Annotated in this window: 55 protein-coding genes, 1 pseudogene and 1 riboswitch (2 of these 57 only partly in view); of the genes and pseudogenes, 20 read left to right on the top strand and 36 right to left on the bottom strand. The window is 57.7% G+C overall.

Translation table 11 applies throughout. The features are described from left to right. Positions 1-109, bottom strand: the start of a protein-coding gene (locus RUA4292_RS21820; RefSeq protein ID WP_058279500.1) for a GNAT family N-acetyltransferase. 347 nt of this gene lie to the left of the window's left edge; only the first 109 of its 456 coding nucleotides appear in the window; the start codon lies at positions 107-109; the stop codon falls past the left edge of the window. After that, positions 106-1,521 (bottom strand): YcjX family GTP-binding protein, encoded by a 1,416-nt coding sequence (locus tag RUA4292_RS21815; RefSeq protein ID WP_058279546.1) that lies wholly within the window; start codon positions 1,519-1,521, stop codon positions 106-108. Before RUA4292_RS21815 ends, RUA4292_RS21820 begins: the two co-directional genes overlap by 4 nt. A gap of 107 nt (positions 1,522-1,628) precedes the next feature. On the opposite strand from RUA4292_RS21815, the gene truA reads away from it, so the two are divergent. Then, complete coding sequence (truA, locus tag RUA4292_RS21810; RefSeq protein WP_058279499.1) at positions 1,629-2,396, top strand: tRNA pseudouridine(38-40) synthase TruA; 768 nt, start codon at positions 1,629-1,631, stop codon at positions 2,394-2,396. Here truA and RUA4292_RS21805 read toward each other — a convergent pair. The 4 genes from RUA4292_RS21805 to RUA4292_RS21790 all read right to left on the bottom strand — a co-directional run bounded on the left by RUA4292_RS21805 (position 2,393) and on the right by RUA4292_RS21790 (position 6,103). Continuing rightward, on the bottom strand, positions 2,393-3,346 hold the full coding sequence (locus tag RUA4292_RS21805) for a nickel/cobalt transporter (RefSeq protein ID WP_058279498.1): 954 nt from the start codon (positions 3,344-3,346) through the stop codon (positions 2,393-2,395). The two genes, truA and RUA4292_RS21805, sit on opposite strands and share 4 nt — an antisense overlap. Next, positions 3,331-3,978, bottom strand: coding sequence for a DUF1007 family protein (locus RUA4292_RS21800; protein ID WP_058279497.1), 648 nt, complete (start codon positions 3,976-3,978; stop codon positions 3,331-3,333). Before RUA4292_RS21800 ends, RUA4292_RS21805 begins: the two co-directional genes overlap by 16 nt. 74 nt (positions 3,979-4,052) lie before the next feature. Then, positions 4,053-4,853: a thioesterase family protein gene (locus RUA4292_RS21795; protein WP_058279545.1), complete on the bottom strand. Its 801-nt coding sequence runs from the start codon at positions 4,851-4,853 to the stop codon at positions 4,053-4,055. A 14-nt stretch (positions 4,854-4,867) separates the two neighbouring features. Then, the gene (locus RUA4292_RS21790) at positions 4,868-6,103 is read right to left on the bottom strand and encodes an acyl-CoA dehydrogenase family protein (RefSeq protein ID WP_058279496.1); all 1,236 of its coding nucleotides are present in this window, start codon (positions 6,101-6,103) and stop codon (positions 4,868-4,870) included. A gap of 127 nt (positions 6,104-6,230) precedes the next feature. Between RUA4292_RS21790 and RUA4292_RS21785 the strand changes: the two genes are divergently transcribed. After that, entirely contained in the window at positions 6,231-7,166 is a 936-nt protein-coding gene (locus RUA4292_RS21785) for a 2-hydroxyacid dehydrogenase (RefSeq protein WP_058279495.1), read from the top strand. A 7-nt stretch (positions 7,167-7,173) separates the two neighbouring features. On the opposite strand, the gene RUA4292_RS21780 is transcribed toward RUA4292_RS21785, so the two are convergent. Next, a complete protein-coding gene (locus tag RUA4292_RS21780) occupies positions 7,174-7,530 on the bottom strand; it encodes a hypothetical protein (protein WP_058279494.1) in 357 nt (118 codons plus the stop codon). Between the two features lie 175 nt (positions 7,531-7,705). Between RUA4292_RS21780 and RUA4292_RS21775 the strand changes: the two genes are divergently transcribed. The 3 genes from RUA4292_RS21775 to RUA4292_RS21765 all read left to right on the top strand — a co-directional run bounded on the left by RUA4292_RS21775 (position 7,706) and on the right by RUA4292_RS21765 (position 9,993). Continuing rightward, complete coding sequence (locus RUA4292_RS21775) at positions 7,706-8,539, top strand: bifunctional allantoicase/(S)-ureidoglycine aminohydrolase (RefSeq protein ID WP_058279493.1); 834 nt, start codon at positions 7,706-7,708, stop codon at positions 8,537-8,539. An 89-nt stretch (positions 8,540-8,628) separates the two neighbouring features. Next, positions 8,629-8,952: a hypothetical protein gene (locus RUA4292_RS21770; RefSeq protein ID WP_058279492.1), complete on the top strand. Its 324-nt coding sequence runs from the start codon at positions 8,629-8,631 to the stop codon at positions 8,950-8,952. A gap of 54 nt (positions 8,953-9,006) precedes the next feature. After that, entirely contained in the window at positions 9,007-9,993 is a 987-nt protein-coding gene (locus RUA4292_RS21765; RefSeq protein ID WP_082637220.1) for a type I glyceraldehyde-3-phosphate dehydrogenase, read from the top strand. A 94-nt stretch (positions 9,994-10,087) separates the two neighbouring features. Here the strand turns inward: RUA4292_RS21765 and RUA4292_RS21760 are convergent, their stop codons facing one another. Together RUA4292_RS21760 and puuE are read right to left on the bottom strand one after the other, a co-directional pair. Next, positions 10,088-10,576, bottom strand: a complete 489-nt coding sequence (locus RUA4292_RS21760) for an ureidoglycolate lyase (RefSeq protein ID WP_058279490.1) — start codon at positions 10,574-10,576, stop codon at positions 10,088-10,090. Beyond that, positions 10,573-11,991, bottom strand: a complete 1,419-nt coding sequence (puuE, locus tag RUA4292_RS21755) for an allantoinase PuuE (RefSeq protein ID WP_058279544.1) — start codon at positions 11,989-11,991, stop codon at positions 10,573-10,575. Before puuE ends, RUA4292_RS21760 begins: the two co-directional genes overlap by 4 nt. A 161-nt stretch (positions 11,992-12,152) precedes the next feature. Between puuE and uraH the strand changes: the two genes are divergently transcribed. Next, positions 12,153-12,509, top strand: coding sequence for a hydroxyisourate hydrolase (gene uraH, locus RUA4292_RS21750; RefSeq protein WP_058273190.1), 357 nt, complete (start codon positions 12,153-12,155; stop codon positions 12,507-12,509). A gap of 33 nt (positions 12,510-12,542) precedes the next feature. Here the strand turns inward: uraH and RUA4292_RS21745 are convergent, their stop codons facing one another. Beyond that, positions 12,543-13,466 (bottom strand): LysR family transcriptional regulator, encoded by a 924-nt coding sequence (locus RUA4292_RS21745; protein WP_058279543.1) that lies wholly within the window; start codon positions 13,464-13,466, stop codon positions 12,543-12,545. Positions 13,467-13,562: 96 nt separating this feature from the next. Between RUA4292_RS21745 and RUA4292_RS21740 the strand changes: the two genes are divergently transcribed. From RUA4292_RS21740 to RUA4292_RS21730, 3 genes are all read left to right on the top strand, one after another. Beyond that, positions 13,563-14,786 (top strand): urate hydroxylase PuuD, encoded by a 1,224-nt coding sequence (locus RUA4292_RS21740; protein ID WP_058279489.1) that lies wholly within the window; start codon positions 13,563-13,565, stop codon positions 14,784-14,786. 215 nt (positions 14,787-15,001) lie between these two features. After that, positions 15,002-16,750 (top strand): autotransporter assembly complex protein TamA, encoded by a 1,749-nt coding sequence (locus RUA4292_RS21735; protein ID WP_233493520.1) that lies wholly within the window; start codon positions 15,002-15,004, stop codon positions 16,748-16,750. A 38-nt stretch (positions 16,751-16,788) separates the two neighbouring features. Then, entirely contained in the window at positions 16,789-20,826 is a 4,038-nt protein-coding gene (locus RUA4292_RS21730) for a translocation/assembly module TamB domain-containing protein (RefSeq protein WP_233493519.1), read from the top strand. A 12-nt stretch (positions 20,827-20,838) separates the two neighbouring features. On the opposite strand, the gene RUA4292_RS21725 is transcribed toward RUA4292_RS21730, so the two are convergent. The 7 genes from RUA4292_RS21725 to ychF form a co-directional block, all read right to left on the bottom strand. Continuing rightward, on the bottom strand, positions 20,839-21,360 hold the full coding sequence (locus RUA4292_RS21725) for a thioesterase family protein (protein WP_058279487.1): 522 nt from the start codon (positions 21,358-21,360) through the stop codon (positions 20,839-20,841). After that, the gene (locus tag RUA4292_RS21720) at positions 21,344-22,150 is read right to left on the bottom strand and encodes a cyclase family protein (RefSeq protein ID WP_058279486.1); all 807 of its coding nucleotides are present in this window, start codon (positions 22,148-22,150) and stop codon (positions 21,344-21,346) included. Before RUA4292_RS21720 ends, RUA4292_RS21725 begins: the two co-directional genes overlap by 17 nt. Before the next feature lie 111 nt (positions 22,151-22,261). Beyond that, complete coding sequence (gene fdhF, locus RUA4292_RS21715) at positions 22,262-25,045, bottom strand: formate dehydrogenase subunit alpha (protein ID WP_058279485.1); 2,784 nt, start codon at positions 25,043-25,045, stop codon at positions 22,262-22,264. A 13-nt stretch (positions 25,046-25,058) separates the two neighbouring features. Beyond that, a complete protein-coding gene (locus RUA4292_RS21710; RefSeq protein ID WP_058279484.1) occupies positions 25,059-26,762 on the bottom strand; it encodes an NAD(P)H-dependent oxidoreductase subunit E in 1,704 nt (567 codons plus the stop codon). Between the two features lie 85 nt (positions 26,763-26,847). Further along, the gene (locus tag RUA4292_RS21705; RefSeq protein WP_058279483.1) at positions 26,848-27,729 is read right to left on the bottom strand and encodes a LysR family transcriptional regulator; all 882 of its coding nucleotides are present in this window, start codon (positions 27,727-27,729) and stop codon (positions 26,848-26,850) included. Positions 27,730-27,856: 127 nt separating this feature from the next. Beyond that, positions 27,857-28,090: a hypothetical protein gene (locus RUA4292_RS25430; RefSeq protein WP_233493518.1), complete on the bottom strand. Its 234-nt coding sequence runs from the start codon at positions 28,088-28,090 to the stop codon at positions 27,857-27,859. Positions 28,091-28,279: 189 nt separating this feature from the next. Then, the gene (ychF, locus tag RUA4292_RS21695) at positions 28,280-29,377 is read right to left on the bottom strand and encodes a redox-regulated ATPase YchF (RefSeq protein ID WP_058279541.1); all 1,098 of its coding nucleotides are present in this window, start codon (positions 29,375-29,377) and stop codon (positions 28,280-28,282) included. 199 nt (positions 29,378-29,576) lie between these two features. Between ychF and RUA4292_RS25425 the strand changes: the two genes are divergently transcribed. The 9 genes and pseudogenes from RUA4292_RS25425 to hmuQ all read left to right on the top strand — a co-directional run bounded on the left by RUA4292_RS25425 (position 29,577) and on the right by hmuQ (position 36,155). After that, a complete protein-coding gene (locus tag RUA4292_RS25425; RefSeq protein WP_233493517.1) occupies positions 29,577-29,825 on the top strand; it encodes a hypothetical protein in 249 nt (82 codons plus the stop codon). Between the two features lie 24 nt (positions 29,826-29,849). Next, positions 29,850-30,062, top strand: a pseudogene (locus tag RUA4292_RS25420) (acyloxyacyl hydrolase); the annotation flags it as partial. Positions 30,063-30,141: 79 nt separating this feature from the next. Then, entirely contained in the window at positions 30,142-30,933 is a 792-nt protein-coding gene (gene trpA, locus RUA4292_RS21685) for a tryptophan synthase subunit alpha (protein ID WP_058279481.1), read from the top strand. Positions 30,934-31,086: 153 nt separating this feature from the next. Then, positions 31,087-32,253, top strand: a complete 1,167-nt coding sequence (locus tag RUA4292_RS21680; RefSeq protein ID WP_058279480.1) for an alpha-hydroxy acid oxidase — start codon at positions 31,087-31,089, stop codon at positions 32,251-32,253. A gap of 269 nt (positions 32,254-32,522) precedes the next feature. Further along, a complete protein-coding gene (locus RUA4292_RS21675) occupies positions 32,523-33,179 on the top strand; it encodes a 50S ribosomal protein L25/general stress protein Ctc (protein ID WP_058279479.1) in 657 nt (218 codons plus the stop codon). A gap of 256 nt (positions 33,180-33,435) precedes the next feature. Continuing rightward, on the top strand, positions 33,436-34,116 hold the full coding sequence (gene pth / locus RUA4292_RS21670; protein ID WP_058279478.1) for an aminoacyl-tRNA hydrolase: 681 nt from the start codon (positions 33,436-33,438) through the stop codon (positions 34,114-34,116). Positions 34,117-34,198: 82 nt separating this feature from the next. After that, positions 34,199-35,362 (top strand): serine hydrolase domain-containing protein, encoded by a 1,164-nt coding sequence (locus tag RUA4292_RS21665; RefSeq protein WP_058279477.1) that lies wholly within the window; start codon positions 34,199-34,201, stop codon positions 35,360-35,362. Positions 35,363-35,371: 9 nt separating this feature from the next. Then, entirely contained in the window at positions 35,372-35,749 is a 378-nt protein-coding gene (locus RUA4292_RS21660; protein WP_058279476.1) for a DUF2237 family protein, read from the top strand. Positions 35,750-35,834: 85 nt separating this feature from the next. Continuing rightward, positions 35,835-36,155, top strand: a complete 321-nt coding sequence (gene hmuQ / locus RUA4292_RS21655) for a heme-degrading protein HmuQ (protein WP_058279475.1) — start codon at positions 35,835-35,837, stop codon at positions 36,153-36,155. Here the strand turns inward: hmuQ and RUA4292_RS21650 are convergent. The 7 genes from RUA4292_RS21650 to RUA4292_RS21620 form a co-directional block, all read right to left on the bottom strand. Then, positions 36,146-36,736, bottom strand: a complete 591-nt coding sequence (locus tag RUA4292_RS21650; protein WP_233493515.1) for a class I SAM-dependent methyltransferase — start codon at positions 36,734-36,736, stop codon at positions 36,146-36,148. The two genes, hmuQ and RUA4292_RS21650, sit on opposite strands and share 10 nt — an antisense overlap. 121 nt (positions 36,737-36,857) lie before the next feature. Next, positions 36,858-38,105, bottom strand: coding sequence for a tryptophan synthase subunit beta (trpB, locus tag RUA4292_RS21645; RefSeq protein WP_058279474.1), 1,248 nt, complete (start codon positions 38,103-38,105; stop codon positions 36,858-36,860). Between the two features lie 447 nt (positions 38,106-38,552). Beyond that, positions 38,553-39,194, bottom strand: a complete 642-nt coding sequence (locus RUA4292_RS21640) for a phosphoribosylanthranilate isomerase (RefSeq protein WP_058279473.1) — start codon at positions 39,192-39,194, stop codon at positions 38,553-38,555. A gap of 9 nt (positions 39,195-39,203) precedes the next feature. Then, on the bottom strand, positions 39,204-39,554 hold the full coding sequence (locus tag RUA4292_RS21635) for a lipopolysaccharide assembly protein LapA domain-containing protein (RefSeq protein ID WP_058279540.1): 351 nt from the start codon (positions 39,552-39,554) through the stop codon (positions 39,204-39,206). 7 nt (positions 39,555-39,561) lie between these two features. Continuing rightward, positions 39,562-39,846 (bottom strand): integration host factor subunit beta, encoded by a 285-nt coding sequence (ihfB, locus tag RUA4292_RS21630; RefSeq protein ID WP_058279472.1) that lies wholly within the window; start codon positions 39,844-39,846, stop codon positions 39,562-39,564. A gap of 271 nt (positions 39,847-40,117) precedes the next feature. Continuing rightward, positions 40,118-41,794: a 30S ribosomal protein S1 gene (gene rpsA / locus RUA4292_RS21625; RefSeq protein WP_058279471.1), complete on the bottom strand. Its 1,677-nt coding sequence runs from the start codon at positions 41,792-41,794 to the stop codon at positions 40,118-40,120. Between the two features lie 248 nt (positions 41,795-42,042). Beyond that, positions 42,043-42,318 (bottom strand): DUF6525 family protein, encoded by a 276-nt coding sequence (locus RUA4292_RS21620; protein WP_233493514.1) that lies wholly within the window; start codon positions 42,316-42,318, stop codon positions 42,043-42,045. 215 nt (positions 42,319-42,533) lie between these two features. On the opposite strand from RUA4292_RS21620, the gene RUA4292_RS21615 reads away from it, so the two are divergent. Then, positions 42,534-44,009, top strand: coding sequence for a sulfatase-like hydrolase/transferase (locus RUA4292_RS21615; protein ID WP_058279538.1), 1,476 nt, complete (start codon positions 42,534-42,536; stop codon positions 44,007-44,009). Positions 44,010-44,104: 95 nt separating this feature from the next. On the opposite strand, the gene RUA4292_RS21610 is transcribed toward RUA4292_RS21615, so the two are convergent. After that, entirely contained in the window at positions 44,105-45,793 is a 1,689-nt protein-coding gene (locus tag RUA4292_RS21610; protein WP_058279470.1) for a tryptophan halogenase family protein, read from the bottom strand. A 306-nt stretch (positions 45,794-46,099) separates the two neighbouring features. Then, a complete protein-coding gene (locus RUA4292_RS21605; RefSeq protein WP_058279469.1) occupies positions 46,100-46,624 on the bottom strand; it encodes a hypothetical protein in 525 nt (174 codons plus the stop codon). Positions 46,625-46,842: 218 nt separating this feature from the next. Between RUA4292_RS21605 and RUA4292_RS21600 the strand changes: the two genes are divergently transcribed. After that, positions 46,843-47,322 carry a YHS domain-containing (seleno)protein gene (locus tag RUA4292_RS21600; protein WP_058273166.1) on the top strand — a complete coding sequence of 160 codons (480 nt, stop codon included), beginning with the start codon at positions 46,843-46,845 and terminating at the stop codon, positions 47,320-47,322. 24 nt (positions 47,323-47,346) lie between these two features. Here the strand turns inward: RUA4292_RS21600 and RUA4292_RS21595 are convergent, their stop codons facing one another. The 10 genes from RUA4292_RS21595 to miaB all read right to left on the bottom strand — a co-directional run. Next, a complete protein-coding gene (locus tag RUA4292_RS21595) occupies positions 47,347-47,973 on the bottom strand; it encodes a (d)CMP kinase (protein WP_058279468.1) in 627 nt (208 codons plus the stop codon). A gap of 5 nt (positions 47,974-47,978) precedes the next feature. Continuing rightward, a complete protein-coding gene (gene aroA / locus RUA4292_RS21590; protein ID WP_058279467.1) occupies positions 47,979-49,331 on the bottom strand; it encodes a 3-phosphoshikimate 1-carboxyvinyltransferase in 1,353 nt (450 codons plus the stop codon). 68 nt (positions 49,332-49,399) lie between these two features. Further along, complete coding sequence (gene trmB, locus RUA4292_RS21585) at positions 49,400-50,110, bottom strand: tRNA (guanine(46)-N(7))-methyltransferase TrmB (protein WP_145975039.1); 711 nt, start codon at positions 50,108-50,110, stop codon at positions 49,400-49,402. 103 nt (positions 50,111-50,213) lie between these two features. Then, the gene (metK, locus tag RUA4292_RS21580; RefSeq protein WP_058279465.1) at positions 50,214-51,395 is read right to left on the bottom strand and encodes a methionine adenosyltransferase; all 1,182 of its coding nucleotides are present in this window, start codon (positions 51,393-51,395) and stop codon (positions 50,214-50,216) included. Between the two features lie 5 nt (positions 51,396-51,400). After that, positions 51,401-51,449: riboswitch (SAM-SAH riboswitch) on the bottom strand. A 45-nt stretch (positions 51,450-51,494) separates the two neighbouring features. Beyond that, positions 51,495-52,988, bottom strand: coding sequence for an apolipoprotein N-acyltransferase (lnt, locus tag RUA4292_RS21575; RefSeq protein WP_058279464.1), 1,494 nt, complete (start codon positions 52,986-52,988; stop codon positions 51,495-51,497). Next, positions 52,985-53,872, bottom strand: a complete 888-nt coding sequence (locus RUA4292_RS21570; protein ID WP_058279463.1) for a hemolysin family protein — start codon at positions 53,870-53,872, stop codon at positions 52,985-52,987. Before RUA4292_RS21570 ends, lnt begins: the two co-directional genes overlap by 4 nt. Positions 53,873-53,908: 36 nt before the next feature. Beyond that, the gene (gene ybeY, locus RUA4292_RS21565; protein WP_058279462.1) at positions 53,909-54,403 is read right to left on the bottom strand and encodes an rRNA maturation RNase YbeY; all 495 of its coding nucleotides are present in this window, start codon (positions 54,401-54,403) and stop codon (positions 53,909-53,911) included. A 39-nt stretch (positions 54,404-54,442) separates the two neighbouring features. Further along, complete coding sequence (locus tag RUA4292_RS21560) at positions 54,443-55,465, bottom strand: PhoH family protein (RefSeq protein WP_058273235.1); 1,023 nt, start codon at positions 55,463-55,465, stop codon at positions 54,443-54,445. Positions 55,466-55,619: 154 nt separating this feature from the next. Beyond that, positions 55,620-56,375, bottom strand: a complete 756-nt coding sequence (locus RUA4292_RS21555; protein ID WP_233493513.1) for an outer membrane protein — start codon at positions 56,373-56,375, stop codon at positions 55,620-55,622. Positions 56,376-56,583: 208 nt separating this feature from the next. Continuing rightward, a protein-coding gene (gene miaB / locus RUA4292_RS21550; RefSeq protein WP_058279461.1) for a tRNA (N6-isopentenyl adenosine(37)-C2)-methylthiotransferase MiaB crosses the window boundary here: on the bottom strand, positions 56,584-56,942 show its final stretch. 961 nt of this gene lie beyond the right edge of the window; only the last 359 of its 1,320 coding nucleotides appear in the window; the start codon falls outside the window, past its right edge; it ends in the stop codon at positions 56,584-56,586.

Here is a 56,942-nt window from a genome sequence, read left to right as displayed (position 1 = left end):
CCTGCGAGTGCAGTTCCGGCATCCAATCGTTTTCACGGGCGAAACCATGCAAAATCTCTCCGGTGGCACCGGCATCCGTGCTGCGGGCGGGGCGAAGAATGACATTCACAGCCGGTCTCCGATCAGGAACTGGGCTGCGCGGTCCAGCCGTATGTGTGGCGGGCCATCCCCGGGCCGCAGTGTCAGGTGTGCCGGCGCGAATGCCATGAACTCATAATCCTCGCCCAGCCAGCCTTCGGACCCGTTGCGCGCCGGGCCAAGCAAATGCGTCGGATCTTCGGGCAGATCACCGGGATAGAAAGCGGCCTGCTTGCCGCTGTCCAGCAGGGTACCACGCACGCAGGGCAGCTCGGCCCCGTTATGGTTGCGGATTTCCTCGGTCGTTGCCCTTAACGAGGCCAGCGACAGCGCCGCCGTCTCGGCCCCGGCGAAGCTGGCACGATCGCGCGCCTCGCGGGTCAGGGCCTCCATGATATTGGTCAGGCGGTGGTGTTGAAGATGGTGCAAATGGTCCGCCTTGGTGGCCGCAAACAGGATGCGCTCGACCCGTTTGCCGAGCAACAACTGGCTAAGCCACGCATTTCGTCCGGGCCGAAACGCCGACAGGATATCGGCCATCGCGCGACGCATATCTTCGACCGCCTGTGGCCCGTTATGGATCGCGCCCAGCGCGTCCACCAAAACCACCTGACGGTCGATCCGGGAAAAATGATCGCGGAAAAACGGTTTCACGACCTGAGATTTATAGGCCTCGTATCGCCGGGCCATCTCGCGGTGCAGACTGCGTCGCGAGCCGTGACCCTCGACCGGCAAGGGTGCAAATGTAAGCACCGGCGAGCCTGCCAGATCGCCCGGCAGCAAGAACCGCCCTGGTGTGCAGTCGTAAAACCCGGCATCGCGGGCTGCGTTCAGATAAGAGGCGAATTCTTTGGCCAGTGATTGGGCCTTTGGTTCGTCGTGGCTGTCAGAAGAGTCAACCGCCTTTGCCTGCGCCAGAAAGGTCGTCGCCTCATTGCGATTGGCGATGCGCTCCAGTGTTTCCTGCGACCAGACCTCATAGGTTTTGTCCAGCAACGCAAGATCCAGCAGCCATTCGCCGGGGTAATCTACGATATCCAAATGGATAGTGCGTGGTCCCTGCAACCCTGACAAAAGCCCCGCGGGGCGGGCTTTGAACGACAGGCGCAATTCGGACACGGCGCGCGTACTGTCCGGCCAGTGCGGCTGTGGTCCGGTCAATGCTGCAAAGTGGTTTTCGTAGTCGAAACGCGGCACGGTGTCGTCTGGTTGCGGCTGCAGGTAAGCCGCGTTGATCCGCCCTTCTTGCTGCGCCACGAGGCCCGGCATCCGCCCCCGGTCCAGCAAGTTCGCGACCAGAGACGTGATGAATACTGTCTTTCCTGAACGCGCCAGCCCGGTGACACCCAGTCGGATCACCGGCTCAAACAATGCCTCAGACACGCGGTCACCCACGGATTCGACGCCGCGCGTCAGACTGTCTGCCAGAGATGAGATGACCAAACCGTCGCCCCGCTTTTTTCGTTTTTCCCAAGATAGGTAGCGGCTGTCAGACATACCAGCGCTTTCCCACTCTTGCCCGTTGCGGCACGGCGCGTTACCAGCAGCCCATGCCTAGATACGCGCTGAAAGTCGAATACCAGGGGGAACCGTTTGCCGGATGGCAGCGGCAAAAGGAATTGCCGTCTGTTCAAGGGGCAATCGAACAGGCCTTGTCGTGTATTCAACCCGGCGATCACACCATTGCCGCGGCCGGGCGTACAGATGCGGGTGTGCACGCGCTGGGACAGGTTGCGCATTGTGATCTGATCAAGGACTGGGATCCGTTCCGCCTGTCTGAGGCGCTGAACTATCACCTTAAACCGCAGCCTGTTGCCATCGTTAAGGCAGCACGGGTAGACGAGGACTGGCATGCGCGGTTTTCAGCGCTCGAACGGCAATACCTGTTCCGTATCCTGATGCGCCGCGCGCCTGCTACGCATGACGCTGGGCAGGTCTGGCGGATCAACCATCAACTGGATGTGGACGCAATGCAGGCAGGCGCGGATATGCTGATCGGGCGGCATGATTTCACCACGTTCCGGTCTTCGATTTGTCAGGCTGCAAGCCCGGTCAAAACCCTGGATGAGCTGCGGGTCGAACAGGTTGAAGGCTTTTCCGGACCAGAGGTTCATTTTCACGTTCGCGCCCGGTCTTTCCTGCACAACCAAGTGCGCAGCTTTGTTGGAACGCTTGAACGTGTCGGTGCCGGAACATGGTCGCCCGAAGATGTACGGGATGCTTTGGAGGCCACAGACCGCGCCGCTTGCGGGCCGGTGTGTCCGCCGCAAGGGCTGTATCTGGCGCGGGTCGGGTACCCGGAGCCCGTGTTCGATTAAATCGCGCGCAACAGCAGACCGCTTGCAATCACGGCAATCAGCAGCCCCGCCACCAGTTCAATCGTCGGAGCCAGAACCGAGGCAAATCGCGTCGCCGAGGCTGAGGCCAGCAGCCCTCCGCGCAGTCCGAACGAAGTCCACCCGACCAAGGTCGTGACGGTCGCTGTCCCCAGCGCCATTGCGAAAGCACCGGCAATGCCAACCATTGCGATGCCCATCTGCCAGGTTAGGATCAGCACAAACAGCGCTCCGGTACAGGGACGTGCGGCAATCCCAGCGATCAGTACCACAGCTTCACGCAGGCTGCCAACTTGGGCCACTTCGTCGGCGGTGGGACCGTGGCGATGCCCGCAATCTGCGCAGACGCCATGGTCATGGTCGTGATGTTTGTGGTCCTCGTCGTGCGGGTGGTGATGGTCGTGTGTGTGCTCGTGATGATGCGCTTTTTCGCTGCGATGACGTCGCGCGAAACTGCGAATGGATCGAAAGATCAGCCACAAACCAATCGCCGCAATAGCACCATAGCTGATCGGAGCCATGACCCGTTCGGTGGTATCGACAAGGCTTGCCCGGGACATCTGGAACACCAGTACCCCGGCATAGACCAGAACAACCGCAGTGACTGCCTGCCCCAGGCTGGACAACAAGCTGATTGCAGACAAACGCAGGAACGCCACGTTGCGTCCCAACCCATAGCCGCCAATCAAAACCTTGCCGTGACCAGGGCCGATGGCATGGAAAAAGCCGTAGGCAAAACAGACCGTCAGCAGTGTTGCAACGGCCTCGGGCTGTTCCGCGCGGGCTGCGCGTAGGGAACGTGCGATCTGATTTTGGAACTCGCGCTGCTCACCCGCAGCCCATGCGGCCAAGTGGTCAAAGCCACCGCTGCCCCAGAACCACAGCAGCAAACCAATGGAGATGGCGACAGGAATAATCAGGTACTTGGACATGAAAGGCGGATCTCGGACGCAAAGTTTTCCCCAACCAGCGGGATATCGTTTTCTTCAAGGTCATAGTCGGCATCCAGGGTCTGAAGGAACGCCTGCATCTGCGCCAGTTGCCCGTCGATATCCGCGTCAATCCGGCTGATCTCACAAGAGGTGGGTCCGGATACCGATACAGGGCGGGTCACTTCATAAGCCGTGTAATAGGATTCATCGTATGCTTTGGCGACGACCGCGGTTGCCGGCACTCCGCCGCCTTCCACCGCGCGGAGGTGGGTTGTCACGATACGGCCATCCTCGGTGGTCGCTTTGGCCTCCATCGGCCCTGACAAATCGACCGGCGCGCCATCGGCGAACACCACGAGATCGCCATTATATCCTTCGACCCACTGGGCATCAAAGCCGGACAGAAACTTTTCTTCGCTCTCGGTCAGAATGCCATCAGAATCCTGATCCAGCTTCATATCTTCAAGCTGAAACAAAGAGAAAAGCTCATCATACGCCCAAGTTACCCTGACATGGGTCAACTGGCCGCTGTCGTCCACAATGAACTCCAACCCGGTATCGATAAAGACATGTGGGTGGGCCAATGCCGGAACCGGCAGGCAACAGGAGAAAAGGGTAATGAGCCATCGCATAGGCAAAAGATAGGGGCTTGGCCCGTGCCCGGCAACGTGTTTCGGCGGGCCTATGCAGGAACTGGCCAAACCAATCACTTCGGCGGGAACAAAACCAGTGTCTGCAACGCTGTTCCAACCGGGCCTTCGGTGTCGAACAGAACCGATTGCGACATCCCTATTCCTGACGATTGCCAATGAGATACGGACTGCGAGGCCAACCAGTCCGATTTGGGTTCACGATGAATCTGCACCGTCAGGTCGGTGTTCATGAACCCCATCTCAGACGTCGGTGCATTCCACGAGATCCCGTTGCCACAATCCGCCAGCGGGCATAGCGCCTGAATCGGCGATTGCGCCTCGCCCTCCAACAGCTTCGGGGTGCGCATCCAGATTGTCTTTGGACCGGCTTTCTGGTTGCCACCCTTGGGGTAGAGAATGTCCGAATGGTTTGCGAACCCCGGCAAGTCGTGACGCGTTTCGCCAATCGGAAACGGGCCCGTCACCGCGTCCTCAAAGCCGGGTGTCGCAAGCGAGACGTTGGAAACCGCCCCCAAATCGCGACGCACCATATGCATCGTGGTGGCCGTAGCGCATAGTGTATCGTCCAGATCGTGCACAGTGACGCGGGTTGTGGCCAGCGTCTTGGTGTGTCGCGTCGTCTCCGCCGCCACACGCAGACCTGTCAGCGGCAGAGGGCGCAGCAAGTCCACGGTCAGCCGTGTCAGCATCTTTTCCGGCCCAACCTCTGTTTCAGCTGAACGAACGATCAGCCCCGCGACCGGGCCCGCATGACAATGATCCGCAGACCACGGCCCGCGTGCGGGATCATTGCCGACAAAAGCGCCGTCAGCCCGAACGTGGAAATAGGCCTGTTCCTTCAGATCCGGTTTCAACACCACCTAAAACCTCAGACTTTTTCCTGCGTGTGCTTTTTCAACTCGGCCCGCGCCACCTGACGGCGGTGTACCGCATCAGGCCCATCGGCCAACCGCAAAGTACGCACATGGGTCCAGGCCGTCGCCAGCGGCGTGTCCTGACTGACCCCCTGCCCGCCGAACATCTGAACGGCCTCATCGATGACTTTGAGTGCGACTCGCGGGGCGACGACCTTGATCTGGCTGATCCAGGGTGCCGCTGCACGGGCATCGCCTTGATCCATGTACCAGGCAGCCTTCAGGCACAGCAAGCGCGCCATTTCAATCTCCATCCGGCATTCGGCAATGATATCGAAATTGGCCCCGAGTTGCGCCAGTTTCTTGCCGAAGGCTTCGCGCTGCAGCGACCGTTTGCACATCTGTTCCAGCGCCGATTCAGCCTGCCCAATTGCGCGCATACAATGGTGGATACGACCGGGCCCGAGACGGCCTTGCGCGATCTCGAACCCGCGGCCTTCGCCCAACAGGATGCTCTCAGCTGGCACCCGGACGTTGGTAAAGCGGATATGCATGTGGCCGTGCGGGGCATCATCGTGGCCGTAAACCTGCATTGGGCGCAGAACCTCGATCCCCGGTGCATCAGCAGGCACAACAATCATCGACTGCCGCTTGTGTTTGGGTTGCTCGTCGCCTGCCGTCTTGACCATGACGATATAGACCTTGCACCGTGGATCACCCGCCCCCGATGACCACCATTTTTCTCCGTTCAGAACAAAATCATCCCCATCTTGCAAACAGGACATCGACACGTTCGTGGCATCCGATGACGCCACATCCGGTTCCGTCATTAAATACGCGGACCGGATATCGCCGTTCAGCAGGGGTTTCAGCCACTGCTCTTTCATCTGGTCCGTGCCGTAGCGCTCGAACACTTCCATATTACCGGTATCGGGGGCCGAACAGTTGAACACCTCGGCCCCAAGGGGAGTTTTGCCCATCTCTTCGGCGAAGTAAGCATACTCGACTGTGGTCAAACCAAAGCCCTTGTCGCTGTCGGTCAGCCAGAAGTTCCATAATCCGGCAGCCTTAGCCTTGGCTTTCAACCCTTCCAGGATTTCCGCCTGACGTTCGGTGTATTTCCAGCGGTCGCCCTTATCGATTTCGGCCTGGTATTCTTCTTCCAGCGGCATGATCTCATCCCGGATCATATCTGCCACACGTTGCAGCAGCGCGCGATTTTCTTCGCGCAGACCGAATGACATGTTCATGAGCTTTCCTCCTCAGGCCCAAAGAGCGGGCTTTACCTTTGAACAGAGAATGACTTAGCTGCCGATAGAATGTCTAGCTGCGTGACGGAACGTCAACTCAATCAAAATGAAATTGCGAGGGTGATTCATGGCGCTACTGATCGAAACCGGTCTGACCGACTGGATAAGCGATGATGACATCGCCAAAACGATCCGAAACATAAACCCCGGCGCGGATGTGCGAACCCGGGAAACGATTGGAGATGCAAGCGAAATCACCATGGTCGCTGTTGTCGGCCTGAACAACGACCACCCCAAACGGCTGCCGAACCTGCAACTGGTCCAGAAACTGGGCGCAGGCGTTGAAACGATTGTTGGCAACCCGAGCCTGCCCGATCACGTCCGTATCGCACGACTCAAGCCCGATGCGCCGGCGCAAGGTATTGCCGAGTGGTTCGTCGCCTATGTCCTTCACCACCAACGGAATATGGCCTTTCACGAAGCCGCCCAGCGCAAGGCAGAATGGGTACCCAAAGCGCCGGTATTCACGCCGGACACCGTAGTGGGCGTTCTGGGTCTGGGCCATATCGGCGCCCGCAGCGCCAGAATGCTGCGCGCCATCGGTTTTCAGGTCATGGGATGGAGCCGATCCCCGAAAAAGATCGAGGGTGTCACCTGCCTGCACGGTCTGGATTCGTTGCCGACGTTGCTAGGCCAATGCGACCACGTTTGCGCCATTCTGCCGTCCACGCCGCAAACTGTCGGCTTGTTCGATGCGCAGATGCTGGCCGCCATGAAGCCCGGCAGTCAGCTGTTGAACGCAGGGCGTGGTGATCTGATTGACGAAAATGCGCTGATCGAAGCCTTGGACCGTGGAACGCCCGGCCACGCCGTTCTGGACGTAACCAGTACAGAACCCTTACCGCCAGACAGTCCGCTCTGGGTACACCCCGGTGTCACAATCACTCCGCATGTTTCTGGCTGGCACTTAGGTGAAGCATTGGCCGACGTTGCCGAGAATTTCCAACGGTTGTCCGCAGGAAAGCCCTTACTGCACGAAGTCGACCGCACACGCGGCTACTGAGTCGAAATCAGGGCGTCAGAACCCAGTTCCCGCCGGCGTCCCGGCAGTTGCGGGTTCTGACTTCGCGCGATTGTTCGGCCCCGGCGGGCACAATGAAATGCTGAAGATGTACGCAATTGTCCCGAACCTCGCGCACCCGAACAGTGCCTTTTGATCCGGTATCATCGTTCGACCAAGTGCGTTCAGTTCCGACCTGAGGCATTCCATCTGTCAACATCGCGTTGGTCGTGGCGTTGACGACACTATAGTCCTCGGGGCTCAAACCCATTTCTGCGATGATTCTCGAAAGTGGCTTGGCCTGTGCCAGTGAAACCGCGCCGATCACAACGGCTGCTGCAAAAAAAGGTGAAATCCAGGCTTTCATGATCTTCTCGCCTTGCTGAAATAAGTTTGGTCACAAGACTATACCGCTGGGTAACGGGGGCCAAGCCCCGCTGGCTGACCTTCAAATAATACCGAACAAACCTATCGCGACTCGGGTGCTAGGACCGCCGCGCCAATCGTCTCATAGTGCCTCAAACACGAACCAGAGGCATGAAATGGCACAGCCCACCTATTACGCGCCCACAGGCGGACACCCCGGACAAGACCAACTGTTGACCGACCGCGCCATGTTTACCGACGCCTATGCGGTTATCCCCAAAGGCACCATGCGCGACATCGTAACCAGCAACCTGCCGTTCTGGGAAGGCACCCGGCTTTGGGTCCTGTCCCGCCCCCTCAGCGGATTTGCCGAGACGTTTTCGCAGTACATCATGGAAGTCCAGCCCGGTGGCGGCAGCGACCACCCAGAAACAGACGCCAAGGCGCAGGGTGTTCTCTTTGTGGTCGAAGGCGAGGTGACCCTGACGTTAGGTGGCACTGAGCATGTCCTCGATACTGGCGGTTATGCCTATATCCCGTCCGGATCGGATTGGACCCTGCACAACCGCGCCGAAAAAACCGCCCGATTTCACTGGGTTCGCAAAGCCTATGAAGCCGTTCCCGGCCTGCCTGTACCAGATCCGATCATCACCAACGAACGTGATTTATCCCCCGTCGAGATGCCCGGCACCGAGGGGCGCTGGTCCACAACCCGCTTCACAGATCCGCAGGATCTGCGTCATGACATGCATGTCAATATCGTCAATTTCGAACCCGGCGGCGTGATTCCCTTTGCCGAAACCCATGTCATGGAACACGGTTTGTACGTGCTGGAAGGCAAGGCCGTCTATCGGCTGAACCAGGATTGGGTCGAGGTAGAGGCCGGCGATTACATGTGGTTGCGCGCCTTCTGCCCGCAGGCCTGCTATGCGGGTGGGCCTGGGCGCTTTCGCTATCTGCTTTACAAGGATGTGAACCGGCACATGCCGTTGACACTGTCCAAACGCTAGGCTTTTAAACGCCTTATTTCGGCCAGGGGTTCACAGAAGCCTGTGAATCTGGTGAAATAACAGCGGTTTTTAGCACTGGAGATTGTTCAATGGTACTGCGTGTAACGATACTGGCACTGGCAGCTGCAATTGGTTTGACGGCATTTGATGCAACACCTGTCGCCGCGAAGGAAGAAACAAAACAGGTTTCTGTCATGAGCCGTACCTGGGCGGTGACACAGGTCTCGGACGCTCCGGTCGTGTACCGTGCGACGCGCGACAACAACAACCTGAACCCCTTTGGCCCGCCGCCGCGCTTGCGCACCATTCAGGCCATAGCCGCCTTTCAGCAAGCGACTGGGTGCAGTCCGATCGTGGCCAGCATGTACCAGAACATTTCGGGCCAGTTCTTTTCGCAGGTTAGTTGCAACTGACCATAGGTCACAACGGGCATTGAGCTATTGGCAGCGCGCTGCCATAGCTTGCGCATGAAACTTGCAATCAACGGATTCGGCCGTATTGGCCGCACAATCCTGCGGCAGCTGCTGGCTTTGCCGCAAGATACGGATATTGAGCTGGTTCTGATCAACGACATCGCCCCGCTTGAGACCTGCGCCTACCTGTTCAAATATGACAGCACCTTTGGCCCCTACGCCGGAGCAGTAGAACAGGGCGACGCGGCGATCGTCGTCGATGGGCGCGCAATCCCAATGACACACAGCCCCAATCTGGCACATGTCGATCTGTCCGGTGTCGACGTTCTGATGGATTGCACTGGCGTTGCTCGCACCTCGGATGTGGCCAGTCAGGGCCTGACCGCCGGGGCCCGCAAGGTGCTGATCTCTGGCCCCTCGCCCGCGACCGAAATCACTATTGTTCTGGGTGCCAACGAAGATCAGTTGGGCAATGCTCGCATCGTGTCCAACGCGTCTTGCACAACCAACGGGCTTGCACCCTTGGTCAAAGTGCTGGACCAGATTGGCGGGATTGCGTCAGCCCATATGACAACAATACACTGCTATACGAACAGCCAGCCTATGGTGGACGCGCCACGCGGCGATTTGGCCCGTTCGCGCGCGGGCGCGCTGTCTATGGTGCCGACCACGTCAAGCGCCACTCATCTGATAGACGAAGTCATGCCGCATTTGGCTGGCCGCATCTCGGGCGCTGCTGTTCGGGTCCCGACGGCCAGTGTATCCGCCATTGATCTGGTGGTGACGCTGGATCGCGGTATGTCGCATGAGTTGTTCGAAGCCGAACTGCGCGCGGCCGTCCAGACATCGCCTGTGCTGGGCTGGACCGATTCCCCTCTGGTCTCGTCAGACCTGCGTACACGCCCAGAGTCACTGGTTATCGCAGGACCCGAGACACGCATGGTCGGAGAACATCAGGTCCGTGTTTTCGGCTGGTATGACAATGAATGGGGATTTTCGGCACGCATGTTGGATGTTGCCCGCCTTATGACAGATGGCTGAATTTGCGCGGGCGCAGCGGGCGGGCTTGCCCGCGCGCTGCTTGGCCCAACGGTTCACAAGCATCTTTGATGCGCATTGAACGAGCGGGAGCTCCCTATCCGCCTATGATCTCAAACGAGGTGTCAAACCAAAACTCCTCCAGATTAGCCCCCCCACCAATCCGATCGATCACAGCGAATAAGCCGGGCCCGTGCAATGGGGTCAGCACCCCATGCCATGTGCCGGGAAAATAGTTCACACCCTGTCCCGGATTGGTCACAAATGCCTGCGGATGTCCGGGCCGCCCGCCCTCATCCGGGGCCACGACAACCAGAAAAGGCTGATGTGTCATTGGGATGAACGCCTGACTGCCCTCGGGGTGACGCTCAACCATATCCAGTTGATAGGGCAAGCATCGTGGGTTGGCGTTAAACAGGCTGATCCCGGCGCGTCCGTCTGTGAAATCCAGTCGTGCCAGATCATGGTAGCGACCACATTGCCCCTGATTGATGATCTTGTCCGGATCACCGGTCACTTCGATGACATCACCAAACGGGGCAAATGCCTTGGCCGTCAAAGGCGTAGTCCCGACTTGCGCGCTCATGAGGGTAAAATGTCCTGCAACCGGAATTCGGCGATCCGCTCGACCTGACGGCAAGCCTCTGCGAATTCGGTGTCCTTATCCTGATCAATCCGCCGTTGAAACGCATGAAGGATAGACGTTTTGTCGTGATCACGCACGGCGATGATAAACGGAAAACCGAACTTCTCGGTGTATTTCTGGTTCAAGCCCGTGAACATCGCACGCTCATCATCTGTAAGAGCATCCAACCCTGCCGAAGCCTGCTCGGACGTGCTTTCTTGCGTCAGCCGTTTTGCCTGCGCCAATTTTCCGGCCAGATCCGGGTGCGCGGTCAGGACACCCATCCTTTCGTCCGCAGAGGCGGAGCGGAACATGCGGGTCAGTGCATTGTGCAGCCCACCTGCCGTGTCATTGGCCGGTCCCAATTCCAGCTCATACGCCCGTTCGGCAATCCAGGCGGAATGCTCGAAGATGCCGCCATACGTCGCGACAAACGCGTCCCGATCCATCTGAGCAGGCTTCGGATGCGGCACCGCCGGATGGTGTTCCGCCCAGTGTTCGGCGATCTGCAACCGTGTCGCAAACCAGACATCGGAAAAGCCGCGCGCGTATTCCAGGAAACGTTTCAACGCCATCACCCGGCCAGGTCGTCCGATCAGGCGGCAGTGCAAGCCGATCGACAGCATCTTGGGCGCTCCACCCTCGCCTTCGGCGTATAGCGCATCAAAGCTGTCTTTCAGGTAGGAATAGAACTGGTCACCCGCATTGAATCCCTGCGGCGTGGCAAAGCGCATATCGTTGCAATCCAACGTGTAGGGTACGATCAACTGATCCCGCCCACCCGCTTGCACCCAATAGGGCAAGTCGTCCGCATATGTATCGGCCACATAGGCAAATCCGCCCTCTTCTGCCACCAACTGAACAGTATTCTCGGAACAGCGCCCTGTGTACCAACCACGCGGGCGTTCTCCGACGACCTCGGTGTGAAGACGGATAGCCTCGGCAATTTGTGCGCGTTCTTCATCCGCTGGCATGTCTTTATGTTCGACCCATTTCAGACCATGGCTGGCAATCTCCCACCCCGCTGCCTTCATCGCGGCCATTTGATCTGGCGAGCGAGCCAAAGCTGATGCAACGCCATAGACTGTTATTGGCAGGTCCTGCATCAACCGGTGCAGTCGCCAGAACCCAGCGCGAGAGCCGTACTCATAGATCGACTCCATGTTCCAATGGCGCTGGTCCGGCCATTGGGCGGCCCCCACGATTTCGGACAGAAACGCCTCGGACGCGGCATCGCCGTGCAGCACGCAATTTTCACCGCCCTCTTCGTAGTTCAGTACGATCTGAACGGCCAGCTTCGCGCCGCCCGGCCATTTGGCATCTGGCGGGTTGGCACCATATCCGATCATGTCACGAGGATAGCGAGAGGGCTGCATGGCATCTTCCATTCTTGATCTTTTGAATAGCCTTACCCCAGAAACACGTCGATGATTATCAAATCAATCCGAACGCTGTTTCCGGTTCTTTCGGCATTTCCACTGTTTCAAACTTTGCGTCAGACTGTGACAAAGCAAAAGACAAATCAAAGGAGAGACCCGTGGCTGGCTATCTGACGACCCATGTTCTGGACACTGCACGCGGCTGCCCGGCTGAAGGATTGAAAATCGCACTCTATCGGGTGTCGGGGAATTCCCATCGCAAAATCGCCGAGATGGAGACCAATTCGGACGGGCGCACTGACAGCCCAATCTTGCCACAAGACTCTTTCAAAACTGGTACTTACGAGCTGGTTTTCTTCGCAGGAGACTATCTGCGCGCATCTGGCCAGGCTGCTGATGACCCGCTGTTTCTGGATCAGGTGCCGCTCCGGTTTGGCATGTCTGATGCCGAGGCACACTATCACGTGCCTCTGCTGCTGTCCCCTTACGGCTATTCAACCTACCGGGGCAGTTGAACCGCGGGATGGGGTTGCCGCTAAACGGCAGCTCTATGTGTTAGCAGTTTCCGCCCCACGCACGACCTTGCCGATCCGCGCAATCATGAAATCCATGAACAAACGCGCCTTGGGGTCCTGATGGCGGCGATGTGTGTATAGGCAGGCCATTTGAACAGATACCGGCGGCGTTTCGACCGCAACGGGGACTAGACGCCCCGAACTGAGGTGTTCGGCCACTTCAAAAACTGGTTTCATTGCGATCCCCTGCCCCGACAGCGCCCAGTCAGTCAGCACGTCACCGTCGTCACATTCGAACCGGCCAGAGACTGCGAACCGCTTGGGGCCGTCAGGTGTCTCTAACTGCCACTGAAACTCGGTCGCACCTGGAAACCTCAGGTTCAGGCATTCATGGCGCTGCGACACCAGGTCCGCGCCCGTCGCCGGCATGCCCCTGCGTTCAACATAGGCCGGAGCGGCACAAAGCACGCGCTGGCAGTCGGCGATCTTTCGAATACGCAGAGTACTGTCTTCGGGTTGGCCGATGAAAAAGGCCAGGTCCAGACCTTCGGTCGTCAGATCAACGGATCTGTCCGTCAACCGCAAGCGCACGTCGATCTCAGGATATTCCGCAAGAAAATCAGGCACATGCGGCGCCAAAACCCTGCGACCGACCCCTAGTGGAGCAGCCACAAACAACGATCCCCGCGGGGCCTCGGTCAGATGGACGACCTGCGCTTCGGCATCGTCCACCGCATCCAGAACGGCCACAGCACCGGGATAGAATGCCCGCCCCTGCTCTGTCGGGCTCAGGTTGCGCGTCGTTCTTTGAAACAGGCGCACGCCCAGATGATCTTCAAGCTGAGATATCCGCGCCGACGTCACCGCAGGCGAGATTCGCAGGTCTCGCCCAGCAGCGGACATGCTGCCAAGGTCATAAACCCTGACAAAGGTACGGATGTTGTCTAGATAGGACATCTTTTCGTTTTTTTTGATACAGTTTGACAATATCAGGGAATACCGAAGAAAGTGCCCTTTGCCTAGTGTGACGGCAACCAATCGGAGAGCTTTCTCATGTACGACTTCGCCGTGTTCTGGGACTGGATGGCTTTTGCCGTGCGCTGGCTGCACGTTATTACCGCCATTGCCTGGATCGGATCCTCATTTTATTTCATCGCACTGGACCTTGGTCTGAACCGCGACATCCCCGGCCCGGCGGATGGCGAGGAATGGCAAGTACATGGCGGCGGCTTTTACCACATTCAGAAATACCTAGTTGCGCCCGAACGGATGCCGGAACACCTGGTTTGGTTCAAATGGGAAAGCTACGCGACCTGGCTCAGCGGGGCCGGGTTGCTGATGATCGTGTACTGGGTGGGCGGAGAGCTTTATCTGATCGACGCACAAAAAGCCGATCTGGCGCTGTGGCAAGGCATTCTGATTTCGGCCGCCTCGCTGACTGTCGGTTGGCTGATCTATGATTTCCTATGCAAATCGGGTTTGGGTGAACGTCCTACCCTGCTGATGGTGCTGCTGTTTGTGCTGCTGGTTGTTATGGGCTGGGGATATAATCAGGTGTTTACCGGTCGTGCGATGATGCTGCATCTGGGGGCATTCACGGCCACGATCATGACAGCCAACGTGTTTTTCATTATCATGCCGAACCAACGCATCGTGGTAGACGATCTGAAGAACGGCCGTACACCTGACCCAAAGTACGGCAAAATCGCCAAGCTGCGCTCGACGCATAACAACTACCTGACGTTGCCGGTGGTGTTTCTTATGTTGTCGAACCACTACCCGCTGGCCTTTGCGACAGAATACAACTGGATCATCGCGGCTCTGGTCTTCCTGATGGGCGTGACCATCCGACACTACTTCAACACGCGCCACGCTCGGGCAGGCGATCCAACCTGGACATGGCTGGTCACTGCGTTGCTGTTCATCGCAATCATGTGGTTGTCTACTGCCCCTATGTACAAACCTCTGGAAGAGGCCGAAGCACAGCCACTGACATCGTTTGAACAGAAATATGCTGCCGCCGATGGCTTTGAAGAGGCCCATGACGTCGTTCTTGGACGCTGTTCGATGTGCCACGCACGCGAACCGGTGTGGGAGGGCATTTTGTGGGCGCCAAAGGGCGTATTGCTGGAAACTGAAGGCGACATTGCCCGCAACGCCCAGCAAATCTATCTGCAGGCGGGGGTCAGCCATGCGATGCCCCCCGCAAACGTCACCTACATGGAGCCCGAGGACCGAGAAGCAATCATCCGCTGGTTTCGCAACGCAGGTTCCTGATCCCGAGACCGATCAATCACACAGGTCGCAAAATTCAGGCGACGCTGGATTTAGTCTTTTCCTGCAAGGACTCTGATGCTCTAACATGAATGTAATCAGCCGTTGCTTTGAAAAAAACGGCAAATGTGATTTCGAGTTGGGGCAGTTGGAGCTATCAGATGCCGGGGAGCAGGCCGCGCGCCTTTTTAAAGAGATGCCTTCTCGGCGCGATTGCAATGACCCTGCCGACCGCGTTGGCCGCGCTGGAAACCACCTTAACAGCTCCGGGTGCTTCAAAAGGGCTTATCGAGCGGATGGAGGAAACCTCCTCAGTTGCGACGGCCGAATCTCGCGGGCTGGACACGCCGCTTGAGATCTTGTCGGCGGCGCTTTCGGATTATCGCACTCTCGTCCAAATTCTTTATGACGAAGGGTATTTCAGCCCAGTCGTAAGCATCAAACTGGACGGAAAAGAAGCAGCTGAGATCAGCTCGCTCAGCGTACCAGCGCAGATCAATAGCGCGGTAATCACGGTCAACACCGGCCCCAAGTTCACCTTTGGCAAAGCCATCGTACAACCGATAACGCCCGAAACAGTTCTGCCCGAGGAGTTTGCGGTCGGCAAACTTGCAACCACCGGCGCAATCCAACAAGCCGCGTCAGCTGGCGTGCAGGGTTGGCGCAACGCGGGTCATGCCAAGGCCGAAGTCGAAGGCCAGAAAGTCATTGCCCGCCATGCCGAGGCCAAGCTGGATGCCGAGGTCGACCTTACCCCCGGCCCGCGCCTGAGATTTGGCAAAATGATCATCAAGGGCGACACCGATGTGCGCCACCGGTCAATAGAAAAGATCGCCGGGTTTCCGGCAGGCGAAGTATATTCGCCCGAGAAAATCCAGAAGGTCGGCACACGGTTGCGGCGGACGGGGACCTTCAACGTTGTTTCGATTGAAGAGAGGGCCACTCCGAACCCGGACGGCACATTGGATTTCGACGCGACGTTTGAAGATTTACCCAAGCGCCGACTGACCTTTGGCGCCGAGATCGCGTCGCGCGACGGGGTAGACGTGACCGCGACCTGGACGCATCGCAACGTATTCCGGCGTGCCGAACGCCTGCGGTTCGAGGCGGCAGTCCGTAATATCGGCGGTGCCGAGGATATCGACGGCCGGATCGGCTTGCGTCTGGATCAGCCCGACCGGCTTGGTCCCGATGACAACACTTTCTGGAACGCGCTTCTGGAACGGCGCAACACAGAAAACTACAATGTCACCGTTGCGTCGCTGGCCTACGGTGCCCGGCGCACGTTCTCTGATCGGCTATATGCCGAAGCCTCAGCCGGGTTTCAGTGGTCCAGCGCGGACGACGCCTATGGCGATGACCGCAGGTTCCGATATTTCATCCTTCCCTTGCGTTCGGAATGGGACGAGCGCGACAGTAAGGTCAGCGCAACGCGCGGCTTTTATCTGGACGCGCAGATTACGCCCTTTGCTGGTCTGTCCGAAACCGAAAGCGGCATACGCATGTTTTTTGATGGACGCGGCTATACCAGCCTCGGCACCGGCGGACGGCTGGTTCTGGCCGGTCGCGTACAGCTGGGATCAGTGCTCGGGCCGTCGCCGGACGGTGTAACACCAGACTTCCTGTTTTTCTCGGGCGGTGCCGGAACGGTTCGGGGTCAACCTTACGAGAGTCTTGGCATCCCTGTCGGCACCGGGATCGCAGGCGGCAAATCTTTCCTTGGTCTTTCCGCCGAGGTGCGCGGCAAAGTCACCGAAGCCATATCTCTGGTCGGGTTTTATGACTACGGTACGGTGGACACATCCTCATTCATCGGCAGCGGTGCAGAATATCACGCAGGTGCCGGGCTTGGCGTTCGGTATGATCTGGGCGGATTTGGTCCGTTGCGGCTGGATCTTGCCGTTCCGGTGCAGGGTGACACGGGCGACGGATTGCAGTTTTACATCGGGATCGGACAGGCATTTTGATTGGACGTCGCGCATATCCGTTATTGATTTCGGGGCTGATGCTGTCTGCCCCTCTGCCACTTGCCGCTCAGGAGGAAGGCGGCAGTATGCTGGAGAACTTCCTGCAGGATACGCTCTCTGGCGACGACCAAAACGTGACCGTTAAGGGCCTGCAAGGCGCGCTGAGCGCGCGCGCGACGATTGAAGAGATCACAGTTGCCGATGATGAAGGTGTTTGGCTGACCATCAAGGACGCCGAACTCGACTGGAACCGTCTGGCGCTGATCCGCGGCCGATTTTCGGTCAACTCACTGACCGCGCAGGAAATCGACATTGCCCGTGCGCCGGGCACAACGACCAAGGAAGAACCACCTGCTTCAGCGGAAACGCAACCATTTCAACTGCCTGAACTGCCGGTTTCCATCGAAATCAGTGAAATTCGAGTGGATGAACTGTCTCTTGGTGAGCCGCTGATCGGTGTTGCCGCTGATCTGAGCGTGACAGGCAACCTGTCGTTGGCAGATGGGGCGCTGGACACCAATCTGGATGTGACCCGGCTGGACCGCGCAGGGGATGAAATCAAGCTAGCGGCTGGTTTCCAGAACTCAACAAGTGAGATCAACCTGGATTTACAAGTGAACGAAGCCTCTGGTGGTCTGATTTCAACCGCGCTGAACATCCCTGACAGCCCACCGATCGGCCTGACAGCCAAGGGCGCGGGCCCGCTGTCGGATTTCACCGCCGATATTGGGCTGAGCAGCGACAACCAGATGCGCGTCACTGGGCATGTTCAGCTGCAGGCGGCCGAGGGCAGCGCAGCGAACGGCATTGCGTTCACCGCTGATCTGAACGGCGATCTGACACCCTTTCTGGCGGAGGACGTCGATCCGTTCTTCGGCCCAAAATCACGGCTTTATGTGGACGGCCAGACCAAGCCAGAAGGCGCGATGGACATCTCGGATCTGGAACTCACCACGCAGGCGCTGGATCTGAAAGGTGAATTGCAACTGGCTGAAGGCGGCACTCTGCAACTGGCCGCCCTGCAAGGGCGCATCACCCCGCCAGACGGGGAAGCCGTCGTTCTACCGGTAGCAGGAGGCGACACATCGCTCAAGGCGGCACAAATTTCGGCCCTGTTTGACCGCCAGAACGGCAATCTTTGGGATCTGAGCCTGACGGCCAACGAATTCGCGTCCCCGCAGGCCAAGCTGGGTGATGTCCGGATCACCGCACAAGGCACCCTGGATCAGGGCGAGGTTCTGACTGTCGACGGCGACGTTCAAATTGCGGTCGGCGGAATAGACATGGCCGACGACGCGCTGACCACGGCTTTGGGCGATCGCATCACACTTGATGGCCAGTTCGACTATAGCAGCGACCAGTCACTGAACCTGTCTGCGTTCGAGCTTGTGGGCTCTGACTACACGCTGGCGCTGGACGCGCTGATTTCCGGACTGACCAGCGGTTTGAGCGTTGACGGAACAGCCAAGCTGGACGCAACTGACCTGTCGCGTTTTTCGGACCTTGCCAAGCTGGATCTTGGCGGACAGGTCTCGGCCAGCGTGACCGGAAAAGGTTCACCGCTGGAACGCAGCTTTGACGGCAAAGTCGTCGTCATGGGCCGCGACTTGTCTACTGGCCGTGACGATATCGACCCGGTTATCACCGGAGAGACCACGATCACTCTGGACGCAAGCCGCGGCACCAACGGCATAACTATCCGTGAATTCGATCTAGACAGTGAGGCCGCCAAAGCTGTGGCCAGCGGTGTTGTGACGACGCCCGACGGCAACCTGACCATTGATGGGCAGGCCCGGGTCAACGCATCGGATTTGTCGGTCTTCTCTGGCTTGGCGAAACGCGACCTTGGCGGTTCCTTACAGGCGACCGTGAACGGTACAGGCACGGTACAAACGCTGGAATTTGACGGCATGGCCAGCGTGACAGGTCAGAACATCAAGACTGGTATGGCCGATATCGACCCTCTGCTGACCGGCAGAACCGAGATCGAATGGGACGGCGCCAGAACCGCAGACAGTATCGACATCCGCAGCGCCTCGGTGAATGGCCGCGCCCTGAGCGCACAGGTTCAAGCGACCGTAGACGACCCCACCGGAGATCTGTCGGCAGATGGCCAAGCGCAATTGAATGTCCCGGACTTGTCCCTGTTTTCCCGGTTGGCGGGGCGAGATCTAGCTGGTTCGATCGCAGCAAACGTGCAAGGCAACGGTACCCTGTCCACCCGGGCATTCGATGTTCAAGGCAACCTCGATGCCAACAACATCCAAACCGGCATTGAGGCCGTGGACAAACTGATTCAGGGCCAGACGACCCTGTCCGTAGATGCCCAGAATGGGGAAGATGGCCTTAGCATTGAAACGTTCCGCCTGAACGGCACGGCCATCACCACAACGGCTTCGGGTAAGTTGGACCGTCAAGCGGGCGGGCTGGATTTCACGGTCAAATTGGACGATCTGGCGCGGGTGTTGAACACGATGTCCGGTCCACTGACATTGGATGGAAACGTTGCCCCGTCATCCAAGGGCGTGGAAGGCACGGTCAACCTGAATGGCCCCGACAGCTCATACGCCAAGCTAGCCGGGACGGTGGACAGCGATGGGTCGGCGGATCTGGACTTTGACGCCAAGTTCAACCGGATCGAGCGTTTTGTACCTGAGTTTCCGGGTACAGTGGCCGCCAATGGAAGCGCTAAGCGCAACAAGGGTGTTTGGACAATCGACGCCCAAGCCGACGGGCCTGCGGAGATTAGCGGCAAAGTCTCTGGTACCTTCGACGAAAGCACCGGAGAAGCGGACATGAAAGCCGTTGGCGGCGTCAATCTTGGCATTGCCAATATCTTTATCACGCCCAACAAGATCGACGGCAGCGCTCGCTATGACCTGACCCTGTCGGGCAAACCCGCACTGGAATCCCTGTCCGGGTCGATCACCACATCAGGTACGTCGCTGGCAATTCCCGGCGCGGGACAGACGATTACCGGCATCAGCGGATCGGTTCAACTTGCAAATAGCCGCGCCACGATTTCTCTGAGTGGCGGACCACGGGCAGGCGGCAATTTTACCGTCAGTGGACCTGTAGACCTTTCACCACCATTCAATGCCAATATCACGACCGCCCTCAACAGTCTCGTACTGACCGATCAGTTGCTGTATGAAACCACGCTGAACGGACAAATTGCTATGACCGGGGCGCTGGCGGGTAACAGCTCGATCGCTGGACAGATCACGTTTGGCGAAACCAATATCAACCTAGCGGCCGCATCAGGTGCCGTGGGAGCGGCCCCTATCCCAGACATCGTTCACGTGAATGAAAGCGGGTCAGGCTATGTGACCCGTGAACGCGCGGGCCTCGTCCAGAAGGAAGACGGCAATAAAAGCAATTCTCGTATCGCCCTGGATGTCAGTCTTTTGGCACCCAAGGCCGTGTTTGTCCGCGGGCGTGGCGTCAACGCTGAGCTGGGTGGAAGAATAAACATCGGCGGTACCACGTCCTCGGTCATCCCATCGGGTCAGATTGAACTGATCCGTGGTAACTTTGACATTCTGGGGCGCAGGCTGGCCCTGACCAAGGGCATTGTGACGCTACAAGGGGACCTGACGCCCTATATCGAGTTCGAATCCTCAACCAGCACCTCTGATGGTACGGCAACGATCGAGATCGCCGGACCACTGGACTCGCCCGAGGTCAACGTCTTTTCCGACCCCGAGCGTCCGGCCGAGGAAGCGCTGGCAATGCTGTTGTTCGGCAATCGCTTCTCAGAGTTGTCACCGTTCGTAATCGCTCAGATGGCGGCCTCGCTGGCGCAACTCAGCGGCGCTGGCGGAGACGCGACCAAAGGCCTGCGCGAGTCAACAGGCGTCGATACCGTGGACATCGGCGTGTCCGAAGGTGGCGCGGGCCGGCTCGGCGCCGGGGCGTATCTGAGCGACAACCTTTACACCGATTTCACCGTCAACACCGAAGGCGATACCGAGGTGAATCTGAACTTGGATGTCACCGACAGTTTCACCGTGAAAGGCACTGTAGATGGCCGGGGTGAGACCGGTGTTGGGGTCTTCTTTTCGCGCGACTACTAAGCAGGCCTCAGTTCACTTTCTGCGGATGCCGATCGGGAGGCCGACCTCTGGGGCCGGGTCGATCGCCGCATGATCCCTCACCATGCTATGAAGACGCGCGACGGCCCAGTCCGGATAGGGAACCGACCGGCCGGTCGTATGGCTGACATTCATGAACAACGCTTCCTGAGTGGCGCAGATAGCACCGTCTTTTTCAGACACCATCTGCGCAAAATAGTGGCCACGTTTGTGATCTGCGTCCAGCATCCGAAACCGGATGCTGAAGGCCTCACCTTCCAGTACTTCGCGTAGGAAATTCATGTGGGATTGCAAAATGTAAGGTCCCTGCCCCATCGCATTGACCTGCGCCTCACCCAGCCCAAGGTGATCCACCATCAACAGCTCCAGCGCATTGTCGAAGGCGACGCCGTAATAGCCCACGTTCATGTGACCGTTATAGTCGATCCACTCGGCGCGCGCCTTGAACCCGCGGAAGACAAGCGGGGCATCATAGGGCCCGTCATGTCCGGCCAGCGCTTCAGACGTCAATTGCATCAAGTGCTCCTTCTTGGGTCTCAAAGATCGCAACCGCGCGGATGAATCCAGCTGAAGCCCCTTTGATCTTGAACGGGAAACAGGAAATCTCGAACCCAGTCGGCGGCAAGGTTTCAAGGTTCGTCAGTTTTTCCATGTGACAATAGCCAACCTCCATCGAGGCCCGGTGCCCTTCCCATATAATCGATGCATCTTGCGTTTCAGCATATTCCTGCGCGGTCAATGGAAACGGTGCGTCCCAACTCCAGGCGTCAGTTCCTGTCACGCGAACCCCGCGTTTGGTCAAATACAGCGTTGCTTCGCGCCCTATGCCGCATCCTTTGGCCAGATAGTCCGGATGCCCATAACGCGTGCCAGCCGAGGTATTCACGACGACGATATCCAGCGGCTGCAATTCGTGACCAATCCGTTTCAATTCGGCTTCGACATCGGCAGCGGTCGCCACATAACCATCGTCGAAATGGCGAAAATCCAGTTTCACGCCGGGGTTCATGCACCATTCCAGCGGCACCTCGTCGATGGTGATCGCCCTCTCACCTTTGTTCATGGTCGAATGGTGATGGTAAGGCGCGTCCAGATGGGTGCCATTGTGCGTGGCGATCTGAAGGCGTTCGATGGCCCAGCCCTCACCGCCGGGCAGGTCATCTTTCTGCAGGCCCGGAAAAAAGGACATGACTTGTTCGGCGGTCTGGTCATGGGCCAGATATTCGATTTCGGGTAACATGATCGGCGGATCCGACACGATGCCGGTTTCCAACGGAACTGACAGATCGACGAAGCGGCGCGCCATGTAAAACTCCTCCACCAAGAACGGTGACAGGGTTGGCCGCAGGTAAGCTGCTGTCAAGGAAAGAAAAAGGCGACCCAATGGGCCGCCTTTCCAAGACTGTATGTGACGGATTCACTCGGCCGCGATGGCGTCTTCGATCTTTTCGACGCGAATGGCCGAGAACTTGAACTCGGGGATCTTGCCGTAAGGGTCGATGGCCGAGTTGGTCAGAATGTTCGCCGCCGCCTCGACATAGGCGAACGGGATGAACACCATATCTTCGGCGATCGCCCGGTCGGCTCGAACCATGATCTCGATCGAGCCACGCCGCGTGGTGAGACGGATAATTTCGCCCGGCTCAATCCCCATCAGTTTCAGCTGGCGCGGGTTCATCGAACAGTTTGCTTCCGGTTCCACAGCATCCAGAACGTTGGACCGGCGAGTCATCGACCCGGTGTGCCAGTGTTCCAGCTGACGGCCGGTTGTGGCAATCATCGGGTATTCCTCATCCGGCGCTTCATCCGGCGGGATGACACTGGCCGGGGTGAACTTGGCCCGTCCGTCTGTCCGCGGGAAGCCATCACCGAACACGATCGCCTGTCCCGGATCGGTTTCACTGAGCGACGGATAGGTGATTGTCTCGGTCTCAAGCCGCTCCCAGGTGATGTTGTCGAGTGACGCCATGGTCAGCTTCATCTCATCAAACACCTGGCTTACATCGGTGTAATCCCAGTTCAGCCCGATGCGCTGCGCAAGCTCAACGGTGATTTTCCAGTCCTCACGCGCCTCACCCGGAGGTGCCACAGCCGGACGCACACGCTGAACCTGACGGTTGGTGTTCGACACGGTGCCGTTCTTTTCATACAACGCCGAGGCAGGCAGGATGATGTCGGCATAGTTGGCCGTTTCGGTCAGGAAGATATCCTGCACGATCATCAGCTCCAACTTTGCCAAAGCTTCCCGTGCGTGACCAACATCAGGGTCGGACATAGCCGGGTTTTCACCCTGAATATACATGCCCTTGATGTTACCCGCGTAGGCCTGATCAATGATCTCGGTGACGGTCAGGCCCTTCTCGTTAGAGAAGTCGTCCGAGTTCCAGACGTTGTTGAATTTGGCCCGAATGCCGTCATCCATAACCGACTGATAATCTGGCAGGAACATCGGGATCAGACCCGCGTCAGACGCGCCCTGCACGTTGTTCTGGCCACGCAGCGGGTGCAGACCCGCGCCGGGTTTACCAACATTGCCGGTCATCAATGCCAGCGAGATCAGGCAGCGCGAGTTATCGGTGCCGTGAATGTGCTGACTGACGCCCATACCCCAGAAGATCAGACCAGCCTTAGCCTGCGCGAAGGTACGCGCGACACGGCGCAGCTGTTCTGACTCAATGCCACAAATGGGCGCCATTGCCTCGGGCGTGAAGGCGCGCAGATGCTCTTTTTCGGCTTCCCAGTTCTCGGTCCAGCGGTGGATGTACTGGCTGTCGTACAGTTCCTCTTCGACGATCACGTTCATGATCGCGTTGAGCATCGAAACATCGGCACCGGGGCGGAACTGCAGCATTTCGTCTGCGAACTTGCGCATACCGACGCCGCGCGGGTCCATCACGATCAGCTTGCCACCGCGCTTGGTGAACTGCTTGAAGTAGGTTGCCGCCACGGGGTGGTTTTCGATTGGGTTGGCCCCGATGATGATAACCACATCCGAGTTCTCGACCTCGTTAAAGGTGGCCGTCACCGCGCCTGAGCCCACGTTCTCGATCAGCGCCGCCACGGACGAGGCATGGCACAGACGGGTGCAGTGGTCGACGTTGTTGTGCTTGAAGCCCTGACGAATGAACTTCTGGAAAAGATAAGCTTCTTCGTTGGTGCATTTGGCCGAACCAAAGCCAGCAACGTTGCGCGGATCTTCATCACGCAGCGCCTTCAGCTTGGTGGCCGCCAGATCCATTGCCTCTTCCCAAGTCGCCTCGCGGAAATGAGTGCCCAGATTGCCCGGATCGACATTCAACCCTTTTGCAGGCGCATCCTCACGCCGGATCAGCGGTTTGGTCAGGCGGTGTGGGTGGTGGATATAGTCGAAACCAAAGCGGCCTTTGACGCATAAGCGGCCTTCGTTGGCCGGGCCGTTGATGCCCTCGACATACTTGACCTTGCCGTCCTTGACCTTCAGCGAGACTTTGCAGCCGACGCCGCAGAACGGGCAGACGCTTTCGGTCTCGGAATCGTAGTCTTTGCTGTCGCCCTGCTGCTTTTCGTCCAACACAGTGGCTGGCATCAACGCACCGGTCGGGCAGGCTTGAACACATTCACCACAGGCGACACAGGTCGAATCCCCCATCGGGTCGTTCTGGTCAAACACCACCTGCGCGGTGTGTCCGCGACCGGCCATGCCGATCACGTCATTCACCTGCACGTCGCGACAAGCACGGACACAGAGGTTGCAGTTGATGCAAGCGTCCAGATTGACGCGCATCGCAACGTGGCTGTCATCCAGCAGAGGGATCTTCTCGGCCTCTTTCGCCGGGAAGCGCCTGTCGCTGACATCGTTCAGCTTGGCCATCTCCCAGAAGTGGCTAGATTTATCGTGCGCCTCTTCGGGTTGGTCGGCGACCAGCAATTCCATGACCATGGCGCGCGATTTCTCGGCCCGGTCGCTATCGGTTATTACCACCATTCCGTCCGCAACCGGACGGATGCACGAGGCGACCAGAGTGCGCTCGCCCTCCACCTCGACCATACAGGCGCGACAGTTGCCATCCGGTTTATAGCCGAGTTGAGGCTTGTGACATAAGTGCGGGATCGTGAACCCCTGCCCCTTGGCGGCTTCCCAGATGGTCCAGCCCTCGGGCACGGTGACATCATCGCCGTTCAGGTTGAAGGTGACGGTCTTGGTTGGGCTTGCATCAAGCATGGCTCTGTCTCCCTCAGATTTCGTCAGCAAAGTGTTTCATGACCAGACGGATCGGGTTCGGGGCCGCCTGCCCCAGACCGCAGATCGAGGCATCGCCCATGACCTGGCACAGATCTTCCAGAAGATCCTGATCCCACTTGTCAGCCTGCATCAGCTTCACAGCCTTTTCGCAGCCCGCCCGGCAAGGTGTGCACTGCCCACAGCTTTCATCTTCGAAGAAGCGCAGCATGTTCAGCGCTGCATCGCGTGCGGTGTCCTGATCGGACAGAACCACCACAGCGGCGGATCCGATAAAGGTGCCATGTGGCTGCAGCGTGTCAAAATCCAATGGGATATCGTCCATCGACGCAGGCAGCAGACCCGAGGATGGACCACCCGGCTGATACGCTTTGAAGATCTGACCTTCGATCATGCCGCCAGCGGCCTCAATCACGTCCAATATGGTCGAACCCGCAGGCAGCAGGTAAACACCCGGCTTGGTCACCCGCCCCGAGATTGAATAGCTGCGCAGGCCCTTGCGACCATTTTTTTCGACAGAGTTCAGAATCTGCGGCCCTTCGCGGCAGATCTTCGAGACCCAATACAGCGTCTCGACATTGTGCACCAAGGTCGGACGATTAAAGACCCCAACCTGCGCCACAAACGGAGGACGGTGGCGCGGCAGGCCCTTCTTACCCTCGATCGACTCGATCATCGCGGATTCTTCACCGCAGATGTAAGCACCAGCACCCCGGCGCAGGTCAATGTAACCCTTTTCGACGATCCCGGCCTCTTCCAACGCGGCAATCTCGCGGGCGAGGATTTCCAGCACCGCCGGGTATTCGTCACGCATGTAGATGAAGCACGTCTCTGCCTCGACCGCCCAAGCAGCGATCAGCATACCCTCAAGGAAAACATGCGGCGCACGCTCTAGATAATAACGGTCTTTGAAAGTACCGGGTTCGCCCTCGTCACCGTTCACGGCCAGATAGCGGGTGCCTTCGTTCATGCGTACAAAGCCCCATTTCTTGCCGGACGGGAAGCCAGCACCACCCAAACCGCGCAGGCCTGAGGACAAAACGTCTTCTTGTACTTTCTCCCAGTCGCCGCTCTCGCGCAGCTCTTTCAGCTTGGCGTAGCCACCGTTTGCCTCATAGGCGGCGAAGGTTTCGTAATCGGGCAGATGGGCGTGAGTATCACCAGCGGCAATTGCGGCCTGCACCTTTTCAGGGGTCGCATGGTCGATGTGGTTGTGGCCAATCTCAAGCACCGGGGCCGTATCGCAACGCCCCATGCAGGGCGCGCGCACCACACGCACTTCGGGTTCATCCAAGCCATCTTCCAGTGCCTTCTGCAACTGCTGGGCACCGGCCATTTCGCAGGACAGAGAATCACAGACACGGATCGTCAGCGCGGGCGGAGGCACCTCGCCTTCTTTCACCACGTCGAAATGGGCATAAAACGTCGCGGTCTCGTAGATCTCGGCCTGACCGATCCGCATCTCAACCGCCAGCGCGGCGATATGGTCGGCGCTGATATGGCCGTGCTCATCCTGGATCAAATGCAGGAATTCGATCAACAGATCGCGACGACGCGGGCGGTCGCCCAGCAGGCGCGCGATCTCGGCCTGCGCCTCATCCGTGAATTGACGGCCTTTGGGCGTGTGCCGCCCTTTGCCTTTACCTGACTTCCAGACGCCCTTGGGTGCGCCTGATGGCTTGGTATCTAATGGTGCCATGATGCCCTCCGATTAAGGCCCCGTATCTCATCAGAATAGCATATCGTCAAATCGCTTATCGCTATCGCACGATAACGACACCTTATCACCGTAAAGACGTCACCACAGCGCGCAAAGCCCCAACCGTCGGCAATTCCGGGTCTCGGCTTAAGGTGGCCAGACAAATCGGTTTACTTACAACAGGATCGACCAGAGGCAGCACTTTCGTACCCTTAAGATCGCCCAGCGCCCTAACCAGAACGCGGGGGACAACGGTGGCTGCCAGCCCTTCACGCGCCATGACCATTGAGGCGGTAAAGCCACTGGTTTCTGCGACTACTTGGGGATGGAGCCCCTGCTCAGCGAAGATGCGGTCCAGAATACGACGGTTCTGCATCTGCGGCTCAAGCAGGCTGAGTGGAAACTCGGCGACCTGTGTCCATGGTATCGGCCCGATTTCTGCGGTCATATGTGACGGGATCAATAGCACGTAAGTCTCTTCGTACAACGGCTGCACCTGCCGCAAGTCGGTGCCAATACTGTCGCCATAAGTGATCCCCGCATCCAGACTACCCTCATCCAACCGGTGCTGAATGGACGAGGCCGACATGGTTTCGATCCGTGTGACAACGCGCGGATGCGCCTGATGCAGCCGCTTGATCAGCCGTCCGGTGAAGGCAATCGCGGTTGGGATTACGCCGAGTTTGAGTGTCCCGGTAATCTCACCCTTCGAGGCCAGAACCTGCTGTTCCAGCGCCTTTGTGTCATCCAGAATGCGCCGCGCGCGCTGGACGATCATCTCGCCTTCTTCAGTCAGGCCCTGAAACCTATTGGCGCGGCGTACGATTGAGACTCCCAGCCGGTCCTCGAGGTTCCGAATGCGCATGGAAAACGCTGGCTGAGAAATCCCGCATTCTTCTGCCGCCTTGGCAAAATGACGATGCCGCGCCAAGGCGCTAAGCAATTGCAGGTCGCGGATTTCGATCATTTGGAGTTTTCTCGGATGGCATGTTGCAAATTACACTATCGAGGTTTGGGCCAAAGAGAAAAGCGTGAGTATGTGGAGGGCGCACGGTCAGCGTACACTTATTCAACCGGAGTTCTGAGCCTGCTGTTCAGGGAAAAGGCGACCCGCCTTGCAAGCATTTCAACCGGCTTGAGACTTGATCCTCTTTCAAAAGCGCCATTCTTTTGCGCCCAAATATCAGACCCAAACAGATGAAGTACCATCGAAAGAACCATGGGGCGACGATCGCCAATCCACCAACCCCCAGAACCGTTGAGGCTATTGCGCCAATCACGCCAGCGTTCTCAAGTAGCCAGACGCAGAAAATACCAATAGGGATCATGGGTAAAAAGAACCAAACCCATAACGTTCCAAATGTAAAAAAGCCCACAACAGGCACTTTCTTCGCAACTTTCAGTGCCCAAGCTTCATGGCGTGTGAAACGCAACTTCAGAGAGTGGGCCATCCTTCCAACAAGAGTGGAACAGTGAAGCGCAGTCTCATCAATCTCTGTCATGAAGTCGAGGTATCCTCAGGTGTTGAACAAGAAGTGCATCACATCGCCGTCTTTGACGATATAGCCCTTACCTTCGGCCCGCATCTTACCCGCCTCTTTCGCGCCCTGTTCGCCATTCGCAGCGATGTAGTCGTCATAGGCGATCGTCTCAGCGCGAATGAAACCTTTTTCGAAATCGCCATGGATCACACCAGCGGCCTGTGGCGCAGCGGTGCCGGTTCGGATGGTCCAGGCGCGGGCCTCTTTCGGGCCGACTGTGAAATAGGTTTCCAGCTTGAGCAGGTCATAGCCGGCACGGATTAGACGGTCGAGGCCTGGCTCTTCCAGACCCATTTCCTCCAGGAACATCTGCGCCTCGTCTTCTTCCAGCAGACTAATCTCTTCTTCGATCTTGGCGCTGATGATGACGTGGGAATTGCCCTGGGTTGCGGCCATTTCAGCCACGCGGGCGGAATATTCGTTACCCTCGGCGGCTTCTTCCTCGGACACGTTGCAGACATAGAGAACCGGTTTCGTGGTCAGTAGCTGCAGCATCGTCCATGCCTTGGCGTCTTCGTCAGAGACTTCGACCAGACGCGCGGGTTTGCCGTCTTCCAGCATCGCCTGCGCTTGGGCCAGCAAACGTTCCTGCTGCTGCGCCTCTTTGTCATTGCCTTTCAGCTTTCGCACCAGATTGGCGCGGCGCTTTTCGATGCTTTCCAGATCGGCCAACATCAACTCGGTCTCGATGGTGTCGGCATCGGCCACAGGATCGACGCGGCCGTCCACGTGGGTCACATCGCCATCTTCGAAACAGCGCAGCACGTGGGCGATGGCGTCGGTTTCACGGATGTTGGCCAGAAACTGGTTGCCCAGCCCCTCACCTTTCGAAGCACCCTTCACCAGACCGGCAATATCCACAAACGTAATGCGCGTCGGAATGATTTGCTTGGAGCTTGCGATGGTGGCCAGTTTGTCCAGCCGGTCGTCAGGGACGGCCACATCGCCCACATTGGGTTCGATCGTGCAGAACGGGAAATTCGCCGCCTGCGCAGCTGCGGTTTTGGTCAGCGCATTGAAGAGGGTCGACTTACCCACATTCGGCAGACCCACGATTCCCATTTTAAAGCCCATGACGGCCTCCTGCATAGCATTCGAGCGCAGCTTCTATGCAGGTCGGGCACAATGCGCAAGCCAGCGGGCGCATTAGGTACGCAGGGGCGTTTTGACAACACAATTGATTGTCACGGCTTTGTGCGCTTGCTCACATTGAAATGAGAGCAATAGAATCACCAGTCAGCAATTTAGAAAAAATTGAATTGTGAATGCTGACATGAGATCTTTCGTTCTTGCCCTTGGGGTTCTTTTCGCCGCGACATCCGCACACACGCAATCAGTTGTCTTCAGTGCTGGATACGCAGATTTTTCCGAAAGTGACGCTAAAGACCAGGCCGCCTTTTCGGTCGAACACCATCACCGCCCTTTCTACGAGGCTACACGCCTGTCCGCGACATGGGGCGGTGCGCTGACCGTGGACGAAGCCGGTGACGTCCATGTGGGTGCTGGCCTGATCGGTACATAAACTTTCGCTGAACGCTGGTTCGTAGAGGGCAGCGTCATGCCCGGCTATTTCTCTAAATCAGAGGAACTGAACGACCTGGGTGGCAGTTTCCAAATCCGCAGCCTGTTGGGCGTCGGTTATACGCTGAACAGCGGCAACAAAGTCTCGGTGGCGATTACGCATAAATCCAATGCAAGCACGCAACAGGAAAATCCGGGCGTCAATTCGGTGCTGCTGCGATACCACCTTGCGTTCTAGGGGCTGCGCTGCGAACCGGGATTGATTTCCTCTCAAAGTTTCTGCACATCAGGTCTGAACCTGATTGCAAGGACAGCTTATGACACGTATCGACGCCAAGTTCGCCGCTCTGAAAGAACAGGGAAAGAAGGCGTTCGTCGCCTACATCATGGCCGGAGACCCGGATTTCGAGACCTCTCTTGAGATCGTAAAGGGCCTGCCCGGCGCAGGTGTCGATGTCATCGAACTGGGCCTGCCCTTTACCGATCCGATGGCAGACGGCCCGACGATCCAGGCCGCCGGTCAACGGGCACTGGACAGCGGCATGACTTTGCAGCGGACTTTGGATCTGGCCCGAGCGTTCCGCGAGACCGACGACACCACTCCGATTGTGCTGATGGGCTACTACAATCCGATCTACAGCCGCGGTGTCGACAAATTTCTTGCAGATGCCAAAGAGGTCGGAATTGATGGGCTGATCGTCGTCGACCTGCCACCAGAAGAAGATGAAGAGCTGTGCCTGCCCGCACAAGCTGCAGGTCTGAACTTTATCCGTCTGGCCACGCCAACCACCGATGACAAGCGCTTGCCCCGCGTTCTGCAGAACACATCGGGCTTTGTGTATTACGTATCGATCACCGGCATTACGGGTGCGGCCGAAGCCCAAGCCACAAATGTTGGCCCCGAGGTCGCCCGCATCAAGTCCGCAACCGATTTACCAGTGATCGTCGGGTTCGGAATCAATACACCTGAAAAATCACAGGCAATCGCAACTGTTGCTGATGGTGCTGTGGTTGGCTCTGCTATCGTCAGCCAGATCGCTGCGGGCAAGCCCACCGGCGAAGTTTTGGATTTCGTGAAATCTCTGGCTGACGGCGCCCACTCGGCCTGAGCGAGGTCTGATCAAATTTCAACGCGATCGGCCCTGTCCGACCGCGTTTTTTGTTGCCCCGGGAAACGCGGCGTTGCCTCGCAACGTCCCAGCGTTGCGACGGCCTCAAATGGTTGGTAACAAACATCACCAATACTGCGAAGGCCGAACCTCATGCCCGTCATTACCAATATCGACGACCTGAAACGTATCTACGAACGCCGCGTGCCGCGCATGTTTTTCGACTATGCCGAAAGCGGTAGCTGGACCGAACAGACCTTCCGCGACAACAGCTCGGATTTCGAAGATATCAGGCTGCGCCAGCGGGTCGCCGTGGACATGGACGGGCGCTCGACTGCATCGCAGATGATCGGGCAGGATGTTGCGATGCCGGTGGCTCTGGCCCCAGTGGGCCTGACAGGCATGCAGCACGCGGACGGTGAGATGAAGGCCGCAAAGGCTGCCGAGGAATTCGGCGTGCCCTTCACCCTATCGACCATGTCGATCAATTCGATCGAGGATGTCGCAGGGCATACAAGCAAACCTTTTTGGTTTCAGCTTTATGCAATGAAGGATCAGGATTACGTCGGTCGCCTGATCCAGCGCGCCAAGGATGCCAATTGTTCGGCATTGGTGATCACCCTGGACCTGCAAATTCTGGGGCAGCGTCACAAAGATCTGAAAAATGGCTTGTCCGCGCCTCCGAAACTGACCGCCAAGACAATCGCAAACCTCATGACTAAATGGGCTTGGGGGATAGAAATGCTAGGCGCACATCGGCGCGAATTTGGCAATATCGTTGGTCATGCCGAAGGCGTTTCTGACGCCTCATCGCTGGGCGCGTGGACGGCCGAGCAATTCGACCCCAGCCTCGATTGGAAAAAGGTCGAAAAGCTGATGGAACAATGGGGCGGCAAGGTGATCCTGAAAGGCATTCTGGATGCCGAAGACGCGAAGATGGCGGCTAAGCTGGGCGCAGAGGCCATCGTTGTTTCAAACCACGGCGGGCGACAGTTGGACGGGGCGCTCAGTTCGATCCGCGTTTTGCCTGAAATCATGGACGCAGTTGGTGATGACGTCGAAGTCCATCTGGACAGCGGCATCCGATCCGGGCAGGACGTTCTCAAAGCGCTGGCACTTGGGGCCAAGGGCACTTACATCGGTCGCGCTTTTGTCTATGGGCTGGGTGCGATGGGCCAACAAGGTGTCACGACTGCGCTGGATATCATCCACAAAGAACTGGATACCACGATGGCCCTGTGCGGCGAGCGGAATGTGAGCAGTCTGGGTCGTCACAACCTGCTGATCCCCGAGGGTTTCGGCGGCCGATGGCAAGCCTGATCTCTCAAAACCTTTCAGCAAGCCATGTTAAAAAGGGCTCTACGCCCACCGCAGCAAACTGCGAATCCCCCGGGATATTTTTTTTGCCAGTTGAAGCAGGGGATCCGCTCTTCATCTGGCCCCAAATATCCCGGAGCACGAGGCAGAGCCTCGCAAAGTATGAAGACCGCTAAAAACCCCTTTCCAAACCTGACAATTCAAGCTAAGGACGCGGCTTCACGCGGGCATACAGCCTTGGAGGATGCCCGCCCTAACATTGGAGAATTATCATGGCTGGAGAGATTCCTGATCTCGTAGCTCTGGAACGGACGGGGACAGGCAAGGGCGCCGCTCGTCAGGCACGCCGCGACGGCATGGTTCCGGGCATCGTATTTGGCGGCGACAAAGAACCGCTGCCGATTCAGATCCCGTTCAACGAACTGTTCAAGCGCCTGAAAGCTGGCCGGTTTAAGTCGACCCTGTGGAACCTGAAGGTTGAAGGCCAAGAAGACGTCCGCGTCATCTGCCGCGACGTTCAGCGTGACGTCGTCAAAGACCTGCCGACCCACCTGGATCTGATGCGCCTGCGTCGCACCACCAAGATCGCGCTGTTCATCCCGGTTGAGTTCATCAACGAGGAAGAAGCACCCGGCATCAAAAAGGGCGGCGTTTTGACGGTTGTCCGTCCGGAAGTCGAACTGCTGTGCACCGCAGGTGATATTCCTGAGAAGATCACTGTTGACGTGACCGGCATGAACATCAACGACGTTGCCACCATTTCGTCGGTCGACCTGCCGGAAGGCACCAAGCCGACCATCGATCGTGACTTCGTGATCGCAAACATCTCGGCACCGACCGGTCTGGTAACGGATGATGACGAAGAGGGTGAAGAGGGCGAAGTGGCCGTAGACGAAGTTGAAGTCGTCGGTCAGGAAGCCGAAGAATAAGTTCAGGTTTCTGTACCTTGAATTTGAAACGGGGTTCCTCTGGAGCCCCGTTTTTTTGTGGAATGCGGATCTTCGCACTTGCTTGCCGCCGGCTCCGTCATTCGCTCAGGCAGGTTGAAATCACGGCCCCTACTGGCCAGGCGCGCCTCACTTGCTACTGTTAGCGACAGGCAATGGCAGACGAAGTCTCACTGGAATTCCAATCCAATTCGGGGCATGAGGAAACAAGTCGTACAATGACGCGCGGGGCAGAACCATGAAACTTTTTGTCGGACTGGGCAATCCAGGGCAGAAATATGCCCGGAACCGGCACAATATCGGTTTTATGGCATTGGACAAGATTGCCGGCGATCACGGTTTCGGCCCGTGGAAATCAAAGTTTCAGGCAGAAATCGCCGAAGGGCGGTTGGGCTCGGAAAAGGTGCTGCTGATCAAGCCACAAACCTTCATGAACCGCTCGGGTCAATCCGTGGGTGAGGCTATGCGCTTTTACAAGCTGGACTCAACCGATGTGACTGTTTTTCACGACGAGCTGGATCTTGCGCCCGGTAAGGTGCGTGCAAAAGCAGGTGGAGGTCACGCCGGGCATAACGGTCTGCGGTCGATCCATGACCATATCAGCCCGGCCTATGATCGAGTTCGTCTGGGCATTGGGCATCCGGGCCGCAAAGAACTGGTCTCGCCTTATGTCCTGAGTGACTTTGCCAAGGCAGATTCGGATTGGCTGGAAGACGTCTTGCGGGGGGTTTCCGACGGTGCCGGTCATTTGGCAGATGGCGATGGTGGCAAATTCATGAACGCGGTCGCATTGCGCACCGCACCGCCACGGTCATCAAAAACCGCTGCGGCCTCCTCGAAATCGGTCGCTGCAGCTACGCCTGAACCCGAGGCGGACACCAGGTCCGCCATGCAAAAACTGATGGACAAGTTCAAGTAAGACCAACGATGTTGCCGCTACGTCTCAATTGCGAACTGCGCCAGTCCGCGCTCCAATACACACCAAAAGCGGGAGGTAACATATGCGAACCCTGATGAAATGGGTGCTGCGCATCGTTTTGATGTTGGTGCTGGCAGCGGTGGTCGTTGGCGTTTGGAAGCGCGAAGAGATTCAGCGCCTGATGGCCGTGAACTCTCTGTTTTCCGAAGAAAAGATCATTCACAATTTCTCTCACATGGATGACGCCTTCCTGACTGTCGACCTGCCAAGGGGGGAAGGTGCGACATTCGAACTGCCCTACGGCCCCGGTTTTGACCTGCCCGAGGGCACGGACAAATGGGTCGAAGACCGGGCCGTAACCTCTTTGCTGGTGATGCAGGACGGGCAGATCAGGTTCGAAGAATACTATTTGGGGACCGCCCCCGAGGATCGCCGGATATCCTGGTCGGTCGCCAAAAGCTATCTGTCCGCCCTGTTCGGCATCCTGATGGCCGAAGGCGCTATCGACTCGCTGGACGATCCGGTGGTCAAATACGCCCCGAAACTGCAGGGCACCGCCTATGACGGCGCAACGATCCGCAATGTTCTGAACATGGCCAGCGGTGTGACTTTCGACGAGGATTATCTGGACTACAGTTCCGACATCAACCGAATGGGTCGCGTCGTCGCCCTGGGTGGAGAGCTGGATGACTTTACCGCCTCGCTGAACGAAACGTTCGTCGAGCCCGGCGAGACATGGCAATATGTCTCGATCGACACCCACGTTATCGGCATGATTGTTCGCGGTGCGACGGACCGGTCTGTGGCTGACTTGCTGACCGAAAAGATCATTGAACCTCTGGGCCTTGAACGCGACGGCTACTATGTCACCGACGGCGCTGGCGTGGCTTTCGTCTTGGGCGGGCTGAACTTCACCACTCGCGACTTTGCCCGGTTTGGACAGATGATCCTGCAAAACGGCGAGCATAATGGCCAGCAGATCGTGCCCGCCGAGTGGATTGCGGAATCCGTTTTTCCGAGCGCCCCGACCGAAGCCGGAGAGATCGGGTATGGCTACCAGTGGTGGATCCCCGTCGGCGCGCATGAAGGTGAGTTTCTGGCCCGTGGCGTTTATGGTCAGTACATCTATTTCGACCAACCGCGCGGTGTTGTTATCGTTTCAACCGGGGCTGATCGCAGTTTCCGTGACGATGGCATCAACGAAACAAACATAGAAATGTTCCGCACAATCGCCCAAAGCCTGTAAGGTGTGCCCATGCAAAAACTGGACAGCATAAACGTTCTGGGGGGCGTTCTTGCCCCCTGCTCCCGCGATCCACAGACCGGGTTTTTTCGGGACGGGGCCTGTAACACCTGCGCCGAAGATCAGGGCAGTCACACGGTCTGCGCGGTCATGACGGCCGAGTTTCTGGCCTATTCCAAGTATGTCGGCAATGACCTGAGCACACCGCGCCCCGAGTTCGATTTTCCCGGTCTCAAGCCCGGCGACAACTGGTGCCTGTGTGCCGGGAGGTTCCTGCAGGCCCATGACGAAGGCTGCGCGCCCAAAGTTGATCTGGAGGCCACGCATCAGCAGGCGCTGGACATTGTCCCCATTGGAATCTTACGGGAAAATGCCGTCGAACCTGATTGACCTCAGGCGCAAAAAGACATCAAAGAAACCCGCCAGCCGACACTTTGTTTAGCAAGCGCGAAACCGTCAAAAAACGAGGTAGGGTATGAGCTTTATCGCCATGAACCGCTTCAAAGTCCGTTTGGGCAGCGAAGCCGATTTCGAATCCGTTTGGAAAGACCGCGAAAGCCGGTTGAAAGAACTGCAAGGATTTCAGGAGTTCCGCCTTCTGAAAGGCCCCGAGGGCGACGGGTATCGGCTGTATTCCAGTCATGTGATCTGGGAAAATCGCAGCGATTTCGAGGCCTGGACCAAATCCCAACAATTCCGGGACGCGCACAAAAACGCTGGCAACGGCAAGACGCAGTCGGCTCTGATCGGACCACCTCAGTTCGAGGGATTCGAAACGGTTTTACATCAGAACTGATCAATCCATGTGCCAACACCGGATTGATGTTTATACGGCGCGCGCCAGATAGCCGCGCGATGTGCGCGAGGGCGGGCCAGTTGGAAAACTGTGCTCGGCCTCCAACACCCACCCCGCTTCCTTAAGCATCTTGGCCACCTGTTGCGTTCTGTACGACCGGTGACGCCACTGAAGCCAGATAATCGCGTGCACCAGTGTGGTTTGCTGACGACCAGCCACAGCTTTGCCGCTGGCGCGGCCTGCCTGCGCATGTGGCGCAGGGCATCGGTAGGGTTATGGCAATGTTCAAGGACATGGGCTGCCAGAACGCAATCAAAAGGCTGGGCTGGTGGAAAATCCTCCAACCGGGATCGCGCGGTATGGGTTGTAACGCCTCTTAGGGCCAGCGCACCCTCCGCCTGATTCAGCATTTTCCCGGACGGCTCGAGCAGTGTGACCTTACCTTCGGGTTGAATGACCGCGCGTGCCTCGGCAAAAGCGCCTGTCCCGCACCCCACATCCAGCCCGTTCCGGCCTAGATCATCTACTGAACCGATCGACAGAAACCCCAGATAGGCATCAAAATACCCAAGCAGACGCATCTTATCCGCCCAGCCGGGGGCCGGGGATCGTATTTTTGAGCGAGTTTATCTGAACTGGACGCGTCCTGCATACCACGCAGCGTGGCATGAAAGACCCGGGACGCAAAGCCCCGGATAATTGTTAGCCAGCCGTACGACCTTCGGTGTCGGACATATCAAAGTTCAGGTACTTGGCGACCGTCTGTACGTCCTTGTCCCCGCGACCGCACATGTTCATGCAGATCAGGTGATCCTTGGGCAGTTCGGGCGCAATCTTCATGATATGCGCCAACGCGTGGCTGGGCTCCAACGCCGGGATGATACCTTCGGTTGCACAGCACAGCTGGAACGCTTCCAGCGCCTCTTTATCGGTGATCGAGACATAGTTCGCGCGACCGATATCATTCAGCCAAGAATGCTCGGGGCCAATACCAGGGTAATCCAGGCCGGCGGAAATCGAATAGCCTTCGAGGATCTGGCCGTCATCATCCTGCAGCAGGTAGGTACGGTTTCCGTGCAGCACACCCGGACGACCACCGGTCAGCGAGGCGCAATGTTCCATCTTTTCATTCACGCCTTTACCGCCCGCCTCAACACCGATGATGTTGACGCTCTTGTCGTCAAGGAACGGATAGAACAGGCCCATCGCATTCGACCCACCGCCGATGGCGGCGATGAGCGTGTCGGGCAAACGGCCTTCGGCCTTTTGCATCTGTTCCTTGGCTTCCTTGCCGATGATCGACTGGAAATCACGCACCATCGCCGGATACGGGTGCGGGCCCGCCACGGTACCGATGCAATAGAACGTATCACGTACATTGGTCACCCAGTCACGCAGCGCGTCGTTCATCGCGTCCTTCAGCGTGCCTCGTCCGGAAGTAACCGGAATTACCTCGGCACCAAGCAGGCGCATACGGAACACGTTGGGCGCTTGACGCTGCACATCGTGCGCCCCCATATAGACAACACATTTCAGGCCGAACTTGGCGCAGACGGTGGCAGTTGCCACACCGTGCTGCCCTGCCCCGGTTTCCGCGATGATCCGCGTCTTGCCCATGCGCCGCGCAAGAATGATCTGGCCCAGAACATTGTTAATCTTGTGCGCGCCGGTGTGGTTCAATTCGTCGCGTTTCAGATAGATTTTCGCGCCACCCAGATGCTCGGTCAGGCGTTCCGCGTAATACAGTGGCGAGGGGCGACCCACATAGTTCGCCCACAGATCTTCCATCTCGGCCCAGAAGGTCGGATCATCTTTGGCCTTTTCATATTCCTCTTCCAGCGACAGAATCAGCGGCATCAGCGTTTCGCTGACAAACCGCCCGCCGAAGATGCCAAACCGGCCCTGTTCGTCGGGACCGGACATGAAGGAATTGAAAAGATCGTTGGCCATGGGTGTCTCCCTCGTCGTACCCGTTGTTCATAGGAGGTGCTGCCAGGTTTTGCCATGGCAAAACGTATCATTTCGCGGGCCTGTATCGATGCTTCCAGATCCGCAGGGCCTGTTCTTCGGTCGGCACCGCGATGCATGAGAAATGATGGATCATGCGTGATGGACAACCGGTTCGATGCCTCAAGAACGCGCCTGTGTGGTCCCGAATGGGCAAATGTCAGCATGGCCTCGGCGTCTTGCCAAACACTTAGTGAAAAGTAGAGCCCACCGTGAGGGAACATCTGCGCATGCTCGCATAATGGATCCGCTCGCGCCTGCTTCAACGCTTGCCCGGCCCGCCAAAAGAACTCTGGCGCGTTGTACCAATGTTGCAGGGAAACCCCACCAATCGCTGCAATCATCTTTGTTCCTCCCCAGCGTTATACACGGGGGAGCTCAGCATGCAGATCAATGAGTGGCGGATACGAATTCGGAAATCTTAATGGTATCTTTAACTCCCGGCGCGCTTTCGACACCCGAAGACACATCAACTTGTTTTGCACCGGTCATCCGGATCGCCTCGGCAACGTTGTCTGGCGTCAGTCCCCCGGCCAGCATCCACGGCTTTCGCCAGTATTTCCGGCCTGCGAGCAATCTCCAGTCAAAGGCAAGCCCATTGCCGCCCGGCAGTTCGGAGGTGCGCGGCGGCTTCGCGTCGATCAGCAATTGATCAGCCACTTCAGAATACAAATCAATCGCGCTCAGATCCTCAGCTTCGGCGATGCCGATTGCTTTCATCACCGGCAAGCCAAACCTGTCGCGAACCTCAGAAACACGCTGCGGTGTTTCTTTGCCGTGCAGTTGCAACATGTCCAAGGGCACGCTTGCGACGACGCGGTCCAGTTCCTCGTCCGTCGCATTCACGGTCAACGCGACCTTGGCCACGCCTGCCGGCACCAGCTGTGCCAGTGACGCGGCTTCATCAATGCCAAGATGCCGTGGCGATTTTTGGAAGAAGACAAACCCGACATATCGCGCGCCAGCGTCAGCCGCAGCGCGCACGTGATCAGGTGCGGTCAGCCCGCAGATTTTAACAGCTACGTTCGTCATAAAAGTGCCTCAGCTGGCTTCGTCCAGCAGAGCCAGAACGTCGTCCTTGCCCTCATTCTGCTTTTTCTTGAGCTTCTTGACCTCACGCTCAAGCTTACGCACTTCTCCGGTCTTGGTCGAGGCATCGCGGCGGTGTTTGTGCTCGCGCAGCCATTCCCACAGGAAGCCGATGATCAGACCGGCCACGACGCCGCCCAACACCACGATGAACAATGGCAAAGACGTTGAGAAATTGAGCCCCAGCAACTCCGCCAGGGCATCCGGCATCAGTTTCAACTCGACCATCTGGCGATTGGCCAGCGAGATTGACACAAGAACGATCCCAAGGATCGCCAGGAAAGCATATCGAAGGTAACGCATCATGGTGTCAGGCTTTACCGTTCAATCGGTCCCTTAGCAACTTGCCAGTTTTGAAGAATGGAACACATTTTTCTTCGACCTGCACGGTCGCACCCGTACGAGGATTGCGGCCAACACGCGCATCCCGTTGTTTGACCGAGAACGCACCGAAGCCGCGCAGTTCAACACGGTCGCCACGCGCCATGGCATCTGTCACTTCTTCGAACACGGTATTCACAATCCGCTCGACATCACGCTGATAGAGATGCGGGTTTTCGTCGGCGATTTTCTGAATCAGTTCTGAACGGATCATGAGTGTTACCCTCCCAGGCGACCGGTTAACCATGTCTATACTTCTGGACAGTATAGGAAAAAACCGTGATCGGGGGAACGTAAACTCTGTGTGCAAAGCATTCATTTTACTGCAAAGTCGCGCGATTTTTTGCTTGTTCAGGCAAAATCCGCTCTTAAAGCGTGAACGACGGCCGCAATAAGCCCAAATTTTGGAACATATTGATTCGCAACAAAAACGGCCCCGCGCGTCTGCACGGGGCCGAAAATTCGGCTGAAAATCCAGCCTGAGCTTAGTCGCCGGATTTCAGCGCTGCACCCAGGATATCGCCCAGCGATGCGCCCGAGTCGGAAGAACCGTACTGTTCCACGGCCTCTTTCTCTTCGGCGATCTCACGTGCCTTGATCGACAGACCCAGACGGCGAGTCTTGCTGTCGACATTGGTGACGCGGACGTCGATCTTGTCGTTAACCGAGAAACGCTCAGGGCGCTGCTCTGCACGATCACGCGACAGGTCGGAACGACGGATGAAGGACTTCATGCCTTCGTATTCCACCTCGATGCCGCCATCTTCGATCGCAGTGACTTCGACAGTGATGATCGAACCGCGCTTCACGCCGCCAACGGCTTCTGCGAACTTGTCACCACCCAGGGCTTTGATCGACAGCGAGATACGCTCTTTTTCCACGTCAACTTCCGAGACAACGGCCGAAACCATGTCGCCTTTGCGGTAGTTCTGGATCGCATCTTCGCCACGTTCGTCCCACGACAGGTCGGACAGGTGAACCATGCCGTCGATGTCGCCTTCGAGACCAATGAACAGACCAAATTCGGTGATGTTTTTGACTTCGCCTTCGACTTCGGTGCCCTCGGGGTGTGTTTCTGCAAACACTTCCCACGGGTTGCGCATGGTCTGCTTCAGGCCCAGAGACACACGACGCTTGGCGCCGTCGATTTCCAGAACCATGACGTCGACTTCCTGGCTGGTCGAAACGATCTTGCCGGGGTGGACGTTTTTCTTGGTCCAGGACATCTCGGACACGTGCACCAGACCTTCGACACCGGCTTCCAGCTCGACGAACGCGCCGTAGTCGGTGATGTTGGTGACGCGACCCTGATGGACCGAGCTCAGCGGATACTTGGCAGCAACCAGATCCCATGGATCTTCCTGCAGCTGCTTCATGCCCAGGCTGATGCGGTGGGTCTCTTTGTTGATCTTGATGACCTGAACCTTAATGGTTTCGCCGATCGTCAGGATCTCGGACGGGTGATTCACACGACGCCATGCCATGTCGGTGACGTGCAGCAGGCCATCAACGCCGCCCAGGTCAACAAACGCACCGTATTCGGTGATGTTCTTGACCACGCCTTCGACGGTCTGACCTTCGGTCAGGTTGCCAATGACTTCGGCACGCTGTTCGGCACGCGATTCTTCCAGGATAGCGCGGCGCGAAACAACGATGTTGCCACGACGGCGGTCCATTTTCAGAATCTGGAACGGCTGCTTCAGACCCATCAGCGGGCCAGCGTCGCGTACCGGGCGGACGTCAACCTGCGAACCGGGCAGGAACGCAACTGCGCCACCCAGATCGACGGTGAAGCCACCTTTGACGCGACCAAAGATTGCACCTTCGACGCGCTGGTCGTCGGCATATGCTTTTTCCAGACGGTCCCATGCCTCTTCACGGCGGGCCATCTCGCGCGAGATAACGGCTTCGCCACGGGCGTTTTCTGCGGCGCGCAGGTAGACTTCTACCTCGTCACCAACGGCGATTTCAGGAGCTTCGCCGGGATTTGCGAATTCTTTCAGATCAACGCGGCCTTCCATTTTGTAGCCGACGTCGATGATGGCTTGGCCGGCTTCGATCGCCAGTACCTTGCCTTTGACAACAGAACCCTCTTCGGGCGTGTCCATTTCGAAGCTTTCGTTCAGGAGGGCTTCGAATTCCTCCATGGTTGTATCAGCCATCTGGCAGTGTTTTCCTTTACATACATTTTTACTGGCCGAGCGGTTGTCTCCGCCGGTCTTGTTTCATGGTGTCATCGGACGTGACCCGGTGCGCCGCTGAGCAAACAAACACAAAGGGCCGAGGTTACCCGGCCCTGCTCAGTAACGTCATCCGGACGTTGACCGCCCTTGTGTTGACAGCGCGCGTATATGCGGAATTCCCGACATGTGCAAGAGGAAAGCCTTGATATACAGGGCACCGGCCGCCGTCACCCCCGCCGCGCCATGTCCCAAACGCGCCCGTCCCGTTGCAACATGGATTGCTCAATGGCATTCAAACGCGAATAGGCATCATTGGGATCATGCGCGCCGCCTACCTTATCCCAAATGCGCAGCGCTGAGGCCGGGCTCCACGGCAAACAAGCCGAGGCAAGCCACCATCGCAATTCGGCAGGCAACGCATCATAGGCCTGCATTAGCGATCCCGTCCGCCGGCGGCGTTTGATCCGGCTGCGCAGGTTTCGGTTCTTTCGGCGGTCAGTCATTTTGCGCTCCTTTCATCGGCGCGCACGAACCTAGGCTTTCAGGTGTCAATGGATATCGCCATGCTCGCTCGATTTTTTTGCTATGTTATTACATTATCAATATCCGTATGCAACCGCTCTCGTTAGGCGCATTTCCCGATTCCTGCGAAGAATGTCGCGTTTCGAACAGCAAAGTCAGCGCCAATTGCAAAGCTTTGAGAAAGCCGGAGGATTTCATGCGTCAAGACCTGAACTTTCTCGTCATCGTTTCAGACGAACACCGCAAAGACGCGATGGGATGCGCGGGCCATCCGATTGTCAAAACGCCCAATCTGGATGCACTGGCCACGCGCGGTACGATGTTTCAGTCCGCCTACACACCCTCACCCATGTGCGTACCCACACGGGCGGCGCTTGCGACCGGAGACTGGGTTCACACGACAGGAAACTGGGACAGCGCAACCCCCTATGACGGCCACCCGCGCAGCTGGATGAGGCAGGTGCGCGACGCCGGGCGCGAGGTCGTCTCTATTGGAAAACTGCACTTCAGGTCCAACCAAGACGACAATGGCTTCTCGGAGGAGATCCTGCCGATGCACGTGGTCGGAGGTGTCGGCTGGGCTGTTGGGCTTTTGCGCGAAAACCCACCAGACTATGATTCGGCATCCGAGCTGGCAGGCGATGTGGGCGTCGGGCCCAGCACCTACACCGATTACGATCTGGACATTACCGCAGCAGCCGAGGCCTGGCTGGCCGATCCCGCGCGACAGGACAAGCCCTGGGCTGCATTTGTGTCGCTGGTCAGTCCGCACTATCCCCTGACCTGTCCCAAGGAATGGTACGACATTTACGACCCTGCTCATATGGATTTGCCTGTCGGTTATGGCAAAGGGCTGCCGGATCATGAAGAGCTGCGCAACATCGCCGCGTTCTTCAACTATGAGGACTATTTCGACGAACAGAAAATGCGCGAGGCGAAAGCGGCTTATTATGGCCTGATCTCACTGATGGATGATTGCGTGGGGCGCATCCTGAAAGCCTTGTCCGACAGTGGTCATGCTGAAAATACGGCCGTGATCTATGTATCCGACCACGGTGACATGATGGGGGATCAGGGGTTTTGGACCAAACAGGTAATGTATGAGGCCAGTGCAGGAATTCCGATGATCGCGGCCGGCCCCGGTATCCCGTCGGGGCGACGCGTCACCACATGTACCAATCTGACCGATATCGCCGCAACCGCCCGGGACGTCTGCGGCATCGAAGCCGACGACGGCAACGCGGGTCAACCCGGCTTGTCTCTGATCGAGTTGGCAAATGCGCCGGACGACGCCGACCGAACCGGCTTCAGCGAATACCACGATGGTGGGTCAAAAACCGGCAGTTTCATGGTGCGATGGGGCGAATGGAAATACGTCTATTATGTCGGACAGCCCCCGCAATTGTTCGACCTGTCAATCGATCCTCAAGAACAGACCAACCGCGCGCTGGATCGGGTAAATGACCCGCAGGTTCAGACCGCTCTGGCCGAAGGGGAACGCCGTCTGCGAGAAATCTGCGACCCCGAAGAGGTCAACTCCCGCGCCTTTGCCGATCAACGCAAGAAAATCGAAGACCTGGGCGGAGAAGAAGCCTGCCGCACGGCCTTTGTCTTCAATCACACGCCCACCCCGTCCGAGCAGGAAAAGCTGCGTGAAGGACCCGCGCTTTAACGCAGGTATTTTGCATTTCTCCAGTGGGTCTTCGGTCCGCGCAGCGCAGTTCAATGCTGCCACCACCGCAAAGCTGCGCGGAGCGCTAGGACCTTCTAGAACAGTTGCAGGTCCTTCTTGCCGCTTTGGATTTCGGCAAGGTTCGGCATGTTCTGGATTGCCACGGGTGCAAGTTGTTCGCCCGGCATCGCGACGGTCGGTTGCATCGCAGCCGCCATACCAAAGGCTGGCGGTTGCTCCAGCTCTCCTCGGATATCGCGCAGCAGTGTTTTGTGATCCGGCATCGCCTTGAGGATCTGCGCAAGATCCACCTTCGCGCCCTTCCACCACTGGAACCAAATCGGTTTCTTCAACGGCCGCAGACGATCACGGATGCCGGTCCCATAGCCGGTGTCATAGACCTGCTTGCCCAAAAGAACCGTCTGATAAACGCGGAAATTAAACAGTGTGGCGAATTCGATATCGTGTTCCATGGGCAGGCGGTGCTGCCACAATTCCAGGTTTTCGGCCAAACGATCCGGTATCTTCATCTCTGTGCGCGCATCGATCCAATATTGATCATCCGTGCGGTTGCCCAGGCGATAGTGCAGACAGATGAAATCCAGGACCTCGTCATACATCTTGTTCATTTGGCGGTTGTATCTTGCCCGCAGCGATGGTTCGATGTCGCGTGTAGGCAGGTGTTCTGCGAACCAGCGCACCGCATGATCAACCATATGGATTGCGGTACTTTCCAACGGTTCAATGAACCCGCCAGACAAACCGATTGCCAGACAGTTCTTGACCCAAGCATTGCGCACGCGCCCGATGCGCATCGGGATCACGCGCGGTGTCAAATCTTTGCCGCTGTCGCCTAGCCATTCGAGATATTCATCTGCCGCCTGATCATCCGTGCGATGCGCCGATGAATACACATATCCTGTGCCCACACGGTTGTAGAGCGGCACCCGCCATGTCCAACCGGCGCCCAGCGCGGTAGACCGGGTGACGCTTTCGATTTTCTCTGGGTCGGGATGTTCAATCTGCAAAGCCATGGCGCGGTCGTTGGGCAGGTAATCCGAGTAATCCATAAACGGCTCACCCAGTGCTTTGTTGATGATCAAACCGCGGAACCCGGTGCAATCTATGACCATCTCGATGTCGTGGCGACCCTTACGCTCTAACATCAGATGGCTGACATTGCCCTGTTCATCCAGCTCAACCGCCTGCACCTCATCTTGGATATGCTCCACCCCGCGCTTGGTGCAGACCTTGGTCAGCATGCCCGCAAATTTCACGGCGTCCAGATGATATGCGTAGCCAAACCGTTGTTCGAACTCGGGTTGACCCAGCGGTCGCCCGCCCTTGCACAGGCGGGCCAGATCGTCATGCGGCGAGATGGATTGCGTAAAGTCCCGATCGCCATTGCCAAAGCGCAAGAAGTATTCGGCGGCTTCCAATCCTTCCAACAACTGACCGTGGGCAAAGGGGTTCACATAATCGATGCGATTGCCCTTTGCGTCCTTGTTCCAATTGCAGAACTTCACGCCCAGCTTGAACGATGCATTGGTCTCGCGAAAAAAATCCCGCTCGGAAATGCCCGCCTGACGCAGAGTGACCGGCATGCGCGGCACCGTGGCCTCACCGACGCCAACAGTGGCGATATTGGGGCTTTCGATCAGGCAGATGCGCGGGCGATCCTTGGGGGCCGAGGTGCGTGAAAACACCATGTCCAGTATCAGCGCGGTCATCCAACCCGCCGTGCCACCACCCACGATAGTGATCTTACGCAAACGATTATTCATATTGTTCTGTCCCTGTTGGCTTGAGGGATTTTTTGGCCGCTTCCCCTTTTTGTTTTTGAGGATTTGTTGGCAGCCTTCCCTTCTGGCATGGGCAAAGCATAGCAGGTTTCCTGCGTCCAGCTAGGGTCTAGCGCGCCCTGACCTGAATGTACTTTCCTTCTTTCGGCAAAGCGACGCTCGGTCACGGCACCCTGCCCCGGGCAGTACAAATAAACGCGATGCGTTAAAGGCAAACCGGGCCGCCGATGGACCGCAGCTTCTGCGCGGCAACTTGAAATCAGAGCAAACGCACTTCCCGGGCGCGTGTCAGATTTCCTCACCTTTTTTCAGAAGCTCTTCGATCAGATCGCGCTGCAAATCCTGGCTGTCGCCCCCTCCGAATTCCGCCGCGCCACCGGTGTACAAGGTGCCATAAGTCTTGGCGATATTCACTGTCTGGGCCAGCCCCGAGATCAGTTGGTTCTTGTCCAGCCGGGATAGCGGATGGATGTACGCAGCCCACAAGATACCATTCGCGAGCGCGTAACGCGCGTCCAGCGTGCTGTCAAAATTCGCCTGCATCACGCGTTCAAGGTCAGCGGGCGACAAATCTTTGGCGCTGCCAATCGCGACCATGGCCCGCATCCGATCCGCATTGATATCCGTAACGACCAGCACCGTTACGTCCCCAACCTTCAGCTCAAACCCCGGTCCAAACGGTTTCGCGTCAGGATCGAGCGCAAAGATTATCTTTCCCAACCGCTCATACGTCATCGGGGGCTCCGGCTCAGCCGTCTCTTGAGCGAATGCACTTCCGGCAAGGAAAATCATCAGTAAGGCTAGTCGGATCATGGCATCTCTCCTGCAGGCTTTACACCGACAATAGGGTCGAGGCGCAGACCTGACCAAACAAAGCTTGGTGAACAGTATTTCGAAGGCACCGACAACTTTGAACGATCTGCAAGATACTCAGGGCTTTCTGCGATAGCTCGTTCAGAACCTAGTTCCTAGCTTTGGTTCAGCGGCTGGCAGACCTGCTGGCCGGATACTGAACCGGAAAGGAAACACAAATGAAGTCTCTCGTTCTTACCACCCTGATCGCCACATTGCCCCTGATCGCAGCCCCGGCCTTTGCTGCGGATGAGATCAACGTATCAAACGGTATTTCTGCCGCCGGTGCGCCGCTTGCCGCGCATGGGGTCGATCTGGTGACTCTCGTTAACGACGGCAACCCGGTCGATGGCTTTGCCACCCACTCGGCCACTTATGACGGCGCATCTTATTACTTCACCAGCGCCGCCAACCGCGAAGCGTTCGAGGCCAACCCGGCGGCCTACCTGCCACAACATGGCGGGTTCTGTTCATTCGGCGTTTCTGTCGGCAAAAAATTCGACGGCGATCCGGATCAATACCTGGTGGCTGACGGCAAGCTGTATCTGTTCCTGAACGCAGATACGCGCGCGGCGTTCCTTGAAGATGTCTCTGCCACATCCGAAACCGCTGACAATCAGTGGTCGAAGATCAAAAGCATCGCGGTCGGAGAGCTGTAGTCTAACAGCCAAAGGCCCGCGAAGTTACGATTTTGCGGGCCTTGCCTTCTCGATGACCTCGACAGCCTGTGCCAAGGCGGATTCGATGCTCAGGTCTGACGTGTCCAGCAAGACGGCATCTTCTGCCGGCTTCATGGGCGCGGCGCTGCGTTCTGCGTCACGGGCGTCACGTTCTCTTACGTCCAACAGCACCTGTTCACGCGTGATATCACTGCCCTTCGCGCTGAGCTCAAGATAACGACGCTCAGCCCGAACTTCGGGGCTGGCGGTGACGAACAGTTTCACCTCAGCCTCGGGACAAATCACAGTACCGATGTCGCGACCATCCAGCACAGCGCCCCCGCTGCGGCGCGCAAACGCCCGCTGGAAGTCAACCAACGCGGCCCGAACCTCGGGGATCACAGCTACTTTTGAGGCTGTTTTCGCAATCTCGGCCGTGCGCAAATCGCCCTGCTCCAACTCTTCGGGGGTCAGGGCTTGTGCTGCCGCAATCGGCTCCAGTCCCTGCAAAGTCCGCCTGCCGACCGCGCGGTACAAAAGCCCGGTGTCCAGATGCGCGAAGCCAAACCGGGCCGCGACCGCTTTGGAGATCGTGCCCTTGCCCGCCGCCGCAGGCCCGTCAATGGCGATTGTGAACTGCGAATCTGACATCAAACCTACCGATTATTACGCTGCAATTTAGCACCCAACGTGGCCATCAAAGGTTCAAAAATCGGGAACGAGGTGGCGATCGGGCCCGCATCGTCGACGGTCACACCCTTTTTAGCGCCCATCCCCAAAATCATGAAAGACATGGCGATCCGGTGGTCAAGAAAGCTCTCACACGTGCCGCCGCCGGGGACGTTGCCGATGCCCAGCCCCTCAACCGACCACCATTCATCACCTTCTTCGACGGTTACACCGTTGGCGCGCAGGCCCCGGGCCATTGCGTCGATCCGGTCACTTTCTTTCACGCGCAGCTCTTTTACACCGCCCATCATCGTGACGCCGGTGGCATTTGCCGCAATCACGGACAGTACAGGGTATTCATCGATCATCGAGGCTGCGCGTTCTGGTAGAACATCGATCCCCTTCATTTTCGGCGAATATTTTGCGCGCAGATCGGCGACGGGTTCGCCGCCCTCTTTGCGCTCATTCTCGTATGTCAGATCTGCACCCATCTCGCGCAGCGTAGTGAACAACCCCGCACGGGTGGGGTTCAGGCCGATGCCCGGCACCAAAACGTCCGAGCCAGGCGTTAGCAACGCCGCGCAGACCGGAAAGGCCGCGCTGGACGGATCGCGCGGCACGGCAATGACCTGCGGTTTCAACTCGGGGCGGCCAGTCAGAGTGATCACCCGGCCCTCATCGGTGTCCTCAACGGTGATTTCCGCGCCAAAGCCCGCCAGCATCCGCTCGGAATGGTCGCGTGTGACTTCTTTCTCGATCACCACAGTTTTGCCGGGAGCATTAAGGCCAGCCAGCAGCACCGCAGATTTTACCTGGGCGGAAGGCACGGGTACCTCGTAGCGCACCGGCGTAGAGTCAGCCGCGCCAACGATAGTCATCGGCAAGCGCCCCCCTGAACGGCCCACCGATTGCGTTCCAAACAGCGCCAGCGGATCTGTGACCCGCGCCATGGGGCGTTTATTCAGGCTAGCGTCGCCCGTAAAAGTCGCCGAAATCGGACAGGTCGCCATCGCGCCCATAATCAAGCGAACACCGGTGCCCGAGTTGCCGCAATCAATCACCTGATCGGGTTCGGCAAAGCCACCGACACCTACACCATGCACAGTCCATTCGCCGCCGCCATGGTCAGTGACCTCAGCCCCGAAGGCGCGCATGGCCTTGGCGGTGTCCAGAACATCTTCACCTTCCAACAGACCCGTGATCCGGGTCTCGCCCACGGCCATCGCACCCAGGATCAGCGACCGGTGCGAAATAGATTTGTCACCGGGCACCTCTGCCGTTCCGGTCAGCGGGCCGCAGGGATGCGAGGTCATCGGGATGGGCGTGCCGTGTCCGGACATGGGGGCTCCTGTTTTCGCTATCAGTTTAAGGCGGATTAGCGAATTGGGGCCGGTTGGTCCAGCCGCAATCAGTCTTTGCGGCGGAAGGTCAGGTAGTGTGGCGTACGGCCTTCACGCAGGGCCTTCTGTTCATAACGGGTGGAAATCCAGTCATCCCACGGCTCGCGCCAGTCGGCAGGGCGCCCGGCCAGCCATTCGAACCCGGCGCGCGGCACCTCTTCCAATGTATGGCGCACATAGTCGGGAATGTCCGTAGCAACGCGAAAAATAGACCCTGGCTTCAGGGCACGGGCCAAAGGCTCCAGATGTTCCTGCGTCACGAAACGGCGACGGTGGTGCCGTGTTTTTGGCCAGGGATCAGGATAAAGTAGAAAAGCGCGTGAGATACTGGCTTCGGGCAGAACATCGAACAGATCGCGCACATCGCCCGGATGCACCGCCAGATTTTCGACCCCGGCCTGACGAATCTTACCCAACAGCATAGCGACGCCGTTGATATACGGTTCGGCCCCAATAATGCCGATATCGGGGTTGCTAGCAGCCTGGTGCACAAGATGCTCACCCCCACCAAAGCCGACCTCAAGCCAGACGTCCCTGCCATCGAACAGAGCGTTCAGATCCAGCGGATGGCGTTCGGGATTGGTTTCCCAATCCACCGCACCCGGTGACAGTGCATCAAGGTCTTCGTTCAGATAGGTCTTTTGGCTGGGCTTCAGGGTTTTCCCTTTGAAGCGGCCATAGAAGTTTCTGCGCGGGCGTTGTGGGGTTTGGGTGCTCATGGCGGTGGCCATACTGCGACGCCGAGGTTGGTTCAAGAGGGGCGTAGTAATCACCGTTCAACAAAAAAAGCGCGCCGATATCGGCGCGCTTTGATAATTCGGATCAGACCGTGGCTTTCAGCGCACCGGCCAGATCGGTCCGTTCCCAGCTAAAACCGCCATCCGCCTCGGGTTCGCGGCCAAAGTGGCCGTAAGCCGCCGTGCGCTGATAGATAGGCTTGTTCATCTGCAGGTGCTGCCGGATACCGCGCGGGGTTAGATCCATGACCTGACCAACAGCCTTTTCGATTTCTGCGTCCGGGATTTCACCAGTGCCGTGAGTGTCTGCATAGATAGACAGCGGCTTGGACACACCAATCGCATAGCTTAGCTGGATCGTGCAGCGTTCTGCCATTCCGGCGGCGACAACATTCTTGGCTAGGTAACGCGCGGCATACGCGGCCGAACGGTCCACCTTGGTCGGGTCCTTACCCGAGAACGCGCCGCCGCCGTGCGGGGCTGCGCCACCATAAGTGTCTACGATGATCTTGCGCCCGGTCAGACCTGCGTCACCATCCGGGCCACCGATCACGAATTTGCCAGTGGGGTTCACGTGCCACTCGGTTTCGTCGCTCAACCACCCTTCGGGCAGTGTTTCACGAATGTAAGGCTCGACAATCGCGTGGATGTCGGCGGAACTCAGCGCTTCGTCCAGGTGTTGTGTCGACAACACGATCGAGCCGACACCCACAGGTTTGCCGTCACGATAAACGACCGACAATTGCGACTTGGCATCAGGACCCAGCGCGGGTTCGCTGCCATTCTTGCGCACTTCGGCAAGACGGCGCAGGATCGCGTGCGAATACTGGATCGGTGCCGGCATCAGCGCAGGCGTTTCCGTGGTCGCATAACCGAACATGATGCCCTGGTCACCGGCACCTTCGTCCTTGTCCGCGGCTGCATCCACACCTTGTGCGATATGCGCGGACTGTTCGTGCAGCAGGTTCGTCACCTCGACGGTTTCGTGGTGGAACTTGTCCTGCTCGTATCCGATATCTTTTATACAGGCGCGCGCAATCTCGTCGATGCGGCCCATGTAATCGTGCAGCTTTTCCTGATCAGACAGACCTACTTCGCCACCGATGACGACCCGGTCGGTCGTAGCAAAGGTCTCGCACGCCACGCGCGCTTCGGGTTCTTCATTCAGAAATGCGTCAAGCACTGCATCGGAGATCCGGTCGCAAACCTTATCCGGGTGCCCTTCGGAAACAGATTCCGAAGTAAATGTGTAGTTCTGTCGGGACATGAAAGTGCTCCATTAAGATTATCCCATCACGTCAGGAAGCCGTTGTAATGAGCATGCAACGGGATACGCATCAAGAAACACAGCGTCAATGCCAAATTACTATTGCTGTTCTCTGGCGTTGCGCCAAAGCAGCGCAAAAAACGCCAACAGCGCGACGAAAACCGGTGCATCACCCAGCCGGGCGTACACAGTCGGAGCCAGCGCCTTGGGCAAAGTCGAATCGACAAAACCGGCCTGCCCCAGGGGCAATGCTTCCGTAACCCGCCCCAGCGGGTCAATCATCGCCGACACTCCGGTATTGGCCGACCGCATCATTGGCAACCCTTGCTCGATGGCGCGCATTTGCGCCTGAGCCAGATGCTGATACGGCCCCGAGCGCGTTCCGAACCACGCATCATTGGTGATCTGCAGCAGAAAATCGGCACGACCTGGTGCAGACAAGACATCCTGAGTGAAGACCGCCTCATAGCAGATAAGGGGTAATGCCTTCCCCAGCTTGCCAGCGTCCATCAGTGCCGCACCCGGTCCGGCGCTAAAGCCATTGCCGGTGGTGGCAGCCATTCCGTAAATTCCGAACTGAGCTAGGATCTCACCAAATGGGACATATTCGCCAAAGGGCGCCAGGTGATGCTTGTCGTAAAGCCCCTGCTGCCGGCCATCTTCGTCCAGATAGATCATCGAATTGTAAATGCGCGGGCCGTCCCCTCTCTGAATACCCAGAAATACGGACGTCCCCTGCGCGGCATCGGCGATTGCGGTCAGATAAGGCTGCGCACTGCCCAGCCATGCAGGAACCGAGGTTTCCGGCCAGACAATCAAATCCGGTCGTGGGGCCGCCGCCGAAAACTCTAGTTGTCGGGCAAAAAACAGCGGGGCGTAATCCGGATCCCATTTCTGATGCTGGGGTGCATTTGGTTGAATGAGGCGAACAACATTGTCAGTGTCCGTAACAGCCGGGCGCGACACGGCATAAATCATTGCGAAACACGCGGTTCCAACGGTCAGGACTATCGGAACCACATAGCCATCGCGCCGCGACAGCGCGGCCCCGAGTGGCAAAGTCGCCAGCAAAGTCACCGCGCCCAGCCCATATGGCCCGAACAGAGACAATAGCTGCGCGACCTGTGTATTCACCCAGACCTGCGCCAGCCCCGCCCAGGGAAACCCCGTCAGGACATAGCCTCGGGCAAATTCCAGCAGTGAGATTGAAATCGCCAGAAACACGGCCTGTGATACGCCATCGCTGTCGGGACGCCACACCAGCCAAAAAGCTAACGCCCAAAACAGCGCGAGGCCGCCTGCCATGAATGTTAGGGCAAAAGGCGCCATCCATCCGTGACGTTGGACATCAACAAGGAACGGCTCGACAATCCAACTGAGCGCATGCGCGAAATATCCGGTCGCAAAGGCCCAGCCCAACCACGCCGCCTTCACCCGCGTCTCAGTCGTAAGAAACAGAGGCGACAGCAGGACCAATGCGATCATTGTTGCCGGCCAAATGCCGAACGGAGCAAGCCCAAACGCCGCGACCGCGCCCAGCAAAGCTGCGGATATTAACCGCAGCCAAAACGGCCAGCCCTGTGCAGGGTTCATTCAACGCGATCCGGCAACATGACACGCAGACGTTTGATCCGGCGCGGGTCGGCATCGATCACCTCGAACTCGGGACCTTCGGGGTGCAACACGACCTCGCCTCGTGCGGGAACGCGACCAGACAGCATGAAGACCAATCCGCCCAACGTGTCGATTTCTTCCTCGTCCACGTCTTCGTGACTTGTCAGAGAACGCCCGATCTCGGCCTCGAAATCTTCTAGCGGAACGCGCGCCTGCACAACATAGCAGCCGGGCTTGTCCTGAATCCAAAGCTGACCTTCGTCGGCATCGTGCTCATCGGCGATCTCACCGACCACCTGTTCGATCAGATCCTCGATCGACACCAGACCATCAACACCGCCGTATTCGTCAATCACCAGCGCCATATGGCGGCGTTCGGTCTGCATCTTCGTCAACAACACGCCAATAGGCATCGACGGCGGCACAAACAACAAAGTGCGCAGCATCGAGACCAGATCAAACTCTGAACCCGTGCCATTAAATCCGTGCGTAAGCGCAAAATCCTTCAGGTGTACAAACCCCAAAGGCGTATCAAGCGTTCCCTCGTAGACGGGGATCCGGGACAGGCCGCTGTCGCGGAAAACCTGGGCAAGCTCATCCTTGCTGATTGTTGAGGGCACAGACACGATTTCCGCCGTAGGAATAGCCACATCTTCGACCCGCATTCGCCGCAGATTGATCATGCCGCGAGGCTGAACCATGTCGACCTCATGTCCATTGGTCGCGCTGACCTCTTCGTCGCTCTGCGGCGAGAACGCGTCCACTATTCGAGAAAAGAAGCCAGCATTTTTGCTGGCATTTTCACCGCTGTCCTTCGGTTGCGCGCTCTGCGCCGCCATAGAACTGCCGTCTGTATCGCCCATAATCCTGTTCCAAATGATCGGCCAATGCGGCCACTATTACATACTATATGGGTGATCTATACCCATTTTGCCAAGTATCTCGACCTCGACCCCTTCCATCAAAGTGGCGTCGGGGTCCCGGATGTGGTCATAGCCCAGCAAGTGCAACACTCCGTGAATGATCAGATGCGTGACGTGATCGTCCATGGTTTTGCTGGCGTCGGCTGCTTCACGGGCACAAGTATCGAAAGATATCGCAATGTCGCCCAGCGCGATTTCGCCCGTAAAGTCTGGCGTGGGTCGGTCTGGTCTCTGCCCCGCTTCATCAGCGGCCAGATCTTCGGCAGGCCAACTCAGCACATTGGTCGGAGTGGGCTTTTCCCTAAATTCCGCGTTCAGATCAGCAATTCGCGCATCATCGCAGGCCAGCAGGCTGACTTCGCACAGCTCGGCGTCCAGATCGCAAAAGTCCAAAACAGCCTTTATCGCGCGCGCAGCCAACGGTTCAAGCTGTTGCCAGCGCGCATCTTCGATCGTCACTTCCAGGTTCATCTCACCGTGTCCAAAGCCCTGTGGCCGCAACCGGGACGACTATGCTTTCTCGCGGCCCGAGTCGGCCTCATACGCTTCGATAATGGCGGCCACAAGCGGGTGGCGCACAACATCCTTGGATGTGAAGTAGTTGAAGCTGATGTTTGGTATCGTATTCAACAAACGCTCGGCATCGGCCAGCCCTGACTGAACACCGCGCGGCAGGTCAACCTGAGAGCGGTCACCGGTGATCACCATTCGGCTTCCTTCACCCAGACGCGTCAGGAACATTTTCATCTGCATGGTCGTGGCGTTCTGAGCTTCATCCAGCACAACAAACGCGTTCGCCAGCGTACGTCCTCGCATGAAGGCCAGCGGCGCGATTTCGATTCGCTTTTCTTCGATCAGCTTGGCCAGCTGCTTTCCCGGAAGAAAGTCATTCAATGCGTCGTAAAGCGGCTGCATGTAAGGATCGACTTTGTCTTTCATATCACCGGGCAGATAGCCCAGCTTTTCGCCAGCTTCGACTGCAGGCCGGCTGAGAATGATCCGATCAACATGGCCTCCGATAAACATCGACACGCCAGCGGCCACGGCAAGATAGGTCTTACCTGTACCGGCAGGGCCAATTCCAAAGGCCAGTTCGTTCTGGAACAGCGACTGGACATAAGCCTTTTGCGCATCCGTGCGCGGCTCGACCAGTTTCTTGCGCGTCTTGATTTCGACCGTGCCGCCTCTGAACATCTCAAGCTGATCACCGTCGCGGCTGCCGGTTCCCGTCTCTGAGCCACCCATACGCAGTTCGCGGTCCACATCGGCCGCTTCGACGTCACGTCCGCCTTCCAGGCGCGTGTATAGCGCCTGCAAAACCTCGATGGCCTGCTTCTGGGCGTCTTCGTCACCCATAACGGCCAGCTGATTCCCGCGGCGCACAATTTGAACAGATAGCTTTTGCTCAATATCTGTCAGATTGCGGTCATATTCCCCGCACAGGTCTATTAACAATCGGTTGTCTGGAAACTCAACAAACGCTTCGCGCTGAGGCATTTCATCTTGCGGTGGGTTTAGGGCACCGATGGCCAATCCGCTCTCCTGTCTTGGCGTTTCACCTTGAGCGTAGACAGGAAGTCTTGGTGGGCGCAAGCCACAGTTTCATTTTTTCCGCCCAAATGGCAAAACCGCCAATGCGCCCGACCCGTGCGCGGTACCTGTTGGCGCCGCTGTTTTAGTCGGCGTGTCAGAACCGATAGTTCAAACCCAGCTTCAGACCGCGATATTTCGGCGTCGATCTGGTTGAGGTTCCATTGCCGAAATCCACGTCTTCCGCGCTGAACTGAACGTATTCGAACTCACCTGTGATCGACCAGTGTTCGGTCAGGTTATGCTCGGCCCCGATGCTGGCGGTAAAGCCGCTGCGTCGGCCGCCACTTTCGAAGAATTGAAAGCCCCCTTGGACGGCCTGTCTGCTTGTTGTGTTGATGTCACCATTCACATATCCAGCCGACACAAAATACAACACTGTACCGCTTTTATTGGTCAGGCCATTGCGCAGCCGAATCGAGAACACGTCCGATATTTCGGACCCGCCCGTGACCGTCTGACCGTTGATCTGGTTGGAGGCGTCATCGCTTAGCGAGCCGAACTCGTACCCAAGCTCAAATCCGTAAACATAGTCGCGCCCGCCGCGCGCAGGCAAAACGCCGCGCCACCCGGCACGCACGCCACCCAACGAACCGCTCAGGTCCAGGTCGCCTACTTCCGAGGTTCCGCCGGGTCCAGTCAGTCCAAATCGATCGTCGCCCCCGAAAGCGTACCCACCCGTAGCACCCAGATAAAAGGCGCTGACGTCACTGCCGAACCGTTTTGGGTTGACGACAGGAGGGTCAGAGAGACCTTGATCCAGATTGCCTGCAGCGGTCACACCGGGAAGCACCGAAACAGCGGTCGCGGTGGTAAGGGCGGATTTCAACAGCCGCCCAGAAAAACGTTTCAAAGTCTTCACTCGTACCCTTTCCATTCACCGACCTGCCCATCCCATCGGCAAGAGATGAGGTTTCCCAAAGGAACAAAACACTCGACCCTTAAGCAACCTGGTTTTTAGCAACCTGATTTTTCTCGGAACATAATTCCGAGTAATAAATCAAGGGTAAATTTGGAATTAACAAAACCGTATGTTTTTCAAAATCCAAGTAGTGGACACGTTACTGCAACGCGCCCGCCAATGAATTTGCGCCCGATGACATGATCCGGACATCGCGCAATTCGCCCACCGCAACATCAGCGTCAGATACGTGAACCGAATGAAGATACTCGGATTTTCCGACCATCTGACCTGGCAGACGACCCGGTTTTTCAAACAGCACTTTCACGTCCCGGCCAACCATCGCGTCCTGAATCTCGCGCTGGTGACGGGTAATCAACCCCTGAAGCCGCTGCAGACGGTCGTCCGCAGCCTTAGGATCAACCTGAGACCGCTCAGCCGCCGGTGTTCCGGGGCGGGTCGAGTATTTGAACGAATACGCATATCCGTATTTGACCTCTTCCACCAAATCCATGGTGG

It is taken from the genome of Ruegeria atlantica, from assembly GCF_001458195.1.
Lineage (GTDB): Bacteria > Pseudomonadota > Alphaproteobacteria > Rhodobacterales > Rhodobacteraceae > Ruegeria > Ruegeria atlantica.
This window is presented reverse-complemented; position numbering and strand designations above follow the sequence as displayed.

Coding starts and splice junctions, on each gene's coding strand:
- RUA4292_RS21705 (WP_058279483.1), bottom strand. CDS start 27,729: ATGATCGAAATCCGCGACCTGCAATTGCTTAGCGCCTTGGCGCGGCAT.
- RUA4292_RS21745 (WP_058279543.1), bottom strand. CDS start 13,466: ATGTCCTATCTAGACAACATCCGTACCTTTGTCAGGGTTTATGACCTT.
- RUA4292_RS21760 (WP_058279490.1), bottom strand. CDS start 10,576: ATGAGCGCGCAAGTCGGGACTACGCCTTTGACGGCCAAGGCATTTGCC.
- RUA4292_RS21660 (WP_058279476.1), top strand. CDS start 35,372: ATGCAAAAACTGGACAGCATAAACGTTCTGGGGGGCGTTCTTGCCCCC.
- RUA4292_RS21765 (WP_082637220.1), top strand. CDS start 9,007: ATGAAACTTGCAATCAACGGATTCGGCCGTATTGGCCGCACAATCCTG.
- RUA4292_RS21805 (WP_058279498.1), bottom strand. CDS start 3,346: ATGTCCAAGTACCTGATTATTCCTGTCGCCATCTCCATTGGTTTGCTG.
- metK (WP_058279465.1), bottom strand. CDS start 51,395: ATGTCCCGACAGAACTACACATTTACTTCGGAATCTGTTTCCGAAGGG.
- puuE (WP_058279544.1), bottom strand. CDS start 11,991: ATGCAGCCCTCTCGCTATCCTCGTGACATGATCGGATATGGTGCCAAC.
- RUA4292_RS21595 (WP_058279468.1), bottom strand. CDS start 47,973: ATGTCAGATTCGCAGTTCACAATCGCCATTGACGGGCCTGCGGCGGCG.
- RUA4292_RS21725 (WP_058279487.1), bottom strand. CDS start 21,360: ATGCAATTGACGTCTGAAGCGCTGGCCGGACATGACGGGCCCTATGAT.
- trpB (WP_058279474.1), bottom strand. CDS start 38,105: ATGGCCAACGATCTTTTCAATTCCTTCATGTCCGGTCCCGACGAACAG.
- RUA4292_RS21620 (WP_233493514.1), bottom strand. CDS start 42,318: ATGACTGACCGCCGAAAGAACCGAAACCTGCGCAGCCGGATCAAACGC.
- ihfB (WP_058279472.1), bottom strand. CDS start 39,846: ATGATCCGTTCAGAACTGATTCAGAAAATCGCCGACGAAAACCCGCAT.
- aroA (WP_058279467.1), bottom strand. CDS start 49,331: ATGTCCGGACACGGCACGCCCATCCCGATGACCTCGCATCCCTGCGGC.
- RUA4292_RS21775 (WP_058279493.1), top strand. CDS start 7,706: ATGGCACAGCCCACCTATTACGCGCCCACAGGCGGACACCCCGGACAA.
- trpA (WP_058279481.1), top strand. CDS start 30,142: ATGACACGTATCGACGCCAAGTTCGCCGCTCTGAAAGAACAGGGAAAG.
- RUA4292_RS21605 (WP_058279469.1), bottom strand. CDS start 46,624: ATGATCCGACTAGCCTTACTGATGATTTTCCTTGCCGGAAGTGCATTC.
- fdhF (WP_058279485.1), bottom strand. CDS start 25,045: ATGCTTGATGCAAGCCCAACCAAGACCGTCACCTTCAACCTGAACGGC.
- RUA4292_RS21785 (WP_058279495.1), top strand. CDS start 6,231: ATGGCGCTACTGATCGAAACCGGTCTGACCGACTGGATAAGCGATGAT.
- truA (WP_058279499.1), top strand. CDS start 1,629: ATGCCTAGATACGCGCTGAAAGTCGAATACCAGGGGGAACCGTTTGCC.
- RUA4292_RS21740 (WP_058279489.1), top strand. CDS start 13,563: ATGTACGACTTCGCCGTGTTCTGGGACTGGATGGCTTTTGCCGTGCGC.
- RUA4292_RS21780 (WP_058279494.1), bottom strand. CDS start 7,530: ATGAAAGCCTGGATTTCACCTTTTTTTGCAGCAGCCGTTGTGATCGGC.
- RUA4292_RS21610 (WP_058279470.1), bottom strand. CDS start 45,793: ATGAATAATCGTTTGCGTAAGATCACTATCGTGGGTGGTGGCACGGCG.
- RUA4292_RS21720 (WP_058279486.1), bottom strand. CDS start 22,150: ATGGCGCGCCGCTTCGTCGATCTGTCAGTTCCGTTGGAAACCGGCATC.
- RUA4292_RS21800 (WP_058279497.1), bottom strand. CDS start 3,978: ATGCGATGGCTCATTACCCTTTTCTCCTGTTGCCTGCCGGTTCCGGCA.
- lnt (WP_058279464.1), bottom strand. CDS start 52,988: ATGAACCCTGCACAGGGCTGGCCGTTTTGGCTGCGGTTAATATCCGCA.
- ybeY (WP_058279462.1), bottom strand. CDS start 54,403: ATGAACCTGGAAGTGACGATCGAAGATGCGCGCTGGCAACAGCTTGAA.
- rpsA (WP_058279471.1), bottom strand. CDS start 41,794: ATGGCTGATACAACCATGGAGGAATTCGAAGCCCTCCTGAACGAAAGC.
- RUA4292_RS21675 (WP_058279479.1), top strand. CDS start 32,523: ATGGCTGGAGAGATTCCTGATCTCGTAGCTCTGGAACGGACGGGGACA.
- RUA4292_RS21735 (WP_233493520.1), top strand. CDS start 15,002: ATGACCCTGCCGACCGCGTTGGCCGCGCTGGAAACCACCTTAACAGCT.
- trmB (WP_145975039.1), bottom strand. CDS start 50,110: ATGAGCACCCAAACCCCACAACGCCCGCGCAGAAACTTCTATGGCCGC.
- RUA4292_RS21615 (WP_058279538.1), top strand. CDS start 42,534: ATGCGTCAAGACCTGAACTTTCTCGTCATCGTTTCAGACGAACACCGC.
- RUA4292_RS21570 (WP_058279463.1), bottom strand. CDS start 53,872: ATGGGCGATACAGACGGCAGTTCTATGGCGGCGCAGAGCGCGCAACCG.
- RUA4292_RS25425 (WP_233493517.1), top strand. CDS start 29,577: ATGAGATCTTTCGTTCTTGCCCTTGGGGTTCTTTTCGCCGCGACATCC.
- RUA4292_RS21635 (WP_058279540.1), bottom strand. CDS start 39,554: ATGCGTTACCTTCGATATGCTTTCCTGGCGATCCTTGGGATCGTTCTT.
- pth (WP_058279478.1), top strand. CDS start 33,436: ATGAAACTTTTTGTCGGACTGGGCAATCCAGGGCAGAAATATGCCCGG.
- hmuQ (WP_058279475.1), top strand. CDS start 35,835: ATGAGCTTTATCGCCATGAACCGCTTCAAAGTCCGTTTGGGCAGCGAA.
- RUA4292_RS21710 (WP_058279484.1), bottom strand. CDS start 26,762: ATGGCACCATTAGATACCAAGCCATCAGGCGCACCCAAGGGCGTCTGG.
- RUA4292_RS21650 (WP_233493515.1), bottom strand. CDS start 36,736: ATGCGTCTGCTTGGGTATTTTGATGCCTATCTGGGGTTTCTGTCGATC.
- RUA4292_RS21600 (WP_058273166.1), top strand. CDS start 46,843: ATGAAGTCTCTCGTTCTTACCACCCTGATCGCCACATTGCCCCTGATC.
- RUA4292_RS21640 (WP_058279473.1), bottom strand. CDS start 39,194: ATGACGAACGTAGCTGTTAAAATCTGCGGGCTGACCGCACCTGATCAC.
- RUA4292_RS21730 (WP_233493519.1), top strand. CDS start 16,789: ATGCTGTCTGCCCCTCTGCCACTTGCCGCTCAGGAGGAAGGCGGCAGT.
- RUA4292_RS21665 (WP_058279477.1), top strand. CDS start 34,199: ATGCGAACCCTGATGAAATGGGTGCTGCGCATCGTTTTGATGTTGGTG.
- RUA4292_RS21770 (WP_058279492.1), top strand. CDS start 8,629: ATGGTACTGCGTGTAACGATACTGGCACTGGCAGCTGCAATTGGTTTG.
- RUA4292_RS21790 (WP_058279496.1), bottom strand. CDS start 6,103: ATGAACATGTCATTCGGTCTGCGCGAAGAAAATCGCGCGCTGCTGCAA.
- RUA4292_RS25430 (WP_233493518.1), bottom strand. CDS start 28,090: ATGATCCCTATTGGTATTTTCTGCGTCTGGCTACTTGAGAACGCTGGC.
- ychF (WP_058279541.1), bottom strand. CDS start 29,377: ATGGGCTTTAAAATGGGAATCGTGGGTCTGCCGAATGTGGGTAAGTCG.
- RUA4292_RS21680 (WP_058279480.1), top strand. CDS start 31,087: ATGCCCGTCATTACCAATATCGACGACCTGAAACGTATCTACGAACGC.